Below are 57110 nucleotides of genomic sequence, written 5' to 3'. Positions count from 1 at the left end.
CCTGGACCGGCCGGACGGGATCTCCTCTCCCACGCTGCAGCTGCTGTACCTGCACGGGCTCGCCGAGCGCACCACCCTGGTGGCGGGCAGCTGGCCGTCCGGCGCGACCGACGGCGATCCGATCCCGATCGCGGTGGCCCGGGGCGCGGCGGAGACGATCGGGATGCGGGTGGGCGATGTCCTGGCGGACGATTCGGTGCCCGCGCGACAGGTGCGGGTGACCGGCCTCTACACCGTCACCGACACCGCCGATCCGTTCTGGGCCGGTCTGCCCTGCATGGACCGGGCCTGTCTGGAGCGCTCGCCCGACGACCCGACCGTCCGGTACTGGCACACCGCCGCCGTGGTCGGGGGAGACGATCTGGGTGCCCTCAGGACCTGGGGGTACCGGGCGAGCGACTTCTGGCGCCTGCCGCTGGACACCGGCGTGCTGCGCGCGGACCGGCTGGCGGGGGTCCGGCACGATGTCGCGGCGTTCCTGACGGGGCCGACCATGACCGGGCTGCTCGCGGCCACCGGGCGCCCGGACCTGGCGACGACGTCCCGGCTGCCGGGCCATCTCGACCGGGCGGTGGCACGTCAGGCCGCCGTCGCCCCACTGGCGCTGATCGGGCCGGCGGCCGTCGCCGGCATCGTGGGGGTGGTGCTGGCCCTGGCCACCGCGCTCACCGTCGAACGACGCGGCGCGGAACTGCGGTTGCTGCGTGCCCGGGGCGGCTCCGGCCGGGGTGTCCTGGCGCGGTTGTGCGGCGAGGGCGCGGTGACGGTGCTGCCCGCCGCGGTGGCGGCCACGGCGCTGGCGCTGTGGCTCCGGCCCACTCCCCGCTGGACGGCGGCGGTGACGGCCGCGCTGGTCGCCACCGCGTTCGCGTGGCTCGCCGTCCCGGTACGGGCCGCCCTGCCGCCGGTCCGATCGGGGCCGGCGGGGCGACGGCGCGGCCGGCTCATCGTCGAACTCGCCGTGCTCGCCCTGACGGTGGTCGCGGTGGAGGGGGTGCGGCGGCGCGGCGTCGCACCGCCGGGCGCGGGCCCCGACCTGCTGCTGGTCGGGGCGCCGCTGCTGATCGCCCTCGGCGCGGCACTGCTGCTGGCGCGGCTGCTGCCCGTCCTCGCCGGCGCCCTGGCCCGCGCGGCGGCCCGTTCCACCGGCACGGTGGCCTTCCTGGGCCTGGCCCGGGCCGCCCGGGGCACCGGCGGCCGGTCGCGTCCCTCCGCCCTGCCGCTGCTCGCGCTGGTGCTCGCCGTCACCACCGCCGGGTTCGGCGCGAGTGTGCTGGAGGGTGTCGGCCTGGCCCGGGAGCGGGCCGCGCGGCTGATCGTCGGCGCGGACGCCTCCGTGGCGGCGCCGGCCGGTCTCACCCTGCCGCCCGGCTTCGTCGCGGCCGCCGGCTCCCTGCCGGGGGTCTCGGCCGCCACCGCCGTCCGGCTGGAGAGCGAGGCCTTCCTGCTCGAAGCCGTCCCGGGAGCCCGCGCGGGCGTCGACCCCGGCGCCACCCAGGTCACCCTGGTCGTGGCCGAACCGCAGGCCTACGCGCGGATCGCCCGCACCGTCGGGGCGGGCGTGTTCGACCCGGCGGCCCTGGCCGTCACCCCTCCCGCGCCTGCCGGGCCGGACGCCGGGACACCCACCGTCCCCGCCCTGTTCAGTGCCGACCTCGCCCGCCACCTCGGCCCCGGCGGTCACCGGTTGCGGCTGCCCAGCGGCGGCGAGGTCCTCACCGTCCACGCCGGTACGCTCGACGCCACCCCCGCGCTGCCCGGCGCCACCCGGCCGTTCGTCGTCCTGCCCACCCCCGCCGCCGCCGTCCTGCCGGAACTCGCCCGCGCCACCGACTGGTTGGCCGTCGGCCGGATCGACGAGCCGGCCCTGGCACGCCTGGTCCACGCGCTGCCGTCCTCGAACCTCGTCGACCCGGGCGCCTCGGATCCGCCCGGGCCGACCGCCTCCGCCGCCGTGATCGGCAACGACCCGGACGGGCTGCGCAGCGGCTACGTCACCCGCACCAGCGCCGCCGTCACCGCCGACCTGGCCGACGACCCCCTCCAGCACGCCGCCGGCCGCCTCTTCCGCCACGCGCTCACCGCCGCCGGCGCGCTCACCCTGCTCGCCGTCCTGCTCACCCTGCTGCGCGCCGCCCCCGACCGCGCCGCCCTCCTCGCCCGGCTGCGCACCATGGGCCTGCGCTCCCCTCAGGGCCTGGCGCTGGTCATCGCCGAGACGCTGCCGCACACCCTGGTGGCGGCGGCCGGTGGCGCGCTGGCCGCGCTGGCGGCGGTGCTGGTGCTGGGGCCGGCCGTCGACCTGTCCACCCTGGTCGGGGCCCCGGTGCCGGCCGGCCTGCACCCCACGGCCGGGCCGCTCCTCCTCCCGGCGGCGGCGCTCGCCCTGCTGGCCACGCTCGCCGTCCTGGTCGAGGCCCTGACCGGCGGCCGTCGCCAGATCGCCGGGCACCTGCGCCTCGGCGACCGGCCCTGACCCGCCCCTGGCCCGTCCCCGCCCCGCCCCGCCGGGGTGGCGGCCGGGGGCGGTCCCGGCCCGGGGTGGTCCGCTGCCGTCGGGTGCGGCAGCCGCCTCCCCGCCGGGCCCGACCGTGCGGGGGTGCCGCTGTCCGGACGGGTGGTCCGGCTGAGCGGACGTCCGGTGTGGCCCCGGTCACCTGTGCTGCGCCTCACACGAGCTCCCCGCAGCGACCCCGATACCTGGCCTGACCTGGTGCTTTGCCTGCGGACAGTCCGCCACCCGACCGGCGGGCACGGTCCGAGCTGACGGTCCGCAGGTTGCGCGGGACGCGCCGGTTCGCACAGGCTCCCCCCTCGACGGGCTCTCCTCCGCTCCTGCCGCGGACGGAGCCCACGTGTCTTGAGGGGGGCAGGAAAGGTAGCCCACAGCAATGACAACCCTGCGAACCGATGCCCGACACCGCCGGGCCGAGCCCGCCACCTGGAAGCGGGTGACCATCGCGGGACTCGCGGCCGCGGCCGTGACCACCGGCACCGTGACCTGGGCGGCCCAGTCCGAGGCGGCCACCAGCCCGGTCGTCGTCGACTCGCTCGACATCGCGCCGGCCTCGCCCACGGCGAACGCGGCCGTGACCGCGACCGCCAAGGTGCACGCGAGCAAGCGGATCAAGCTGCAGAGCCTCACCATCGCGGTGCGCTCGGCGAACGGCGCCAACTACGACTTCCCCGGGGCCGCCGCCGCCACGCTGGGCACCGCGCAGACCACCGTCACGCCCAAGAGCCGGACGTTCCCGACCGGCTCGTACACCTACTTCGTGGCCTACAAGGCCTCGGACGGCTGGCACAACCTGACGCCGGTCCGCACCTTCACGTCGAGCGGCGGCACGGTGACCCCGACGCCCGCGCCGACCCCGACCACGCCCACGGCCACGCCTTCCGCGACCGCCACGCCGACGGTGTCGCCCACGGCCACCGCCAAGCCGACGCCGACCGCGTCGCCCACCGTCACCACCCCGGGCGGCGGCCCGCTGGGTATCGCGGGCAGCTGGCGCCCGGTGTTCGCGGACGAGTTCAACGGCAGTGCCGTCGACAGTGCCAAGTGGACGCCCAACTGGTTCGGCTGCCAGACCTGCACCACGCAGCCGGTCAACCCCGACATCGAGCTGGCGGCCTACGCCCCGTCGCAGTCCACCGTCAGCGGCGGCTCGCTGCACCTGAACATCGCCCAGCAGCCGACCACGGTCAACGGCAAGACCTACCCGTACCGCTCCGGCATGCTGTCCTCCAACGGCAAGGCCGAGTTCACCTACGGTGCCTTCGAGGCGCGGATCTACCTGCCGGCCGACGGCTCGCAGGTCGCCAACTGGCCCGCGTTCTGGGCCGACGGTCACAACTGGCCGGCCGACGGTGAGATGGACATCATGGAGGGCCTGGGCGGCCAGGCCTGCTACCACTACCACTCGCCGTCCGGAGGCCCGGGCGGCTGCGCCACCGGCAACTACACCGGCTGGCACACCTACGGCGCCGAGTGGAAGCCGGGGGCGGTGACCTACTACTACGACGGGAAGCAGGTCGGCCAGATCACCACCGGCATCAGCTCCTCGCCGCAGTACCTGATCCTGAACAACGCGGTCTGGTCGGGCGGCGGCCCGTCGGCGACGCCGGCCGACATGCAGGTCGACTACGTGCGGGTCTGGCAGCACTGACCCGTCCCTGCCCGTGCGGGCCCGGCCCCGACCGGTAGCACGGGACTGCTGTGGCCCGGCCTTCCGAGGCCGGGCCACACCAGTGTCCGGGTGTCGCGATCGGCGCCTCGTCCGGCGTCGGGGCGGGCCGACCGCTCAGTTCTCCGGGCGGGCCGGGCGGGCCGGCCACACCGTGCGCGGACCGAGCACCCCGGCGCCGAGCGCGAGGACGCGGGCGCGCAGGCCGCGGTCGGCGGTGACGACCCGGCAGTCCCGCCCCGGCCGGGCGGTCAGCTCCTCCTCGACCAGCGCGACGATCCGGTCGTCGCCGGACCCGGGCGCGGCGACGACCCGCACCCCCGGCACCGGCGCCACCCCACGAGCGGCGCCCTCCACGACCAGGACCACCTCGACCGGGCCGGCCTCCGACGGGGGAGGCGTCCCGGCACGGTCCGCCGGTCCGTGCTGCGCGACAGTGACCAGCGAGTCGCGCAGCCGCTCGGCCGCGCCCCGGCGATCCCGCCACCAGCCGTCGGGCACCGAGCCCACCACATTGGCGGCGTCCACGACCAGCAGCGGCACCCGCCCGTCCGTCCCGCCCGCATCGCGCTCACTCATGGCCCACAAGCCTGCCATGCCGGATCCGGTACTCAGCCGCTCGGCTCCGGTCCGCTGGTTCTCCCGGGTGGCGGGTCCCAGATCGCGGGCAACGGGAAATCCTGCGCTCCCAACCCCTCGAAGTGAGGGTCTCCCACCATCCGGGGCCGAAGGATTTCCGGTTCCGGTTCCGGTTCCAGTTCCGGGTCGAGGCTCAGGCGGCCGGGCGGCTGGCGCGCAGGACGCCGATCTTGTCGATCCGGTGCTCGGGGTTGCCCTGCGCGTCCCGCCACCGTTCGCCCGTGGCGTCGTCCTCGGGCGTGGCGCAGGTCGAGAGCGTGATCATCGCCTGGACCGCCCGTTCGCCCGGCCGCCCCGGGACGGCCGCCCGCTGCTCGGCCAGGGACTGAGCGGATCGGAACGACGTGCTTCTGGTGCCCGTGATCACGTACTCGTACTCGACGCCGCCCACCGTGACCAGCACGGCATCGCCCTCGCGCACCGCGGGGAGCTTCCGCAGCGGGCCCCCGGCCGAGAGGCGGTGTGCCGTGACCAGGTAGTTGCCCACCTCGCCCGGACCGACGCCGCCCTGCTCGCCGTACGGGCTGGCGGCCACCCCGCCGTTCTGGATCCGGGTGCCGGGCCCGTCGTCCGTGGTGCCCTGGTAGGGGACCACCCGCAGCCCCGCCAAGCCGATCGAGGGGATGGCCAGGGAGGCGGTCTCGGTACGCCCGAGGGTGGCGGCGGGAGCGGACGGCGAGGCGGGGGCGGCCGTACCCGGAGAGCCGGTGGCCGCCGGCGCGGAAGGGGCGGTCGCGGCGGAGCCGGCTGCGGCGGCGCTCGTCGTGGTACCAGGAGGCACCGACGCGGCGACGGAGCCCGGGGGAGCCGAGACCGGACCCGGTCCCGCTGTCGGGCCGGCGGCACCGGCACAGCCGGCGAGTACGGCGAGAGCCGAGAGCGCGAGCGCGGCGGCGAGGACGGGCGGTGCGGGCATGGCGTTTCCTGCGGGTTCGGCGGGTTCGGCGGGTTCGGCGGGTGACTCGGTGGGCCGCCCATGGTGCCTCGCCGGTGCTGCCCGGCGGCGGCCCGAGCGGCCGCGGGCGGCCAAGTGTTCCCTCCTCGTTATCTTCATCCTCGCCGTCGCCGACCGGGTCCGCGCAGCACGATCCGCCCCACGGGGCGTGGCGCCCCGGGCTTGGCCGCGGTCGGGGCACAACGTGGGTGGCGCTGGACGTCCGCAGGGGCGGCTCAAGGGGAAGGCCGAGCTGGCGGACGCCCTGGCCGGGTTCGTACGGGAGGCCGCTCGCTGCGTTGGTGGGTGACCACGCGGCCGGCCCGCACCAGGGCTGATCGGGTGGAGGGCCTGCGCTCGGCCGGGCGGGCGACATCGTGCCGCCTGCCCGGCCGCGTCGATCAGTAGGCGCGGGCGGCGACGAGGGCGAGATCCGGTAGCCCGGTGGTCGGTTCCTTGGGGAGGTTCTCGACAGCGCATCGGCAGGGCACCCGTGCCGCACGAGTACCGGCCGAGCCGGGCGGCGTTGTCCTGGTACGGCGACCGCGTGGAACCGGAAGGGTCAGCCGTGTTCCGCCGAGCCGGGGTGTGCGCCGGGCCCATACCTCGGACGGTCCTCCCGGGGGCCATCGGGAGCCATCGGGAGCGGACGGCCGACTTCCAGGCGGCCTGAAGCGGTGCCGGCCGGCTCTGCGGTGCCTTCCGGGGCGGCGGCTACCCGGCCTGCTGCTCCAATCGGGTCCGCAGCACGCGGTTCTCCTCCTCCAACGCGGCCATCCGGTCCTGCAACTGGTCGAGGTGGGGCCGGAGTTCGGCCTCGGAGAAGCGCGGGGTGATGTGCTGGGGGCAGTTCCAGTTGAAGCCCTCGACGTGGATGGTCATCAGGCGTTCCACGCGTCCCCCGGTCCGGGTGGCGAGCAGGCGCCGGTCGAGCTCCGGGTTCTTCTCCAAGTCCTGCACCGAAGCCCGGCCGAAGAGCTTCAGCCGGGCCTGGCGGGCGTAGTCCATGAAGAACAGTGCCACCCGGCCGTCCGCGCGGATGTTGCCGGTGCTGATGTACTGGCGGTTGCCGCGCACCTCGGCGAAGGCGATCGTCCGCTCGTCGACGACCTGGGCGAAGCCGGGCGGGCCGCCGCGGAACTGGACGTACGGCCAGCCGGTCTCGCTGACGCTGGCCAGGTAGAACCCGTCGCGGGAGTGGATGAAGCCGGCCTCGGCGTCCGTCAGCTCCTCGGGCTCGTCGCCGTGCGCGAGCTGGCGGACGGCCGACAACTCGCTTCCCTGTTCCCGCTGGACCCGGCGCACCTCGTCGGTGTACGCCAGGTGGGCGTAGCGGCCCATGCTGTGCTCCTTCTCGCCGGTCGGGCGGTTGGGTGGACGCGATGGCGGGGCAGCGGGGCGGTCCGGATCACCGGGCCCGCCGGGTCACCCGGTCGGGACGGCCGCGGGGGCGGCCGTGAGGATCGAGGTCAGGAGTCCGGGGAAGCGGGCTTCGAGGTCGTCCCGGCGCAGCCGGCTGAGCCGGCTGTTGCCGACCAGCCTGGTCGCCACGACCCCGGCCTCGCGCAGGGTGCGCAGGTGGTGCGAGACGGTCGAGCGCTTGACGGGCAGGTCCAGCGACGTGCACGACTCCTCGGCGGAGGCGTCGAGCGCCCGGAGGATCTGCAGGCGCACCGGATCGGCCAGCGCCTGGAGCACGGTGCCGATGTCCACCGCCGCAAGGTCGGGCTGTGGCAGCCAGGTCTCCTCGATCGCTTGCATCCGCTCCACCCTGCTCGTCGGTACGGCCGTGCGGCCGTGTACCGGTGCCGACGATACCCGCGTCCGGGCCGCTCGGTCGGGGGCCCTTCGGTCATCCGATAGTAGTCGACCTTTCCGATGGGCATTGACCCTTGTGAGGTTTTCCGGTCGCCGCCGGGGAACCGCGTCCCGGTGCGGCCGGAGGCCGGTGAGGGCTTCAACAGGCCTTCGCCGATGGGCATTCGGCCGAAAACCGTCGGTCGGCCGCTCTGCCGGCGCCAGCCGGAAAGCCACCGTTGTTACGATGCCGGTCGTAACAGACGCCGATCATCGAACCAGGAGTCGCCCCATGACCGCCGCCGCCGACGGGTCCCCGGCCGTCCCCTGGGGTCCCCCCGCGATGCTCCTGGCCCTCGGCACCTTCGCCGTGGGCACCGACGCCTTCGTCATCGCGGGCCTGCTCCCCGACATCGCCGGCTCCCTGCACGTCGACGTCGCCGCGGCGGGCCAGCTGGTCAGTGTCTTCGCCATCGCGTACGCGGTGCTCTCCCCGGTCCTGGCGGCGCTCACCAGCACCTGGTCACGGCGCACCGTGCTGGTCACGGCGCTGCTCGTGTTCGGGGTGGGCAACGTGGTGACGGCGGTCGCCCCCGGCTACGGGCTGGTGCTGGCCTCCCGGGTGGTCGCGGCGGCCGGTGCGGCGATGTTCACCCCGAACGCGGGCGCGACGGCGGCGGCACTCGCCGGTGAGCGCCACCGCGGCCGGGCGATCGCCATCGTGACCGTGGGCCTGACCGCCTCGCTCGCCCTCGGCGCTCCGCTGGGCACCGCCATCGGCAACGCGATCGGCTGGCGGGCGACGATGTGGTTCGTCACCGCCCTGGCCGTCCCGGTCGCCGCCGTGATCGCGCTGCGGCTGCCCGAGATCAGGCTCGGCACCGCGGCCGGACTGCGCCGGCGCCTGTCCCCGCTCACCGACCGGCGGGTGGCGGGCGTGCTCGCCTGCACCCTGCTGGCCTTCATCGGCGTCTACCTCCCCTACACGTACATCAGCTCCGTCTTCGCGCCGGCCGTCGAGGGACACAGCGCGCGGGTGGCGCTGCTGCTGCTGGTCTTCGGGGTGGCCGGCACCGCCGGGAACCTGATGGCCGGGCACCTCGCCGACCGGTACGGGCCGCGCCGGGTGGTGATCACCGCGAGTCTGGGGCTCGCGGCCGTGTTCCTGGCGATGCTGGAGGGCCGGGACTCGTTCACGGCCGCGCTGGTGGCGGTGGCGTTCTGCGGGGTGGCCTCCTGGTCGCTGACCGCGCCGCAGCAGCAGCGGATCATCGCGCTCGCCCCGGCGGGCTCCGAGTCCCTCGTCGTCTCGCTCAACGCGGCCGTGCTGTACCTGGCGGTCTCGCTGGCCGGCGTCCTCGGGGCGATCGGCCTGAAGGCCTTCGGCTCCGCCGGGTACCTGCTGCCGGCCGCGGCGGCCTTCGCCGTGTCGGCGGCCGGCCTCGCCTGGCTCTCCGGCCGGGCGGACGGCCGCACGGCGCCCGACGGGACCCCGTCCGCGTCGGTGTCCTCAGCCGTGGAGTGAGGCCGCCGGGCGGCAGCGGCCGGGCGTCACCGCGCGCTCGTGCCGCCCGGCCGGGCGGCCACCACCAGGAACGCCGTCTCGCCGGCCAGGTCGTGCGCGCCGGCCACGGCGAAGGTCGCCGACCACAGCGGCGGACGGCCGCACCGCTTGGCCCGGCACGCGGCCCGGAGCCAGGCCGACACCGCCGCCGCGTGCACCGCGCGGGAGGCGGCGGTCCGGCAGCCGTGCAGGCCCCGCCGGGGCGGCCCGTAGTCCCGCAGCGCCGGGATCGCGTCCCGGATCTCGGTCACCCGCCGGTGGACCTGCGGCCGCCGGGGCGCCCCCGGCGGCAGCAACTCCAGGACCCGGGGCCGGGGCGGTGCCAGGGCCACCGACGGCACGGCGGCGACCAGGTCACGCCGGAGCTGACAGAGGATCACGGGCCCCGCTCCGCGGCCGGCTCCTCCGATCCGGCCGCGCGGGTGCGGATCAGGGTCGCCGGCATCTCGGCCTCCTGTTCCTGGCGCGTGGCGCGTGGCGCGTGGCACGTGGTGCGGTCGGTGCGGGCCAGGAGGTGCGGTCGGTGCGGGCCAGGAGGTGCCGGGCGAGGGCCGGGTCGACCTGGCCGATCGCCGCCGCCCTCGGGCCCCCGGGGGAGAGTCCGTCCGCCCGTGCCGCGATCTTCGTGATCCCGGCGTCCCGGAAGACCGCCCACGCGCCGAGCCGGATGCCGGCCTCGCGCAGCGCGACCAGTGCCGACAGTGCCGAATGGGCCTCCTGCGCGACCTCGTCGCCGAAGAAGTACGCGGGCTCGACGCCGAAGAAGGTCGCGAGGGCCTCCGGGCGGCACGGGGTCGGATTGTCGCGGATGCCGTTGCGCGGATAGGCGGTGTACGCCTTCGGGATATCTCTGTCATGGAGGTGAATGGCCTTCGCCACCCCTTCGTTGCCGTACGGACCACGACCTCGGGGGTGGACGGTCGCGAAGAGGCGGTTGAGGCGCGTTCCGAGTTTGTCCGGGCAGAATGGGCCGCGTTCCTTCATTGCGTTCCACTCCTCACCAGCAGTCCCACAGGGAACACGTCGCACACGGATTTCCGATTGGTTGACATGAAAGTGACGGAAGGTAAGCTGACGTCCTGGCAACTGTCATGGCGGCGAGCCTTGTTGCGGCCGTGACGATACCGAACACCAGTTGCCGCCGTCGACTCCGCCCCGACGGCGATCACGGCATGAGGAAAGTGTCGCATCTGCCTTCTGCCGACTCTCTCCACCGAAGAACTTTCGCACCTGTGTGGATTATTTGCGTCTCCGCTGCCCAGTGATCGGATAGGACGGGACAACTGAGATGGAAGAACAAGGCCTGACCAATAGCACGGGATGGATCCAGATATTCGACCCCGCACCGAAGGCCGGGCTGCGCCTGGTCTGTTGCCCGCACGCCGGGGCCTCCGCGGGAACCTACCGCCGGCTCTCGGCCGCCCTTCCCGGCGGTGTCGAGGCGCTGTCGGTCCAGTACCCCGGGCGGCGCGGCGGCTCCGGGGAGCGCGGGATCGACGACATCGGCGCGCTGGCCGACCGGATCGGCACCGAACTGCTCGGCTTCGACGACCTGCCGTTGGCCGTGCTGGGCCACAGCATGGGGTCGGTCGTCGCCTTCGAGGTGACCCGTCGGCTGGAGGAGGCCGGGCGGGCCCCGGTGCGGCTGTTCGTCTCGGGCCGCCGCTCGCCCTCCGCCGGGCTCGGTCTGAACATCCCCCGAAGCGACGACGATGTCCTGGACGAACTCCGGGAGCTGGGCGGGATCCCGGCGCGGCTGCTGGACCGCCCGAAGTACCGGGAGTCGATCATGACCGTCATCCGCAACGACTACCGGGCCAACTCCCGTTACACCGTCCCGCCCGACACCACCGTGGCCTGTCCGGTCACCTTCCTGTTCGCGGACGCCGACCCGTACCTCGACCCGGCGGCGGCGCTCGGCTGGAAGGGCCACACCACGGGGGAGTTCCGGCTCACCTCCTTCCCCGGTGGCCACTTCTTCCTCGATCAGCAGTTGGCCGCGGTGGTCGGGACGATCACCGCGGACCTGGGCGTCGAATCCACCGGACGAGAGGACGGAGACAGATCGTGAAGCGGGGACTGTGCTCGATCGACGAGGATCTGGCGGTCCGGGCCTACGAGCGGCTCCTGACGACCAAGGGGGTGACCCCCTCGGAGCTCGCCACCGACCTGGGCATCACGGCCGAGCGGGCGGAACAGGCGCTCTCCGCCCTGCGCTGCCTGAAGCTCGTCAGGTACTGCCCGGAGCAGGGGCGCTACGTGGCGCGCAGCCCCGAGATCGCCCAACTGGAACTGCTCATGCCGCTGGAGCAGGCGATCCGCGACAAGCGCCGCGAACTGACGGACTACCAGGACATGCTGGGCTCGTTCGTCGACACCTACAGCAACCTCCAGCGCACCCGGCTGCGGAGGGACCCGGTGCTCAGCGGGCTGGACCGGGAGCAGACCGGGTTGCGGATGGCGGACGCCCTGCGCGACCGCCCGTCCGAGATCCTCGTCATGGAGCCGTTCGCCCCGGTCCAGGGGCAGGACTCCCACGCCCTGGGCCTGTCCGCGCTGCCGTCCGGGATCCCGATCCAGGTCCTGTACCCGCACACCGCCCGCAGCAGCCTCGCCTCACGCGGCAGCCTGCGGACGCTGGCCGAGGCCAGCGCGCGGGTCCGCACGTCGACCCAGGCCTTCGAACGCCTGGTCATCGTGGGCGGCGAGGTGGCCTTCCTGGCCGACCCCGGGGGCGACGACGGGGGCGTCACCGTCGTCTACGAGCCGGCCATCGTCTCCCGGCTGGTGCGCTCCTACGAGCACGCCTGGGCGTCCGGCACGGACATCGACGCGAACGTGGTCAGGTACGGCGAGACCCTGGACGAGGTCCGCTGCGCCATCCTGGAGCTGCTCGCCTCCGGGCTCAAGGACGAGGTGGTGGCCCGGCGCATCGGCATGTCCTCGCGGACCTTCCGCCGTCACCTCGCCACCATCATGGACGAGTTGAACGCCGAGAGCCGGTTCCAGGCGGGCGCGGCCGCCGTCCAGGCCGGACTCCTGCCGGTCCGGGCCGCCGCCGGCTGACCGGCCCGGTGCCGTCGATCCCGACGGGCGTCGCCGATTTGATATGGCCGTATGTGGCCACACCACATCAGGTCATTGCGGCGCCCGCCGGGGCGTCCTTATCTTCGAGGAGTGCCGGGAAACGGCACGGAATTGGATCCACCGACCACCGCGAGGTGGCCGGGGAGACTCGGAGGTCAACGCCAGCATGGTCAGCAAACTGATCGACCAGGACGGCCGGTTCCTGGAAATCCTCGACCGTCTGACCACGAAGTCGATCGACGACTACTACAACCCCTACAAGCTCTTCGAATGGCCGGACAGCCTGCCCGAGGAGATGTGGTGGATGAGCCCCGAACTCACCACCACCCACGGTACCGAGGCCGCCCGGCGGCTCACCGAAAAGGAGCTCCACGCACTGTCTCGGTACGAGAGCATCAACTTCTACAGCCTCAATGTGCACGGAATCCGGGAACTTCTCATCGAGGTCACCAAGCGGATTCACACCACCGGCTTCGAGACGCCCTCGGACTTCTTCCACCACTTCATCGGTGAGGAGAACGAGCACATGTGGTTCTTCGCCGAGTTCTGCCTGCGCTACGGCAAGAAGATCTACCGGCAGCCGACCGGTGCGAACGTCGAGATCCCCCGTTCGAACGTGGAGAGCCTGCTGGTCTTCGCCCGGATCCTGATCTTCGAGGAGCTGGTGGACCACTTCAACTCCCGGATGGCGCTGGACGACCGCCTGCACGAGACGATCCGCGGCATCAACCGGATCCACCACCAGGACGAGTCGCGGCACATCGCCTTCGGCCGTGAACTGGTCACCGCGTTGGCCACCGACGTCAAGCAGACCTCCACCGAGGAGGAGATGCGGGACATCGCCGGCTACATCCGGCGCTACATGACCTACAGCTTCGAGACGCTGTACAGCCCGCAGGTGTACCGGGACGCGGGCATCAAGAACCCGCACGACCTGCGCCGGCAGCTCCTCGAATCCCCGCAGCGCGCCGAGTTCGAGAAGAGCGTCTTCCGCAAGACCGCCAAGTACCTCGAGAGGACGGGGCTCATCTGATGGCCGACACCGCCCCGGGAACCGCCGACCCCTTCGGCGGCCTGGTCATCCTCGACCCGGACCAGACCGACCTGCTCCTCGAACTCGACCGGACGTTCGCCGGCTGGGGCCGCGCCGCCGGGGCCCGCGAGATCCTCCCGCCGCCGGTGTACCCCGTGTCGGACCTGGAGAAGTTCGACGTCTACACCAACTTCCCGCACCTGGCCTTCGTCGGTGCCGGACTCGACCTGGAGAGCGGCGAGAACAAGCCCGTCGACGGCCGGTTCGCGCCCGCCGCGCTGCGCGGCGCGCAGGTCGGCCTGCCCCACGCGACCTGCTACAGCGCCTTCCTGTACTACGAGAACTCCGTCGTGGCCGCGGACGAGCTGGTCACCCTGGTCAACCGCTGCTTCCGCAACGAGGAGCGGTACGAGGGCCTGCGGCGGCTGCTCAGCTTCCAGATGCGCGAGGTCGTCGCCCTCGGCTCGTACGAGCACACCCAGCAGGTCATCGGGTCGTTCGCCGAGCGGATCGCCGCGTTCGCCGACGCGCTGTCCCTGCGGCTGGAGAAGGTGCCCGCCTTCGACCCGTTCTTCCAGAGCGACGGCGCCCGCGCCCTGCTCCAGAAGCTCAGCCCGGTCAAGTACGAGTTCCAGGCCGGCGACCTGGCCGTCTCCTCCGTCAACACGCACCGCAACTTCTTCGGCGAGCGCTGCGACATCCGCGGGCCGGAGAACGAGTTCGCCTTCACCAGCTGCGTGGCGTTCGGCCTGGAGCGGTGGCTCTCCGTCCTGGTCGACCTGCACCACGGCGACGCGGTCGAGGCCCTGGGCGCGGTGCGGACCGCGGCCCGGCGGCTCTCCTGAGGCGCGGAGCCTCCGAGTAGCGCCCGTACGGCCCGAACACATCCGGCACGGCCCGAGCATGCCCGTATCGCCCAACACCCGAGGAGTGGCAATGGCTTCGGCAGGAATCGACCAGGTCCGCGATTGGATCCTGGCCAAGTACCCGGAACGGGAATCCATCGAGCCCGACGAGAACCTCATCGAGAGCCGCCTCGTCGACTCGCTCTCCTTCGTGGAGCTGATCTACACGATCGAGAGCGCCAGCGGCATCGAGATCGACTTCGACAGCATCGACATGCAGGACCTCCAGACCCTCTCGTCGATCGAGAAGGCCTTCTTCACCCCGGCCCGACTCCCGTAGGAGGTATCCCGATGGAAGCTGTCTCGTACACGGCCCAGTGGACCGCCGCGGCCCGCGCCGTCGAGTCCGAGCGTCCCGGCGACGCCCTGTTCCAGGACAGGTTCGCGCGCGACCTCGCGGCCCCGCGCGGCTTCGAACTCCTCGACAAGTACGGCGGCGGCGGCCTGATCCCGTTCATCGCCATCCGCACCAAGTACCTGGACGACAGCATCGAGGCGCTGCTGGAGGACAGCGGCATCCGGCAGGTCGTCCTGGTCGCCGCCGGGATGGACACCCGGGCGTTCCGGCTGGCCTGGCCCCCCGGCAGCACGGTGTACGAGGTCGACCACGGCGGCCTCATCGAGGAGAAGCGCGCCCGGCTGGCCGCGCTCGGCGCCGAGCCCACGGTGGAGCGCCGCGAGGTGTCGGCCGACCTCGCCACGGACTGGCTGCCCGCGCTGCACGGCGCCGGCTTCGACCCGGAACTGCCCACCCTCTGGGTCGCGGAAGGGCTGATGTTCTTCCTCACCGAGGAGCAGGCCTCCCACCTGCTCGGCGTCCTCGGCTCGGTCTCGGCCCCCGGCAGCCGGCTGGCCGTCGACTTCGCCAGCCGGGCGCTGCTGCGCAGCCCCTTCTCCAGGGCCTTCCTGGCCGGCCTGCGCGAGGACGGCACGCCCTGGCTCTTCGGCACCGACGAGCCGGAGGAGTTCCTGGCCGGCACCGGCTGGAAGGTCCGCGAACTGCGCGAGCCCGGCGAGCCCGGCGCGGGCCAGGGGCGCTGGCCGTACGAGGTGCAGCCCCGTGACCGCCGGGGCGTGGCGCGCAGTTGGCTGGTCCGCGCCGAGTTCTCCGGCCGCTGAGGAGGGGGCGGATGAGAGGAGTACCCGGATGAGTGGCGTGACCACACTGGAGCGGATCGAGTCGTTCCTCCCCGAACGGAGCGTGCGGATCGACGACCTCGCCGAAAGCCTGGGGCTGCGCCGCGCCGAGGTGGGCGTGTTCCGGAAGATCTACGGCCTCGACCGGCTGCGGTTCGACCCCGGCACCGGCCTCTTCGACCTGGTGCTTCCCGCGGCCCGCCGGGCCCTGGCGGCACTTCCCGAAGGACGGCGGGTCGACTACGTCATCTACGCCCACACCATGCAGACGCTCGCCCCGCCGCACATCGACGCCGCCCGGGTCATCCGGGCGAAGCTGGGGCTGCACGACGCCGAGGCGTTCGCCCTCACCCAGCAGGCGTGCGTCAGCAGCCTCGGTGCCATCGACCTGGCCGGCGAGCTGCTGCGGGCCGAGGCGCCCGAGGGCGCGTACGCGCTGATGGTGACCGGGGAGCGGGCGTACTCCCCGAAGGTCCAGCTGATCCCGAACAGCGCGGTCATGGCGGACGCGGCCTCCGCCTGCCTGCTGACCGTCGGCGGCCCCGGCGACGAGGTGCGCTCGTACCTGACCCGCACCCTCGGCGCGTACGCGGCGGGCCTGGAGATGACCCCGCAGGAGATCAACGGCTTCGGCCACGAGTACGCCACTGTGCTCGGCGAGGTCATCGAGGAGTCCGTCCGCCGGGCCGGCCTGACCTTCGCCGAGATCGACATGGTCGTCCCGCACAACGTCAACGCCGTCTCCTGGCGCCACACGATCAAGCGGATGGGCGCCGACCCGGACCGCTTCTTCCTGGACAACATCCCGCTCTACAGCCACTGCTACGCCTCGGACGTCTTCCTCAACTACACCACCCTGCGCGAGCAGGGCCGGCTGGTCGACGGCGGCCACTACGTCCTGGTCTCGGTCGGCCTGGGCGCCACCTTCGGCGCCATGGTCATCACCCACCGCGAGGGAGGCACCCGATGACCGGCACCGCCTACACGGCGGACCTCAAGGAGGCACTCACCGGCGACCGCGAGGCGCGGTTCGTCTGGCTCTGCAACTTCGAGGTGGAGAACCAGTGGGCGCACGGCCACACCGGGCTCCCGGCGGCGCGGATCACCACCACCGCCGCGACCGTGCAGCGGATGGAGGAGCTCGGTGCCCTGCTCGCCGAGCCGACCGACCATCTGCTGCTCGACCGCCCGCTGGACCCCGGCTACCGCGCGTACACGGAGAAGACCGGGCTCGGCGCGCCCACCGAACTGATCACCCGGGCACCGGCCGGCGAGGGCGGCACCAGCCGGGCCGTCCTCGACTCCCCGGAGCTGCTGGACCGGCTGCGGGTGCTCGCGGGCGGCGGCGCCTACCTGATGCCGATGGGCAACTCCCCCCTGGAGCAGGAGATCTGCCGGCGGACCGGGCTGCGCCCCGCGGTGCCCGACCCGGCGACCTCGGCGCGGGTCAACAGCAAGTTGTACAGCCGCCGGCTGACCGAGGAGCTCGGCCTGCGGGCCATTCCCGGCTTCGGCTGCGAGACCGTGGGCGAGCTCCACCGGGCGCTCGACGCGTCGCTGGGCGACGGCGGGCCGGTGATCGTCAAGGACGCCTACGGCGTCTCCGGCAAGGGCCTGATCGTGCTCGACAGCCGCAAGAAGGCCGACCGGCTGCTGCGCATGGTCGACCGCCGCGCGCAGAACAGCGGCGACGACGCGATCCACGTCGTCGTCGAGCGGTTCCTGCCCAAGCGGTTCGACCTCAACTACCAGTTCACCATCGCCCGGGGCGGGCGGGTGAGGTTCGACTTCGCGAAGGAGGCCCTGACCTCCGGTGGCGTCCACCTCGGGCACGTCATGCCCGCCGCGCTCTCGCCCGCCCAGCACGAGAGCCTCGTCGCCGCCGCCGAACGGTTGGGTGCCCGGCTCTTCGAGGACGGCTTCTTCGGCGTGGTCGGCGTGGACGCGCTGCTCGGGCAGGACGACCTGGTGTACCCCGTCCTGGAGATCAACGCCCGCCTGAACATGTCCAGTTACCAGGGGCAGGTCACCGAGCGCTTCCTCGCCCCGGGCGGGGCCGCGCTGGCGAAGCACTACCCGCTGCGGATCTCCGCCCCGGTCTCCTTCGACGAGGTGGCCCACGTACTCGGGGACCTCGCCCGGCCGCCCGTCGACGGCACCGGGCTGGTCGTCACCTGCTTCGGCACGGTCAACGCGCAGGCCGGCACCTCGCTCCCGTTCGACGGCCGGCTCTACACCCTGCTCCTCGCCGCAGACCGGGACGGCCTCGGCGACCTCGACCGCCGGATCACCGAGGCGCTCCACCGCCTCGGCACCACCGAAAGGACGCCATGAACACCACCGAACTGAGGGTGCAGGGGGTACCGGTCTCGCAGATCGCCGAGCAGTTCGGCACCCCGCTGTTCGTCTACGACGCCGAGGTCCTGCGCACCGTCTACCAGTCGCTGCGCGAGGGGCTCCACCCGGCGGTGGACGTCTTCCTCTCGCTCAAGGCCAACCCCAACGTCGCCGTCTGCGGCTACCTCGGCTCGCTCGGCGCCGGCGCCGAGATTTCCTCCCTGGTCGAGCTGATGACCGTCCAGCGGGCCGGCATCGCGCCGGAGAACGTGATCTTCCTGGGGCCGGGCAAGACCCGCGCCGAGCTGGAGGCGTGCGTCGCGGCGAACCTGCACGCCGTCGTCTGCGAGTCGCTGGACGAGCTGCGCCTCCTGGAGGAGATCGCCGAACAGGCCGGGCGGGAGGAGGTACCGGTCCTGCTCCGGGTCAACCCCGACTTCCACACCAAGGGCTCGGGCCTCGCCATGAGCGGCAAACCGCGCCAGTTCGGCATCGACGCGGAACTGCTGCGCCGCTCCCGCCCGGTGATCGACGCACTGCGCCGGGTCCGGGTCCGCGGCTTCCACGCCTACATGGGCACCCGGTTCCTGAACGCCGACGACCTGGTGCACAACACCCGGCAGATCCTGGCGATCGCCGAGGAGCTGTCGCGGACGCTCGGCATCCCGCTGGAGACCGTCGACTTCGGCGGCGGCTTCGGCGTCGCCTACTTCGACAACGAGAAGGACCTCGACCTGGGGGCCGTCGTCGCCGGCATCAACGAGGTCGTCGAGCCCTTCGTCCGGGCGCACCCCGGCTGCCGGCTGATCAACGAGCTCGGCCGCTACCTGACCGCGCAGGCCGGCACGTACGTGGTGCGCGCGCTGTACGTGAAGGAGTCCCTGGGCGAACGCTTCGTGGTCGCCGACGGCGGCACCAACCACCACATGGCGGCGGTCGGCGTCGGCAGCTTCGTCAAGCGCAACTTCCCGATCCGCTCGCTGACCAGGTACCAGGACGAGCCCAGCGACACGTACACCGTCACCGGGCCGCTCTGCACGCCCAACGACGTCATCGGGAAGAAGGTCGCCCTGCCGCCGGTCGAGGCCGGCGACCTGCTGGGCGTCGAGCGCTCGGGCGCCTACGGGCCGACCGCCTCCCCCGGGCTCTTCCTCAGCCACGGATTCCCCGCCGAGGTACTGGTCCACAACGGTGCCGCGCACCTGGTCCGGGAGCGGGACCGCCGCGAGGAGATCCTCGCCAAGCAGCACCTCGTCGACTTCGACTGACCGGTCGGCGGGCCGTTCCCGCCGGCTGCCCGTCCCGGAGTTCCGCCCCGCGCGGGGCGAGAGGTCCCCGACGGCGCGCCGGGCCCCGACCGCGTGACAAAGCCCCCGACAGCCCCGACAGTCCTGACAGCCCCGGCACAGAGGAGTGAACCGGCACATGGAACGTCAGAACGTGGTGTCCGCGGTGGAGGCCGCTCTCAGCGAGGTCCTGGAACGTGCCGTCACCGGCCTCACCGAGGACGCCCGGCTCTTCGAGGACCTGCACCTGGACTCCACCTCCGTCCTGGAACTGCTGATGGTCCTGGAGGACACGGTCGAGATCTCGGTGGACCCGGAGGCCCTGGACATGGACGACTTCAAGTCGGTGGGCACCCTCACCGACTACGTCCTGGCCCAGGCCGACGGGGCATGAGGGAGACCGCGATGTCCACCAACCTCCAGGCCGCCGGCGCGGTGCTCTCCCCGCCGCGCCGCCCGTACGACGAGGACCCGGCGACGCTCTCCTACTACCGCGACCTGGTCGAGCCCTTCGGCCTGGAGGTGGCGCAGGACCTGCTGCGCTCCGCGCCGAACGTCACCCACCGCGACCTGGTCGACCGGCTCGCGGCGATCGAGGGCATCCGGGACAGCGCGCCGGACCTGGTGATCGTGGCGCAGGCGCTGCCCGACGTGACACCGTTCGTCGCCATCGCGCCCTACCTCGACCGGCTGCTCGGCGGCGGGTCCGCCAACAACCTCGGCATCGGCCAGCAGGGCCTGGCCGCACCGTTCACCGCGCTGCGGGTCGTCTCCGCCTTCCAGCGGGCCGGCCGCAGCCGCACGGCGGTGCTCGCCGTCCTCGAACAGACCACCCTGCCGACCCGGTTCCCGCTGGTCCACGACAACGGCCTGGTCGACTCCGGGGTGGCGCTGGTCCTCGGCACCACCGGCGGACCCCGGGTGGCGGGGGTCGAGACGATCCCCGCCACCGAGTCGCCCCTCGACCGCCTCGGGGAGCTGGCCGCCAAGGACCCGGCGGGCACGCTGGTGGTCACCGGGCCCTGGTTCGACCAGCACGGGCTGGACCAGGACACCCCCCGGCACCGGGTGGAGCCCGGCAGCTACTGCACCAGCGTCTGGCTGGCGCTGGCCCGGAACTGGCGCTCCTGGCAGCACCGGTACACCACGGTGCTGCTCTGCGACACCGACCCGCGCTCCGGCGAGAGCCACCTGGCCGTACTGTCCTCGGACTCCGCCGAGCCCGGGGCCTCCGGCGGGGGAGCGCTCTGATGCCGCCGGTGGACACCCCGCGCGGGACGGCGCCCGCCGGCACCGACGGCGCCGGGGCCGCGGCGGCCCTGCGGGACTTCGCCGCCGCGCTCGACGCCTGCCACGAGCTGGCAGGCCCGGGCGCGCTGGTCAGCTCGTCCGGCGGCTGGGCCGTCGCCTCGGCCGGGCGCCTGCCGGAGGGCGCCCCCGTGCCGGGCGGCTCCGACGTGCTCGCCGCGACCGGCTCCGGGGTGCCGTCGCCGGACCGGGCCCGGGAGCTGTTCGCCGACGGGCTGCTCCGGCTCCACCGGGAGCTGCTCCGCGGGCTGCTCGACGCCGTCGTGGTCCGGCTCGGCGACCGCACCTCGGAGGGCGCCAACCTGCTCAACCGCCAGCTGGTGCGGAGCGCGGTGGCCGACGTCGCGCTGGCCCTCACCGAGGCGGCCGACCTGCTGGCGATCCCCGACCGCACCGCCGCGCGCCGCCACCGGATCCACCGCGGACTGGTGGACGCGGGCCGTGTCGCGATCAAGCTGTACGGCGCGAGCGGCTTCGTGGCCGACGGCCCCGGCCGGCTGCTGTACCTCGCCGAGCTGCTGGGCAACACCTACCTCCTGCCGGACCGCCGAGAACGAGACGAGGACGGGAATGAGTGAGCCGGAGCCGCACCGGACAGCCGCGCTCAGGGCCCACATCCGGGAGTGCGCGGGAGAGCTGCGCGGGATCGGTCTGGAGATCGACCGCGACCCGGAGGCGATCGACCGCTGGCTGCACCTCCCCGTGGTGGACATCATGCGCAAGGCCACCGTCCCGGTGGAGTACCTGGAGCGGCCCCTGCGCATCGACGGACACACCTACGACATGAGCTCGTGCCTCGAACACGCCATCGCCATAGAGGAGTTGAGCTACGGGGACGCGGGCTTCATGCTCTCCTGTCCCGGCCCGCTGATGTCCGGTGTGGCGGTCGCCGCGCTGGGTGACGACAAGCAGCGGCAGGCCTACTACGAGCGCGTGGCGGCCCCCGGGTCGACCTGGACCTTCTTCGGACTGACCGAGCCCCACAAGGGGTCCGCCGCCGCCGAACTGGAGACGGCGCTCACCCCGGACGGGGACGGTTTCCGGCTGAACGGCGCCAAGCGCTACGTGGGCAACGCCGCCTTCGCCCAGCTGGGCGTGGTGTTCTGCCGCCGGGCACCGGGACCGCTCGGCATCGAGGCGGTGCTGCTGGACACCACGGCGCCGGGCCTGCGGGCCGAGCTGATCCCGACCATCGGGCTGCGCGGCGCGCGGATCTCCGCGATCCGGTTCGAGGACGTGCGGGTCGAGCGCGAGCAGATCCTCGGCTACGAGACGCTCAAGCCCAGCCGGCGCGGGCTGGTCGGCGCCATCCGGACCTTGCAGCGGTTCCGTCCGGTGCTCGCCGGGACGGCGCTGGGGCTGGTCCGCGCGGTGCTGGAGCACGTGCGGGAGGAGCGCCCGGGGCTCACCGGTACGGCCCGGTTGCGGCTGGACGAGCTGGTGGACGCCCTTGCCGCGCTGCGGCACCGGAACTACGAGGTCGCCGCCGCGATCGACGCGGGCCAGGCGCGTGCGGACCGGATCGCCGGGGTCAAGACGCGCGCCGCCGAACTCGCCGAGCGCAGCACCCTGGCCGCCGCCGAACTGCTGGGCCCGGGCGCCCTGCTGGCGGATCCGCTGCTCGACAAGCTGTACCGGGACGCGCGGGCCTTCGAGTTCATGGAGGGCACCGGGCACATCCAGCGGCTGGCCGTCTTCCAGGGCGTGCTCAAGGGCACGTTCCTCCGGTGAGCCCGGTCCGCGCGAGCGCCGTACCGGCCCTGCCCGCCGTCCGGGCCGGGTCCGTCCGGCCGCCTCGGCCGGGGGTGCGCTGACCGTGTGGATCGGTGTCGACGTCCTCCAGGAGGGCGAGCTGGCGGCGCTGCTCGGCCGGCCCTGGTTCCGGGCGTACGCCTACGCGCCGGCGGAGCTGGAGATCGCGGACTCCTACGGGGCCGAGCGGGCCCGGGAGTTCCTCACCGGCCGGTTCGCCGCCAAGGAGGCCGTGCTGAAGGTGATCGGCACGGGCTTCGGCGGGGGAGTGACCCCCCGGCAGGTGGCCGTCCTGCGCGCCGACGGCGGGGCGCCGGTGGTCCGGCTCGGCGGCCCGGCCGCGCTGCGGGCCCGGGAGCGCGGCATCGCGGGCATCGGGGTCTCGATCACGCACAAGCGCGGTCTGGTCATCGCCGCCGCCATCGGGGCACCGGACCGGGCCGCGGCCGACCCGCCGCCGCCGGCCCGGGCCGGGTACCGGCCGTGACCGACGAAACGGACCGTGCGAGGGGGAGAGCCCGTGCCGCGACCGTCGCGACCGCCGGAGGCGTCGCCCGCCCGACCGTGGTGGGGCCGCGCCGGTCCGCCCGGGCCGGGTGCGGCGTTCAGTCGAGGAGCCGCTCCGCCATTCGGCGGGCCAGCAGGGCCGGCCCGGCGTCGCGCTCGCGCATCGCCGTGACGATGGCTCCGTCCATCAGCAGGGCGAACTGCGGGGCGAGCTCGGAGTGCCGGCTGTGCCCGGCGGCTTCGAGCAGGCGGTCGAGGAAGCCGGTCACCGCCTGTTTGTGCGCTGCGGCCAGCCGGTACACCTCGCTGGCGGGGTCGGATATCTCCGCCATGGCGTTGATGAACGCGCAGCCGTGGAAGTTGACGTCCGTCGCCCCCTCCGCGAGGGCGTCGAAGACCGCCAGTGGTCCGCCCCCGTGGGCGTCCACGGCGTCTTCGAGCCAGGCGCGCCAGCTCTGGTCCCGACGGGTCAGGACGGCCGCCACCAGGGCGTCCTTACCGGAGAAGTGCCGGTAGAAGGAGGCCCGCCCGACCCCGGAGACGGCCAGCAGTCTCTCCACGCCGACGGCGTGGATCCCCTCGGCGTAGAAGAGCTCCTCCGCGGTCTGGAGGAGGCGGTCGCGTGCTTGGGTCGCCATGGGTCCACGGTAGCGGATCTTGACCGCAAACGGCACCGAGCGGTACCGTCCTGTTGAATAGAACCGATCGGTACCGAATGAAGGAGGGCCCATGGCCCGGCTGACCGCTCCCGGCACGGGAACAGCGTTAATGGCCGACGAGGACACCGAGGCGGTATCGGCGAGGAATGCGTGGCGAGCCGTCCTGGTGCTCGGCTTCGGCACCTTCGCGCTCGGTACCGACGAGTTCGTGCTCGCCGGGGTGCTGCCCGAGTTCAGTGACTCCCTGGGCGTCTCGATCGCCACCGCCGGCCAGACCGTCACGGTGTTCGCGCTGACCTGCGCCGTGATGTCGCCGGTCCTCGGCACCCTGACCGCCGGCTGGCCCCGCCACCGGGTGCTCAAACTCGCCGTCCTGCTCTACATGGTGGGCGTGATCGCGACCGGGCTCGCCCCGTCCTTCGCGGTCGTCCTGGTGGCGCAGATGATCGCCGCGGCGGGCGCCGGCCTGTACATCCCGGCGGCCAGCGTCACGGCCGCCAGCCTGGTCGAACCCGAACGCCGGGGCCGGGCCATCGCCGCGGTGACCACCGGGCTGACGGCGGCGACGGCCCTGGGCGCGCCGATCGGCACCGTGGTCGGCAGCGTCCTCGGCTGGCGGGCGACGATGTGGTTCATCACGGCGCTGACGGTCCTGGGCCTGCTCGGGGTGCTGGCCCTGGTGCCCCGGGTGTCCGTGCCGGCCCCCGGCGGGCTGCGCCAGCGGCTCGCCCCGCTCCGCGACCGCCGGGTGGTCACCGTGCTCGCGACCACGCTGGTCGCCTTCACCGCCGCGTACATCGTCTACACCTACATGGCCGAGGTGTTCTCCTCGGCGACCGGAGGCAGCGGCGGCAAGCTGGCGATCCTCATGTTCGCCTTCGGCCTGACCGGGACGGTCGGCAACTTCTACGCCGGCGCGCTGGTCGACCGGATCGGTGCCCGGCCGGTGGTGGGCGGCGCCATCGTGCTGCTGGCCCTCAGCCTCGTCGTCCTCCCGCTGACCACCGGCACGTACCCGGCCGCGCTGGTCGTCATCGTGGCGTACGGTGTCGCGGCCTGGGCCATCACGGCCCCCCAGCAGACCCGTCTGATCACCCTCGAACCCGAGTCCGCGCCCCTGCTGATCTCGCTCAACGCGGCCTTCCTCTACCTCGCCATCGCCTTCTCCGGTGTCATCGGGGCGGTCGGCATGAGCTCGATCGGTGCGGACCGGATCAGCTTCATCGGAGCGGGGCTGGCCGTGGTCGCCCTGGGCCTGTCCGAGCTGGCGCACCGGTTGTCCTCGCGTACCCCGGCGGCGGCGGAGCCGTCGGAGGTCGCTACGTACCACTGAAACGCGCTCGATCACTCGACGAAAGGTATGTCCGAGATGTGTGGAATAGTCGGCTGGGTGGACTTCGGTCGCGACCTGACCAGGGAGGGAGCGACCGCGCAGGCCATGACGGACACCATGGCCTGCCGGGGGCCTGACGCCGAAGGCGTCTGGTCGGCCCCGCACGCGATGCTCGGCCACCGCAGGCTCGCGGTGATCGACATCGAGGGCGGCGCCCAGCCGATGATCACTCCGGAGACAGGTCCGGACGGCCGGCCGCTCGTGGTCCTGAGCTACAGCGGCGAGGTCTACAACTTCCAGGAGATCCGCGAGGAACTGGTCCTGCTCGGCCACCGCTTCCTCACCAGGAGCGACACCGAGGTGGTGCTGCGCTCGTACCTCCAGTGGGGGAGCGAGTTCGTCCACCGGTTCAACGGCATGTTCGGTCTGGCCATCTGGGACACCCGGACGCAGGAACTGCTCCTGGTCCGCGACCGCCTCGGCGTCAAGCCGCTCTTCTACTACCCCGTCGACGGCGGCGTGCTCTTCGGGTCCGAGCCCAAGGCCATCCTCGCCAACCCGCTAAGCACCGCGACGCTCGACCTGGACGGTCTGCGCGATGCCCTCGCCCTCGCCCGGGTGCCCGGCCGTACCCCGTTGAAGAACCTCTACGAGGTGCGGCCGGGCCACATCCTGCGGGTCGGCCGCGACGGGCTGCGCGAGGAGCGCTACTGGTCGCTGGAGACCCGCCCGCACACCGACGACCTCGACACCACCGTCGCCACCGTCCGCGAGCTCATCGAGGACGCGGTGAGCCGGCAGATGGTCTCCGACGTGCCGCTCTGCGCGCTGCTCTCCGGCGGTCTCGACTCCAGCGCCCTCACCGCCTTGGCCCAGCGCTCGCTCGACGCCAAGGACGGCAGCCGGGTCCGCACCTTCTCCGTCGACTTCGTCGGCCTGGCCGGGGAGTTCAAGCCCGAGCAGTTCCGGGACGCGCCGGACGCCCCGTTCGCCGCCGAACTCGTCCGCCACGTCGGCACCGAGCACCGCGAGATCCTCCTCGACACCGCCCAACTCGTCGACCCCGGCGTCCGCGACACCGTGCTGCGGGCCTGGGACCTGCCCTACGGCATCGGCGACCACGACCCCTCGCTCTACCTGCTGTTCAAGGCGGTCCGCGAGAGCTCGACCGTCGCCCTCTCCGGCGAGTCGGCCGACGAGGTCTTCGGTGGCTACCTCTGGTTCCACGACCCGGTGGCCTCGCAGGCCGACACCTTCCCGTGGCACGCCATCAACCGGGTCCCGGTGAGCGAGCAGGCGACCAGCTTCCTCGACCCGGGCCTGGTCAAGTCACTCAACCTGGCCGAGTACGTCGCCGACGAGTACCGCACGGCCGTCGGCCAGGTCACCCACCTGCCCGGGGACAGCGGCCTCGAACGGCGGATGCGCGTCGCCAGCCACCTCAACATCACCCGGTTCCTCCAGATGATGCTCGACCGCAAGGACCGGATGAGCATGGCGACCGGCTTGGAGGTCCGGGTGCCGTTCTGCGACCACCGGCTCGTCGAGTACGTCTACAACACCCCTTGGGCGTTCAAGACGTTCGACGGGCGGGAGAAGAGCCTGCTGCGCCACGCCACCAAGGACCTGCTGCCGCCGTCGATCGCGCAGCGCCGGAAGGCCCCCTACCCCTCGACCCAGGACCTCGGCTACGACCGGGCCATCAACCGCGAGCTCGCCCGGATCACCGCCGACCGGGACGCCCCGGCGCGGCCGCTGCTGAACCTCGACGCCGTCCGGTCCCACCTCGCCACGCCGGTCGAGAACGCCTACTCCATGATGCAACGATCGGTCTACACGGAGCCCCCGGTCCGGTTGGACGCCTGGCTCAAGCTCCACGACGTCCGGCTCGACGGCCTCCTGACCGCCTGACACCGGTACTCGACCGGCCCGCCGGAGCGCCGCCGGGACTGTCGTGGCTGTCGGGACTCCAGCTCAGTCCCGTCATCGGTGGTGGCGCCGTGCGGTGAGGGCGTGGTGGCGCGCTTGGCCGCGGGGGTCAAGGCGTCGCAGGCGCACATCCTGCCACCGCGACCGTGAAGTCGGCGGTGAGAGCGGGTACTTGGGAAACCAGGTGCCCGCTCTCTCCTGGTGTGTGGGCGGGCTTCGGTTCCCCGTGGTCCCCACGCCGCTCCCGGGGTAGTCGCTGCCTCTTGTGGCGGGGGCTGCTGTGCGGAGTGCCCTTCGATCTCCAGCGTCGGCGTCACGAATACCCTGCCCGGGAGCAGCGTCAGTGGCCGGGCCGGGCCGGGCCGGGCAGGCGGCGGCAGGCGGCGTTGCGGCCCTTGGTGTTGCAGGACTGCGGCCGGCGGCCCCGCCGCGGGCCGGGTAAGCGGGTGGGCCGCCCCGGTGCGGGGCGGCCCACCACTGATTCAGGGTGTTCGTGTGGGGGGGCGTTCAGTACTGCACGGAGATGCTGACTCCGGTGAAGGCCTGCTGGGCGTGGAGGCCGAAGTAGACGTATCCGGCGGGCGGGTTGTCGATGGTCAGGGTCTCGGTGTTGCCGGCCTGGGTGGACTTGCTGGTGTAGGCGTCGGGGGCGGTCCAGGTGCGGGAGTTGTAGTACAGGTCGGCGTTGCCGGTGCCGCCGGTGGTGGTGATCTTCAGCTGCTTGGTGCCGGCGGGGACGTTCAGGTAGTGGTGGGAGATGTTGCCGGTGGTGGCGCTCAGGCCGGCGCGGCGGCAGTTCTGGCCGAGCACGCTCACGTTGCTCCCGGCGCACAGGGGCAGCAGGCCGACGTCGACCTGCCGGCTGGTGGTGGCGGTGGCGCCCTTGTCGTCGGTGACGGTCAGGGTGGCGGTGTAGGAGCCGGCTGTGCCGTAGGTCTTGACCGGGGCGGCCTCGGTGGACGTGGTGCCGTCACCGAAGTTCCAACTGCGGCTTGCCACGGTGCCGTCGTCGTCGGTGGAGCGGTCGGCGAAGGTGGCGGTGAGACCGCTGACGGCCGTGTCGAAGGCGGCCACCGGGGCCTGGTTGCCGGGCAGCGAAGGCGTGGTGGCGCAGGCGCCGGCCCCGCAGGCGGCCAGCCAGGTCCTGAAGTCGGCGTCGTAGCGGGTGCCGATGGTGGTCTTGAGCAGGGTGCGGGCGCCGGCCCAGTCGCCCGCGCGGTACTTGGCGAGCACGGCGTCCACGTCGGGGCGGTGCTTCTCCATCATGTAGCGCACGGCCAGGTAGCCCCAGCGGTAGGTGCGCTCGGAGTTGGTGTTCTGGTAGGTGGTGTCGAAGAGCGTGGAGAGCGCGTAGGTGCGCAGCTTGGCCGCGTCGATCGCGGCGGTGTAGGGCTGGTCGAGGTAGGAGTAGGAGACGTACTCGGCGAAGCCTTCGATCCACCAGATGGTGGGGGTGGAGACGCCGGCGTAGAAGTCACCGTGCATGTTGAAGCGACCGTCGAGGTAGTGGGTGTACTCGTGGTTGAGGTTCCACACCTGGAAGTCGGGCTTGACGGAGGGGTTCTCGTAGGCGAGGAAGCGGGGCTGGTTGCCGGCGGTGGCGGGGTTGCCCTCCAGGTACATGCCGCCGTTGTTGGTGTCGATGCCGTAGATCGTGGCGGCGAACACCTGATAGTCGAAGCGGGTGTCGAAGACCACGACCTCGATGCTGGTGTTGAGGTCGCCCGCGACCGGGCCCTTGTCGCGGGCGACGGCGTGGAAGTAGGTGTCCTGGGCCAGCAGGCTCGCGCAGGCGGCGGCCAGGTTGTCGGGGGTCACCTGCTGGGCGAGGACGCGGATGCTCGGGCTGCAGGTGTGGGTGGTGGCCAGGATGCCGGCGCGCAGGCGGGCGGCGCCGTCCGCGGTGCCGTACAGCGCGGCGTCGGCCGCGTCGTAGGCGCCGACCATCTCCGCGACGGCCGCCCACAGGTGGGCGGTGCGGCCGCTGGGGGCGCTCTGCGCGGTGAGGCCGCTCAGCAGCGGCTGCAACTTGGGTTGCAGGGACGCGTACTGGAGGAACCGGCCGAGCTCGCGGGCGCCGTTGTAGACGAGGTAGCCGTAGTCGGTGCCGAGCAGCGCGGTGTTCCCGGAGACGAAGCCGTTCAGCGCGTCGAGCACACTGGGGTCGGCCTGGACGGCGGCGGCGAAGCCTGCGGCCTCGTGGCCGCGCCACAGGGTGGTGAAGATGCCGTTGATCGCGCCGGGCATTCCGCTGACGGTGTTGTAGGTCGCGGCGTTGTAGTCGGTGAGGAGGCGCTTGATCACCGGGAGGTAGCGGGTGTTCTCCTGGGCACTGTCGATCAGGGTGATCGACTCGCCGAGGACGGCCGCGTTGGCGGTGGTGACGTCGCGCGAGCGCGCACTGGCGAAGTAGCCGTCCAGGGCGCCGCGGATCGCGGTCCGCAGGCTGGTGCCGTAGGTGCCGACGTCGGTGGGGTGGTACCACTGGACGTAGTAGCCGGCGCGCAGGTACATGACCAACTGGTAGGTGGACGTGGAGTTGTCGCCCGGATAGGAGGCGACGTTGTCGCGCAGCGCGTTGGCGACCGTCACCATCTGCGACTCGCGGAAGGCGTACGAGGCGTCGGTGCCGGTGATGGTGAACAGGGGGCTGATGCAGACGCTGTCGACGGCCTTGATCTGCTGCACCAGCGCGCTGCCGGTGCGGCTGGCGAAGGCGCTGACGGAGCAGTCCGCGGCAGCCGCCTGGGCGGACGCGCCGAACGACTTGGCGGACACCGGTGTGCCCGGCGCCGGGTCGGCCGCGGGGGTGAACGGGGCGCGCTCGCTCGCGGGCACCGTCGCCCCGGTACCGCGCTCGGCCTCGCGGGCGTCGGGGTCGGCCTCGGGCGCGGGTTGCGGGGCGAGGGCGGCGGCAGCCTTCGCCGTCGCCGGTGGTGCCGGGGCGGGAGCGGCCTGGCTGCTCGGGGCGGACAGGCCGAGCGCCAGACAGGACGTCAGCGCCAGGGGCAGCAGCCGCGCGTAGCGCGACAGCCCAGATATTCGGACGGAACTCATGTGGGGGTCTCCGGGCCTACGACGACCGTGTGGGGTGCGGTCGGGTGGAGGAGGACCACTCGACGGGCACACCGGGTTGCGGCACGCCACCGAGCAGCGGGGATGGCATACCATTGCACACATCACACGGCACCGGGAAGATCTCTCACGTGACCGATTGTCCGAGGCTCTCGCCCCGGAGCCCCTTACATCCCCTCCTCGGCAGCCCTGCGAGGGCGGCCGGCTGACGGAGCCTCCGCGCTCGGACACGCCTGCATCCGGGCGCCGAGGACCGGCACCACTCGTCGCCCCGGACGGACCGGTTCGCCCGGGCCCTCACCCTGCCCAGGGGCCCGGCCGGAGGCCGCCGACAACTCCCGGCCAACTCGCGGACCTGCTTACCGCCGACGACTGCCGGCCGTGGTCAAACGGCTCCATGAACAGGACGCTCACCGCCCGTGCGGCGCACCGCCGCCACCAGGGGAAACGTCTGGGAGACCGTCCTGGCGAAACGAACGGCACGGTCGCCTGGTAGTTCCGGCGCATGCACCTCGCGACGGTTCCGTGCAGTGCCGCGATGTCCCCCCGCAGGGCGTTCTCCTGGCCCGGCGACTTCGGGGAGGGTGCGGTGTGGGTCTGGGTGAGGTGATCCGCCATCGGATGTCCGTCCCTTTCCGGTGGTGCAAGGCACCCGAACGTCACCATGGCCGGAAATCGGACCCCTCCTCTCCGCTTCGGGCGCCCTTCCCCCCGTGAGCGCCCCGGCGCATGCTGATGCCGGGCCGGACAACGGCGTCCCGCCCGCGGAGGGGGCCCGGCATGGACTACGAGAACCTGTTCGAACGCATCAACGACGCGGTCCGCCCCGTCCTGACCGAGGGAACCGTCGCCCAGTACATCCCGGCCCTCGCCGCCGTCGACCCCCGCCTGTTCGGCCTCGCGATCGCGGACACCCACACCCGCAGACCGCCGCGCGGCACCGGGCACTGGCGGGTCCCGTTCTCCATCCAGTCCATCTCGAAGGTGTTCACGCTCGCCCTGGTCCTGGCCGCCGACGGCGATTCGCTGTGGACCCGGGTGGGGAAAGAGCCCTCCGGTTCGCCCTTCAACTCCCTCGCCCAGCTGGAGCGGGAGAACGCGATCCCGCGCAACCCGTTCGTCAACGCCGGCGCGCTGGTGACCACCGACCGGCTGCTCACCCTCACCGGGGACTCCCGGGGCACCCTGCGCGAGTTCCTGCGCGCCGAGAGCGGCAACCCGCACATCGACTTCGACGCCCAGGTCGCCTGGAGCGAGAGCCAGCACGGACACCGCAACGCCGCGCTCGCCCACCTGCTGGCCGACCACGGGCGCCTCGACAACCCCGTCCCGGACGTCCTCGACCACTACTTCTGGCAGTGCGCCCTCACCATGAGCTGCCGCGACCTCGCCCTCGCCGCGGGGTTCCTGGCCCGGCACGGCATACGGGCCGACGGCACCAGGCTGCTCTCCCGCAGCGACGCCAAGCGCATCAACGCCGTCATGCTGATCGGCGGCACCTACGACGCCGCGGGCGAGTTCGCCCACCGCGTCGGCCTGCCCGCCAAGAGCGGCATCGGCGGCGGCATCCTCGCCGTCATCCCCGGCCGTGGCACGCTCTGCACCTGGGGGCCCGCCCTCGACAGCCACGGCAACTCGATCGCGGGCATCACCGCACTCGACACCCTCACCACCCACACCGGCTGGTCGATCTTCTGACCGACGACGCAGAGCGTGTCCGAAAGATCGCGTAAGTCCGTGATGTGACAGCGGACGAGTCATGGTGGATAAGGAACCGGTCGCCGCGGTGGCCGAGGACGCGTTGGTCGACGAGGTCGTCGGGCGGTTGATGGACCGCGCCGATGAACCCAGGATCTCCTCGATGTGCGCGGAAACCTCCCCCCAGGTCCTCGGCCGTGCGGGCCGTGTCGCGGAAGGTGTGCAGGACGAGCGCGGCCGTGTGCAGTGCGTCCAGGCCCTTGCCCTGGACCTCCGCGACGATCACGCGCATCCCCTCGGGTGCCTCGAAGGCCTGGCACAGGTCCCCGGCGACCCGCGCTGCCCGGGTCGCCGAGCGGTAGGAGCCCGTCAGGGCGACCGGCCCGAGCCGGGACGGCAGCGGAGGCGCCACCACGTTCTGCACCGCTTCGGCGACCTCCCGCACGTCCACCAGGTCCCGTTCGGCCCGCCGTCGCACCGAACTGACGTAACAGGCGGCGGCGCTGACGACGACGATCCCGCCCAGCGCGATCACCACCCTGGTGTGTCCCAGCAGGTGGTCGATCCCCGCCGCGCCCAGGCACAGGCCGACCGGCAGCGCACCCGTGCCCAGCACCGTGGTCACGGTGCCGCGGGCGGCCGCGAGCGCGGGACCGGCGGAGTAGAAGGGGAGCAGCCCGAACCCGGGGCCGGCCGCCGTCGCGACCACCGCCACCACTCCCGTCACCGTCACCGGCAGCGCCCGGGGCCGACGGTCCGGCCGGCGATCCGCCGGCACCGTACCGGCCACCGCCACGAAGCCACCCACGTGTCGCCGTCCAGCCCAGGACGATCCACCCGCCCCGGCGGCAGCACAACGACTCCCGCTCGCAGGACCAACGACCCGCCCGCACCCGTCCGAAGACCCGTCCGGGCTCGCGAGCCCACATCCGTGGACAGCCGTCCCGGCGGGACGCACCGGCGAGCGTGGCAGGCCCGGGCAACAACCGGCCGAAGCCCCCGCGGCGGTACCGGCCCCGGGCGGCAGGAGATCCGGCGTCGCACCCGCGGCACGTGAACGGTCGCGGCCGGTGCCGGACAGTGCGGGCCAGGCTCGACGAGAGGACCGACCAGGAACGAGGGGACGGTCGCGGCGGTCCACGGCGTGTCCCTCGAACGCCTTCGCGACGGCGTCGATCCCAGCATCGGCGCTCAGCAGCACAAGCGCGCAGGTCCCCTGCGGGTGTGACGGTGTTCGTCGGTCGGCGTTCAGGTTCGGGCGTCGAGCGGAAACAGGAGGTACGGGGTGGTTGCACGGGGTGGGTCCGAGCACGGTGGAGTGTCCTGACGACCAGTCTTCCCGGCTCACCGAGCACTGATGGCAGCTCGCTCCCGGCAGGTCCCGAGTCGAGGCGGCGCGGCGAGCCGTTCTGGACGCCTGACCGCTAAAGGACTGTCAGAGAAGCGTAAAAGTCGTATAAAGTCGCGGGCGGAGTGCCGGGAAGCCTGGTCGGCGAACAAGGGACAGTTCTCTTCGTCGATCCGGGGGTGACTCCTGTGGTGCTCGTTGCCGTTTTCGGGGCCGCATTGCTTGTCGCGGTTCTTCTGTCGGGCCTGGCAGCCCGCTCCGTCCTCTCGACCTCGCTGCTGTTCCTCGCGGCGGGTGCGTTGGTCAGCGACGGATTCCTCGGTCTCATCCACGTCACCCCGGGCAGCCCGATCGTCGCGGTGACAGCGGACCTGGCACTGTTCACGGTGCTGTTCACCGACGGCATGCACGTCTCCTTCGCGTCACTGCGCGGAGCCTGGCGCAACCCCGCACGGGCGCTCGGGCTGGGGATGCCACTGGCATTCGTCGGCATGGCGCTGGTGACGCACTTCCTGGTCGGACTCGACTGGACGACATCGTTCCTGGTCGGCGCGGTGCTGGCGCCGACCGACCCGGTCTTCGCCTCGGCGATCGTGGGCCGCAAGGAGGTTCCGGCGAGGCTGCGGCAACTGCTGAACGTCGAGTCGGGGCTGAACGACGGCCTGGCGCTGCCGGTCGTCCTGGTGCTGATCGCGGCCGCCGGGCCGACCTCCCCGGACTTCGAGGCCTCCCTGCCCACGATCGGGCTGGAACTCGTCGGCGGCCTGGCCCTCGGCGCCGTGCTGCCCGTCCTGGTCGACCTGCTGGTACGGGTGCCCGTACTCGGCGCGGAGGCGAAGCTGCAGCCGCTGCTTCCCCTGGCGACCGGCATCCTCCTCTACGCCGCCTGCCACCTCACCCACGCCAACCCCTACCTCGCCGCATTCTCCGCCGGTGCCGTTCTCGCCTCCGTCTCGCCCGGGTCCAGGCGCACCTTCGAGCCGCTCGGCGAAGCCCTCGCGGAGCTCAGCAAGTTCGCCGCCCTGCTGGTCTTCGGCGCACTGCTGACCCCACGACTCTTCGGCGACCTGTCCGTCGGCGGCTACGTCGCGGTCGCCCTCGCGATCCTGCTGATCCGCCCGGCGTCCCTGCTGATCTCGCTGATCCGCTCCCGCATCGACCGGCGCGAGCAACTGGTCGCCGCCTGGTTCGGGCCCAAGGGCTTCGCCTCGGTGGTGTACGGGCTGCTGGTGCTGCAAGCCGGCATCCCGCAGGGCGAGCAGGCCTACACCCTGATCGCGGTCTGCATCGCCGTGTCGATCGCCGTGCACTCCAGCTCGGACGTCCCGGTCGCCCGTCTCTTCGATGTCGAGGAACCGGTCCTGCCGCCCACCGGGGACGATGGGACCGAGGCAGTGCCCGCCGGCCCGAGCGCGATGCCAGTCACAGTGGACCGGTTCACCGCTGCCCGGGCCACCGCCGACACCCTCGTGAAGGAGCACCCCGATGCGCGCACGTGACCTCGCCGAGCCCTACCCGACCGTCAGCCTGGACGACCAGGCCCTGGACGCCGCCCGCCTCCTCGCGGAGCACCGCCTGCCCGGCGTCCTGGTCGTCGACGGCCCCGGCAGCCCGCGCGCGATCCTGCCCGCCTCCCAACTGGTGCGCCTGCTGGTGCCGGGCTACGTGATGGAGGACCCGACACTGGCCGCCGTCATCGACGAGGCCCACGCCGACCGGCTGTGCGAAGCCCTTACCGGGCTCCGGGTGCGCGACTGCCTGCCCAAGGACGCGCCCGCGCCGACGGTCGCCGACGCCGACGACACCGCCGTCGAGATCGCCGCCCTCATGGCCCGCAACCGCAGCCCGCTCGCCGCGGTCGTCGAACACGCCCCCGGCCGCCGCGGCGGCGGCGGCCGACTGCTCGGTGTCATCACCGCCTCCCACCTGCTCCACCGACTCCTGGGGAACCCGTGACCAACTGGCAGGCCTGGGCGTCGCTCGCGGTCTTCGCGGCCGTCTACGTCCTCATCGTCACCGAATGGGTGCACCGGGTCGGCGCGGCTCTCGGCGGCGCCGGCCTGATGCTCGCCATCGGCGCCACCGACGACGAGGCCGCGTTCTTCTCCACCCACTCCGGCATCGACTGGAACGTCATCTTCCTGCTGATGGGCATGATGATGATCGTCGGCGTGCTCAAGCGCACCGGCGTGTTCGAGTACCTCGCCATCTGGGCGGTCAAACGCGCCCGCGCCAGACCGTTCCGGGTGATGGCCATGCTGATGGTCATCACCGCCGTCGCCTCCGCACTGCTCGACAACGTCACCACCGTGCTGCTCGTCGCCCCCGTGACACTGCTGGTCTGCGACCGCCTCGCCCTGAAGGCGGCGCCGTTCCTGATCGCCGAGGTCTTCGCGTCCAACGTCGGCGGTATCGCCACCCTGGTCGGCGACCCGCCGAACATCATCATCGCCAGCCGCGCCGGAGTCACCTTCAACGACTTCCTGGTCCACCTCGCACCGCTCGCCGTCGTCCTGACGGTCGTGCTGGTGGCGATGTGCCGGTTCCTGTTCCGCCGCTCCTTCGTCTACGACGAGGACCGCGCCGCCGAAGTCCTCTCGCTCAACGAGCGCGAGGCCATCCACGACCCGCGCCTCCTGGTTCAGGGCCTGGTCGTCCTCGGCCTGGTCATCGTCGGCTTCGTCCTCCACCCGGTGGTCCACTACGCGCCGTCGGTGGTCGCCCTGCTCGGCGCCGGCCTGCTGGTCGCGATCTCGAAGGTCGAGGTGAAGGACGTGCTCGGCGAGGTCGAATGGCCCACCCTCGCGTTCTTCGCCGGCCTGTTCATCATGGTCGGGGCGCTCATCGAGACCGGCGTGATCGGGACCGTCTCCACCGCGCTGGCCGACCTCACCGGCGGCGCTCCGCTCGGCTCCACCATGCTCCTGTTGTGGGCCTCCGCCCTGCTCTCGGCGATCGTCGACAACATCCCCTATGTCGCCACCATGGCCCCGATCACCGCGGACCTCGTCCAGACGGTCGGCGACACCCACGGCCACGTCCTGTGGTGGGCCCTGGCCCTGGGTGCCGACCTCGGCGGCAACGCCACGGCCATCGGCGCCTCCGCCAACGTGGTTGTCCTCGGGATCGCCGAACGCAACCGCCAGCCCATCAGCTTCTGGACCTTCACCAAGTACGGCATCCCGGTCACGGCCGTCACCATCGCCATCTCGGCCCTCTACCTGTGGCTCCGCTACTTCGCCCTCGCCTGAGTCAGCAGGCTGAATGCCGGTCGGGTCGCCGTCAGGACTGGAGATACGAGCGGTGACGTCGTGCAGGTCGCGCATCTGATCGAGTGTGATGCCGGGGGCGGCTTCATGCGGCGGATGGACCATGAACCAGGCCACCTCCGCTTCGGCGTTGAGCCGACTGGGCGTCAGTGACGGCCTCGGCCCGCGTCCCCGTGGTGGTGGGGGCGGGCCCGCGTCGCTCCGCTGCTGGCACGGTGTCACATGTGGCTGCTCCGCCGGACAAGAAGCAGCACGACGATGGCCGGCGCTGCTCCGGCAAGCGCGTAAAGAAGCGTTCCATTCTCAACCGCGAGTCGGGCGTGCTCAGCACTCCCGGACAACGTGATCATCGCGGTCCACGCGGCGAGCGGGACGAGAACGGCGAGAAGCGCGACCCGAGCCCCGCGGATTGCCGTTCGGACGCCAGCCGGCTTGCCGGCCATCATGCGGCCGGCTCCGGTGGCGAGCATCGCACCCGCTACGGCCGACCCAGCCGCGAACGCGATGGTGTCGCCCTGTTGCGCCGGCATCAGTGCAGCGGCGATCAGGTACCACAAGCCGCTCGCGAGTGTCGCCAATGAGGCTAGGGGAGACATGCTTCGAGGGTACGGCGAATGGGAAGGCGTCCGCAGGGCTGCCGGTGGATTCTCCGGCGAACCCCTGCGGCAGACCCCTGTGCCGGTTTCAACGAACTGATGGGGCGACAGGGAGGGGATCGGGAGTCTCGGTTGTCCGACCACCTTTCCGCTCCACCTGACCGGAGGGCGGAGCGCGCAGCAGTTCTCCTACGGGACGGCGTTGTGCGTCGTCCTCCTGGTCCCGCTGCTGCGGCAGCACCTCGAGGGGCAGGTGGCCGCAGCCGTGGGCGGCGAGAAGTGACGAAAGTCTGACGGGGCGGAGCAGACCCTGGCCCGTCGGCCTGCCGGCTGGTCGGATCGGCAGTGTGAGCGAACAGAACGAAGAGGGCCGGGGGACGCCGGTCGGCCGCCGCATGGTGCTCGGCCTGCTCGGGCTCGGTGCGGCGGGAGTCGCGGCCGGCCCGTACCTCCAGCGCGCCCAGGAGGCGGTGGTCGGCAAGGACCCGACGGGTCTCACCGGCCTGCTGCCGGGAGGAGGCGGATTCCGGTACTACTCGGTGGTCGCCTCGGTGCCGACCCGGGGTGAGGACACGTACACCCTGACGGTGGACGGGCTGGTGGAACGGCCCGGCCGCTACCGGCTGGCCGACCTGCGGGCGATGCCGCAGCGCCGGATCGTGCGGGACGTGCAGTGCGTGACCGGCTGGCGGGTACCGGACACTCCCTTCGAGGGTGTGCCGCTGGCCCACCTGCTCGACACCGCCGGCGTCACGGCGGGCGCCCGGGCGGTGCGGTTCAGCTGTTTCGACGGCGAGTACACCGAGAGCCTCACCCTGGAGCAGGCCCGGCGCGACGACGTCCTGGTCGCGCTCAAGCTCCAGGACGCCCCGATCTCCCACTCCCACGGCGGTCCGGTGCGCCTGTACGTGGCCCCGATGTACTTCTACAAGTCGGCCAAGTGGCTCTCCGGGATCACCGTCACCGACACGGTGCGGCCGGGCTACTGGGAGGAACTCGGCTACGACACCGACGCCTGGGTCGGCCGCTCGAACGGACGTGACGATGCGCCGACCGCCTGACCTGCTGCTCCGCTTCACCCGGGCCGAGCGCCTGGTGCACCGCGCCACCGCCGCGCTGATGCTGACCTGCCTGGCCACCGCCGCCTGCCTCTACCTGCCGCCGCTGGCCGAACTGGTCGGCCGCCGAAGGCTGGTGGTCACCGTGCACGTGTGGTGCGGCCTCGCGCTGCCGGTGCCGCTGCTGCTCGGACTGGCCTTCCGCGCGGTGCGCGCGGACGTGTCCGGGCTGAGCCGGTTCGGTCCCGCGGACCGGGCTTGGCTGCGGGCGGTACGGGCGCGCGCGTCGCACCGTCCGGCGGGGAAGTTCAACGCCGGGCAGAAGCTGTACGCCCAGTGGACGCTCGGGTCGACGCTGGTGATCGTCGGCACGGGTCTGATGATGTGGCTCGTCCATCTGACGCCGCCGGGCTGGCGGACCGGTGCGACCTTCGTCCACGACTGGTTCGCGGCGACGATCGCCGTGGTGACCACCGGGCACGTGCGGATGGCGGTCCGCGATCCCGAGGCCCGGCGCGGGATGCGGACCGGCCTGGTGGACCGGCGCTGGGCCGAGTGCGAGCACCCGCGGTGGGTGCCCGCGCCGGCCGCGGACCGGGACGAGCCGGTCCGGGGCGGCGGCGCGCCTCGTCCGTGAGTCGCCGTGGGGCGTGCCGCGCGTCGTGCGGTGCCCCGGTGCGGCGGACGGCCTCAGCGGGCGGCCGCCCTGAAAGGGAGGGCCGGCCTTCGGATGGCGATGGCCTCCGTCGGTCAATGTCCGCCCGATCCGTCGACGCGTCAAGGAAGCGTCAACGGTCCGGTAGGGTTTCGGCTGGTGTGCCGGGAAGCCTGGTCGGCGAGCAGGGGACAGTCCTCTTCGCTCATCGAGGATTCCGGGGGATCTCTCATGGTGCCTGTCGCACGCTTCGCTCCAGTGTTGTCCGACACGGCTCCGCCACGGGGTGCGGTGGCGGTGGCCCGCGCGGTGGCGGTCCTTGGTCAGGGGCGGCTCCGGTGACGGAAGGGGCGGGCACCCTCGCCGAACTGAGCCACCGGTACCTGGAACTCCTCGCCGACGTCTCCGGCACCGGCCGCAGCCTGCACCGCCCGGAGCTGGAGAGCCTGCGTCTTCTGGGTGAGCGCACTGCCGAGTCGGGACACGGCCTGCGCGAGGTGGTTTCGTACTGTCTGGGGGCGACCCGCGAGGTGTGGCAGACCCTGCCCGGGATAGCCGGTGCCTCGACGCTCGGCGAGCTGCGGCGTGCCGGAGAGGCGGTGCTGGCGGCGACGGATGCGGCGCTCGCCGCCCTGGGGGAGGGACACGAGCGGGCGCAGCGACTGGCGGTCCGCCAGGAGGAGGCGCTGAGACGCGAGTTCATCGACGACCTGCTCTACGGCCGCAGTGATCCGGGAGTGCTGGCGGAGCGGGCGGAGCGGTTCGGGCTGAGGCTGGCCCGCACCCATGCGGTCGCGGTCGCGGTCGGGGAGGAGCCCTACGACGACGTGCATCCCGTGGTGCGGCGGGTGGAACGCGAGTTGGCGGGCCGCTTCGGCGAGCGGGACGTGCTGCTGGCGACCAAGGACGGTCGGCTGGTGTGCGTCGCGCCGGACAGCGAGCGCGCGGTGCTCGACTTCTTCGCCCACCTGGCGCTCCGTCCCGGGCCGGGCTACCGGCCGGCCCGGCGGGTGGCCACCGGGCGGCGGCACTCCGGGGCGGGCGGGGTGGTGCGCAGCTACGAGGAGGCTCTGGGCGCACTGGACTTCGCCGACCGGCTCGCACTGCCCGCCGCGTTGCTGAAGGCGGAGGAGCTGCTGGTGTTCCCCGTCCTGATGCGGGACCGCGCGGCGATGGCGGAGCTGGTGCGCAGCGTCCTCGGCCCGCTGACGGCGGCCAGGGGCGGGGCGCGGCCGCTGTTGGACACCATCGCCATCCAGGCCGAGGCGGGCTACGTCAACGCGGCGGCGGCGCGGCGGCTGGGGATCAGCGTCCGGACCCTCTCGTACCGCCTGGAGCGTATCAAGTCCCTTACCGGGTACGACCTTTCGGACGCGCTGCACCGCTACACCCTGGAGACCGCGGCCATGGGCGCACGCTTGCTGGGCTGGCCCGAGCAGCCGCTGTGACCGGTGCGCTCATGCCTGGTCCAGGGTGTTAACAGCGCATAAAGATTGCCGGGTCCTGGCAATGTGCGAAAGCCGGTTCGATTGCCAGGATTGCCGTGGCACCGAACCGGTGCCGTGGCGCGAGGCGGCGGGGGTGGGGGCGGGTGCGGGGATTCACCGAGGTCGCGCTGGGGTTTCCCACGGCACTGTTCAGCTTCGCGTTGCTGGTGGTCATCGGGTACTGGGGGCTGGTTCTGCTCGGTGGCCCGGGTGTCGACGCCCTGGACGGGGGAGAGGGCGTCGACACCCACGGGGGAGCTCTCGCCGGACTCGGGCTGGGCGGCGTGCCGGTGACGGTGGCGGGTTCTCTGCTGATCGCCGTTGCCTGGTTCGTGAGCCTGGCCGGATCCGTGCTGACCACCGGCCCGGCGGCGCGTACCGCCGTCCTCGCCGCGGCCTTGGCCTCCGCCTGGGCGGGGACGAGGGCGGTGCTGCGCCCGATCGCACGGCGGCTTCCCCGTGAACGGGCCGCCAGCCGCAGCGACTTCGTGGGACGGCTCTGCGTGGTGCGTACCGGCCGGGTGGGGCCGGACTTCGGGCAGGCGGAGGTCACCGCGGAGGACGGGTCGAGCGCCGTGGTCCAGGTCCGCTCCCTCACCGAGGAGCCCGGTCTGACGGTAGGCCGGACCGCGCTCATCTTCGACTACGACCCCGATGCCGAGTGCTACCTCGTGGCCGCCTTCGATCCAGGGGCGCTCGGCGACTGAGCTGTCCGCCCGGCGTGCTCTGACTTCTTTTCACACAAAGGACTTGTGATGGACACCATCGCTGTCGGCTTCGGCGTGCTCATGGCCGTCGTGCTGCTCATCGTGCTCGCCACCCTGCTGCTCACCAGCCGCCTCTACCGGAAGGTCGAGCAGGGCAAGGCGCTGATCGTCTCCAAGACGAAGAAGGTCGACGTGACCTTCACCGGCGCGGTCGTCCTGCCGGTGCTGCACCGGGCCGAGCTGATGGACATCTCGGTGAAGACCATCGAGATCTCCCGCACCGGCCGCGACGGCCTGATCTGCCGGGACAACATCCGTGCCGACATCCGGATCTCGTTCTTCGTCCGGGTGAACAAGACCGTCGAGGACGTCATCAAGGTCGCCCAGGCGATCGGCACCGCGCGGGCCAGCGACCAGGCCACCTTGCAGGACCTGTTCGCCGCCAAGTTCTCCGAGGCGCTGAAGACCGTCGGCAAGCAACTGGACTTCACCGACCTCTACACCCACCGGCACGAGTTCCGCGACCAGATCATCGCGATCATCGGCACCGACCTCAACGGCTACAGCCTGGAGGACGCGGCGATCGACCACCTGGAGCAGACACCGCTGGGCTCGCTCGACGCCGACAACATCCTGGACGCCCAGGGCATCCGCAAGATCACCGAACTCACGGCGATCGAGCACGTGCGCACCAACGAGTACCAGCGCACGGAGGAGAAGGAGATCACCCGGCAGAACGTCGACGCCCGGGAGGCCGTCCTGGAGTTGGAACGGCGCCAGGCCGACGCCGAGATCCGCCAGCGGCGCGAGATCGAGACGCTGCGCGCCACGGAGGAGGCGGTGATCGCCCGCGTCCAGGAGGAGGAGCGGCTCAACGCGCAGACCGCGTTCCTCACCACCGAGGAACAGCTCGGAGTCCAGCGCGAGAACCAGGCCCGCGAGGTCGCCGTCGCACAGAAGAACCGCGAGCGGGTCATCGCGATCGAGAACGAGCGGATCGAGAAGGACCGCCTCCTGGAGGTGATCGGCCGCGACCGGGAGACCGAGCTGGCCCGGATCGCCAAGGACAAGGAGGTCGAGGAGCAGAAGCGGGAGATCGCCGACGTGATCCGCGAGCGGATCGCCGTCGACCGCACCGTCGCCGAACAGGAGGAGTCCATCAAGACCCTGCGCACGGTGGAGGAAGCGGAGCGGCTGCGGAAGTCGACGGTCATCCAGGCCGAGGCCGAGGCACAGGAGCAGCTGGTCAAGGACATCAAGGCCGCCGAAGCGGCCGAGCAGGCCGCCGAGCACAAGGCCCGCGAGTCCCTGGTCCTCGCCGAGGCGCGCCGCCAGGCCGCCGAACTGGACGCGACCGCCAAGATCCGCCTCGCCGACGGCATCCAGGCCGAAGCCGCCGCCGAGGGGCTGGCACAGGTCCGGGTCCGTGAGCAGGAGGCCGCCGCGATCGAGAAGGTCGGCCGGGCCGAGGCAGCCGTTCTGACGGAGAAGGCACAGGCCGCCGCACTGGAGATCGGCGCCAAGCTCAAGGCCGAGGCCGAGGGCCTGACCGAGAAGGCCGCCGCCATGGCCGCCCTCGACGAGGCCGGCCGGGGCCACGAGGAGTACCGGCTGCGCCTCGCGGCCGAGAAGGACGTCCGCCTCGCCGGCCTGGACGCCCAGCGGCGGATCGCCGAGGCCCAGGCCTCGCTGGTCGCGGCGGGACTGGAGAAGGCCAACATCGACATCGTCGGCGGCGACACCGTGTTCTTCGACCGCCTGGTGCAGTCGGTGACGGCGGGCAAGAGCGTGGACGCGTTCGTCACCCACTCCGACACCGCCCGCGCTCTCGCCGGTCCCTGGCTGGACGGCAGCGCGACCTTCACGGAGGACCTCACCCGGGTGCTCTCCTCACTCTCCACCGCCGACGTGCAGAACCTCACCGTCTCCGCGCTGCTGATGAAGCTCATCGGCCCGGGCGGTGACCAGAGCGGGCCGCTCACCCAGCTCCTCGCCTCCGCGCGGCAGCTGGGCATCGCCGAGACACCGATCGCCGCTCTCAACGGCGCGAAGAAGTAGGGGAGCGAACCGGTGACCGAGGACGTCGACGACGACGGCACGTACGAGCTGCTGCGTGCCCGGCTCCGCCGCGCCGCCGCCGACCTGACCGAGCGGGCACAGGCCCTCAACGCACGCCGGGTGGCCGAGTTCGGCGGAGGTGAGTTGACGCTGGCCGGCACCGGACGGCTCACCGCCTCGAAGCCTCTCGCCCTGCGCGACGTGGCGGCGGTCGGCGGCCTGCTCCTGGCCGGGTGGCAGCACACCGCCGGCGCCGCCCGCCTCGACGACATCCTCACCCTCCACCGACCCGATCTGACCGAGGCGCCCAGCGGGACACTGCCCGGTCTGCTCGACGACCCGCGCCTGCAGCAGGACCTCGACGAACTGCACCGCTACTACCGCGACGCCCGCCTCGAACAGCTCCGGCTCGTCGACGGCCGGCTCCTGGCGCTCTTCCGCACCGGACCGGCCGCCGGCGACCTGCGGGTCCTGCGCTGGAACCTGGCCGCCGACGGCACCCCCGCCTACCTGGACGCCCGGGGCGAACGCGACCACGCCCCGGCGGAGGGCCGGCAGATCGACTGGACCGCGACCACCCGCGCCGACCACCGCCAGGGACGCCCACCCGCCGTGTCCCTCACGGGCGAACTCCTGCTCTCCACCGACGGCGGCACACTGCGCCTGGCGACCCCGGCCGGGCGCACCGTCCACGAGGAACCGCTGGACGAACCGCTCCAGGCCCTCGCCGACTCCGACATCGCCCACGGCCGCCTCGACACCCTGCTGCTGGTGCGGGTCAGGCCCTATCGCGAGGAGACGGTCCGCCACCTGGTCTGCCACCTGCCCACCGGTCGCACGGTCCGCATCGACGCCCTCGGCCAGTCCTGCCTGCGGCTGCCCGCCGATCAGGGCCTGGTCTTCCCCGGCGGCTACGTCCTCACCGACGGCACCCACCGCGTGTTCGACCGGCCGACCGCCGGCCTGCGCCACGAACGGACGATCACCTCGCCCAACGGCGAGGACACCCTCTTCGCCTTCCGCGACCCCGTCGACGGGCGCACCCTGCTGCTCCCCTACAACAGCGTCCGCCAGGCAGCCGCCGCACCCCTGCTCTGCCAGGGCTACGCGCTGCTCGACGACGGCACGCTCATCGCCCCGCACACCGCGGACGAACCAACCCGACTGCACCCCGTACAGACCTGGCGGACCCCGTTCACCGGCGAACGGCACGCCGCCGCCCAACCGACCGGACACGGCCCGCTCGCCCGGATCGGCAACCCGGACCTGGTCCGCGGCCTGGCCGACTGCCTGGCCCTCGCCCGCCTGGCCACCGCCCGCACCGACACCACCGCCGGCTACCGGGCCGTCCTCACCGCGAGCACACGCACCACCGACCGCCACCACTGGCTGGCGGAGCCCGGCCTCGGCGACCTCCACGCGCCGCTCGGCGACATCCGCGAGACGGCGAGCCAGGCCATCACCGAACACGAGACCGTCGCCGAGCTCACCGCCCACGCGGCGGCCCAGGTCACCCGCACCGCCGAGCACGTCGACGGGCTACTGCGTCGCACCCGCGGCGAGAGCCTCACCTCCGCCGCCGAATGGATCGCCGAACTCGCCGACCTGCACCGCACACGGGGACAGGTCGAAGCCCTGCGCGAGCTGCGCCGCGCAGACACCCACCGCATCGACCTCCTCGCCGAGCGACTCGCCGAAGGAACCGCGGAGGCGGCGCGACGCGCCGTCGACTTCCTCGCCGAGCCCGACGCCTTCACCGACCACCACCGACAGGCCGCCGAACTCGCGGACACCGCCGGATCGCTGACCACGGCCGCCGACGCCGTGCCACTCGCCGAGCGGATTGCCGCACACACCGAGGCCGCGCAGACCGTCGCCGAACTCGTCACCACACTCGAACTCGCCGACCCGGCCGTCCGCACCGCCATCCTGGACCGCCTCGCCGACATCCTCGGACTGCTCAACCGAGCCCGGAGCACCCTCGACACCCGCCGACGAGAACTGCGCACCCGCGAGGCCGCCGCCGAATTCGCCGCCGAAAGCGCCCTGCTCGCCCAGGCCACCGCCGCCGCCCTGGCCGCCGCCGACACCCCGCAGACCTGCGACGAGCAGCTCACCCGACTGATGCTGCGCATCGAACAACTCGACACCCGCTTCGCCGACGCCGATGCCGCCCTCACCGAGCAGCTCACAGCCCGCCGCGAAGAAATCCACCACGCCCTCAGCGCCCGCCGCCAGAACCTCCTCGACGAACGCGCCCGCCACACCCAACGCCTGGCCGCCTCCGCCGACCGCCTCCTCGACGCGCTCCGCCCGCGCCTGGCCGCCCTCGGATCCCCGGCCGACATCGACGCCGCCCTCGCAGCAGACCCGATGGCCGTCAAGATCCGCCAACTGGCCGGACGACTGGCCGACCTCGGCGACCCCGTACGGGCCGAGGAAGCGGTCGGCCGCCTGCGTGCGGCGCGCCAACAGGCCCACCGAGCCCTGCGCGACCGCGCCGACCAGGCCGGTGACGGCCCCGGCACGTTGCGACTGGGCCGCCACCTGTTCACCACCGTCACCCAGCGCCCCGAACTCACCCTCGTCCACCGGCAGGGCCGCCCGACCTTCGCGCTCACCGGCACCGACTACCACGCACCCGTCACCGACCCCGACTACGCGGCCACCGAACCGTTCTGGGAACAACCGCTGGTCTCCGAGACCCCCGGGATCTACCGCGCCGAGTACCTCGCCGCGACCCTCCTGCTCGACGCCGAGCCCGACGGCCTCGATGCCCTTCACGAGGCAGCCGCGCGAGGCACGCTCGCCGAACTCGTACGCCGGGCTGGCGAAGAACGCCACGACGAGGGCTACCGGCGCGGCGTCCACGACCACGACGCGACCGCCGTCCTCCAAGCCCTCCTCACCCTGCACGCCGGTGCCGGCCTGCTGCGCCACCCCGCGGCCGCCCGCGGCACCGCGCAACTCTTCTGGACACACGGCGCCGACGAGAACGCCAGGACGATCTGGGCGGCGCGGGCCCGCTCATTGGGAGCCGCCCGTGCGCACTTCGGCACCGTTCCCGCCCTCGACACGCTCGCCGACGAACTCGACGAGAGAATCGCCGAGTTCACCCGAAGGGCAGGCCTGCCCGCGTCCCGGGCCGGTGCGTACCTCGTGGCCGAACTCGCCCACACCGCCACCGGCTTCGCCGCCCGACCCGCCATCACGGCCCTCCTGGACAAGTTCCACGCGGATCCGGGCACCCGGGACCTCGCCGAAGCGCTCGCCACCATCCCCGACGATCCCGCCCGCCTGCCCGCCCGGCACCAGCTGGCCTCGGCCTGGCTGGAAGCGTTCACCCAGGCCACCGGCCACCCCGCCGACACCGCGGACCTCGCGGAGGCGGCGGCAACCCTCCTCACCCCGGGCCTGCCCCGCTACCTCACCGACGGCGCCGCCGAGACCACCGTGACCGGGCTGGCCGGCGACCACCCCCGCCTGCACTCCGGCGCCCTGACCGTACGCCTGGACGAACTCCTCACCCGAACCGCCGACTTCCGGACCACACACGTTCCCGAATACCGCGCCTACCAGCACAACCGCGCCCGCCTACTGGAGGCCGAACGTACCCGGCTGCGCCTGGAGCAGTACCGTCCGCAGCCCCTCGACGGCTTCGTCCGCAACCGCCTCATCGACGAGGTCTACCTTCCCCTCGTCGGCGACAACCTCGCCAAGCAGCTCGGAACAGCGGGCGACCGCGCCCGCACGGACCGCAGTGGTCTGCTCCTCCTGGTCTCCCCTCCCGGGTACGGCAAGACCACGCTCGTCGAATACCTGGCCGACCGGCTCGGCCTCCTCCTCGTCAAGGTCAGCGGCCCCGCGCTGGGCCACCGGGTCACCTCCCTGGACCCCGCCGAGACCTCCGACGCCACCGCCCGGCGCGAGATAGAGAAGATCAACTTCGCGCTCCACGCCGGCACCAACGTGCTGCTCCACCTGGACGACATCCAGCACACCTCGCCCGAGCTCCTCCAGCGGTTCATCCCGCTGTGCGACGCCCAGCGCCGCATCGACGGGGTCTGGGACGGCCAGGCCCGCGAGTGGGACCTGCGCGGCAAGCGCTTCGCCGTCGTCATGGCCGCCAACCCCTATACCGAGTCGGGCAGGAACTTCCGCATCCCCGACATGCTCGCCAACCGCGCCGACGTCTGGAACCTCGGCGACGTCGTCGCGGGCCGCGACGACCTCTTCGGCCTCAGCTTCATCGAGAACACCCTCACCGCCAGCCCCCACCTGGCGCCGCTCGCCACCGCCGAACCCGCCGACCTGGACGCCCTCCTGCGCCGCGCCGGCGGAGAACCCTCCGGGCAGGAACTCTCCGGGCCCTGGCCCGCCGCCGAGACCGAGCGGATGACCGCCGTCCTGGCCAAGCTCCTGCGGGTCCGCGCGACCGTCCTCGCCGTCAACCGCGCATACCTGCACTCCGCCGCCCAGAGCGACCGCTCCCGCACCGAGCCGCCCTTCCTGCTCCAGGGCTCGTACCGGAACATGGCCAGGATCGCCCAACGCGTCGTGCCCGCCATGGATGACACCGAACTCGACGCACTCGTCACCGACCACTACCGCGCCGAGGCCCAGCCACTCGGGGCCGACGCCGAGGCCCAGCTCCTCAAACTCGCCGAACTGCGCGGCACCCTCACGCCCGACCAGGCCGCCCGATGGGAGGCCATCAAGGCCGAATGGCCACGAGCGCGCTGACGGGTCGCCCGCCTGGGTGCGCTGGAGCCAGCCGATGGGCGATGCCCAGGAGAGCCCGTTGCCGCCGGCGTCGCCGGCGTCGCGCACCGCGTAGGCGGCGCCGAGGACGGCGAGGGCCAGGCCCGAGGCGGTGCGGGCGTGTGCGGAGATCTGGGCGGTGACACCCGCGACCGCGGCGAACAGGAGCCCCGCGGCCGCGCAGGAGAGTCCGTAGAGCAGGGCGGAGCCGGCGGTGATGCCCTCGACGCCGAGGCCGCTCAGGCCGACGGCCAGGAGGAGGGTGAGCGCGAGGTTGGCGATGGTCGCCACGGCGAATGCCGCCGCGAGGTGGGCGTGCCGGCCGACGGCGGCCGAGCGGACCAGCTCGGCGCGTCCGGTTTCCTCCTCGGCCCGGGTGTGCCGGGTGACGACCAGCACGCTCAGCAGGGCCATCAGGACGGCCGCCAGGCCCAGCAGGCGGTGGCCGAGCATGGCGCCGTAGGTGCAGTCATCGAGGAAGTGCCGCGGCCCGGTCATCGCCAGCACGCCGGGGTTGTCGGAGGACCGGGCGACCGAGGAGCGGTCCTCGGCCGTCGGGTAGAGCGTCTTGACGTTGTTGGCGGTCGAGACCGTGACGCGGAAGACGAGCAGGACCCAGGCCGGGATCCTGATCCGCTCCTGCCGGAGGTCGAAGCGGATCAGGGCTCCCATCCCGGCGAGGTGGCCGCCCGGCTGCCGGCGTGCCGCCGTTCCGCCCGGCGCCGCGGTGTCCGTCGTGGTGGCGCCGGTCATCGCGCACCGCCGCGGATCCGCGAGAACAGGCCGCGCCCGGCGGCCGTCGCGACCGCTTCCGGGTGCTCAACGACGTCTGGTACGAGTCGCTGACCCGGCGGGACGAGGTCCTGGTGCGCTGGGTCCGGGTGCTCAAGGAGGGCGAGGTCACCCTCGGGGCGCAGAGCGTGGCCGGTGGGCGGCTCGCCGAGAGCGCCGAGTTCTTCGAGTTCATGATCACAGAACTGGAGGGGATGCTGGACCGCTGGAAGGCGCGGCACGGGGGCGGCGTGAGTGCCTGACCGGTCGGCCCGATCGCCCGTGGTCTTGTGCCGGGGTCGGAGTCAGGTGTGTCACGGGTGACCCCGGCCGTCGTTCGGAAGAGGGCCACCCGGCGAGGCCCTACGAGGTGCCCATGATCCTCGCGAAAGTCACCGGATCGGCATCGAAGCCATGGATGCCGGGCCGGAACACCCAGGCCCCCGAGCTGTCCCGGACGAACTCCGCGACCCTCGCGGCCGTTGCCCCGCCGACGTCGGCGAAGTCCACCGCCGCCACCTCATCGCGCCCGTTCCGGATCCTTGCCGCGGGGTTCGCTATGTCTCCGAACGTCAGCCGGCCGGCATTCTGCTGGATGGCGACGCCCACGACCACCCGGAGGTAGCGGTGCGCCAGGCGGTCGAGCTCAAGGACCAGGCACTCGTCGACGCCGAGGCCCTTGCCGTCGCGGCTGTCCCTGGTGAGGGTGATCGTGCCGTCGGGAGCGCGGCTGTCGAAGTGGACCAGGTAGGCGGGGGTGCCGGCCGGGGCGCCGGTGGTGTATGTCGCGGCGACGAGATCCAGATCGTGACCCGCCGAACCTGCGGGACTCGGATCCCACGACAGACCTACTTCGATCCGTTCCAGGCCCTTGTTGAGACTGCTCACCGGACTCTCCCTTCGTCATCGCACCGACCCGGCATGGTGCCATCGTGGACCGGTTCGTGGTGAGCCAACGATAGGGCACTGGAATGTCATTGACATGAAATCAGATATGCCTGCCCGGGCGGGCCTCGAATCTGGCCGACCGACCGGCCTCCTCGCGGCTTCGGCGGCCGTGAGGCTCTGTTGAACAGCCGGCCGACGGACCCGGCGGTAGTGGCCGGCGGCGGGGACCACATGGTCAGGTTTCGTCGTCCGGACTGCTGCGGTGTGAGCCGCGGCGCACAGCTCGGTCGTCAAGGGCCCGCTGAAGAGCCGTAGAAGTCCCGGGTGGAGTGCCGAGAGGCCTGGTCGGCGGACAAGGGGCACATCTCCTCTGCGCCAGGGGGCCGCCACGTATTCGAGCCGACCTCGGCGGCAACGTCACCGCCATCGGCGCCTCCGCCGACGTGGTCGTCCTCGGCATCGCCGAGCGCAAGCGCACCCCCATCAGCTTCTGGACCTTCACCCGTTACGGCGCCCCCGTCCCCGCCGTCACCATCGCCGCGCTCTACCTGTCGCTGCGCTACTTCGCCCCTGGCCGACAGCGGGCTGTCGGCCGGCGTCCGTGGCACGCCGGGATCATCGGGACGCTTCCTCCTCGCGGCTGGTGAGGCGGCCGGCGGACTCCAGCCGGGACAGGCGCTCGTGCTCGCGCTCCGCCCAGCGTCGGACCCGTTCGAGGTCCAGCGCGGCGCCGTGGCCGACGTGGGCCAGATCGATCGCGCCCGCCACCAGCAAGGTGTCCATCCGGCCGTCCACCGCGTCGAGGGTGAGGTCGGCCATCAGGCGCACGCCGCTGGAGGTCGCGACCGGTGCGCCGTCGGCGGTCGCGATCTGTACGACGTAGCCGGGCCGGTCGGGTCCGGCGACACGGGTGGCGACGGAGAACACCTCTGCCGGTCCGGTGACGTCCAGCAGCTCGACGCCGGCGAAGGCGGCGACGACGACTCGGTGGGGCGACTGGGGCATGCCCTGATCATGGTGCCCGGCGCGCGGTGGCCGCAATGACGAGGTCAGCGCAGATCCGGCCATGGAGCCGGCCACCGCACGGCCGCGTCGCCGCGGTCGGACGAGGCAGGGACGACACCTCTGGGCGACATCGTCGCGTCCAGTCGTCCGGGGGCTCGCCCCGACAAGGCGAGGTGGAGCACGCCGTCGCGTCGTCCCTGCCCGTCGCCGTGACACGGTTCCTCGACGGTGGCATCCCCCGTCGAGGCCGTGCTGTCGGTGTCCGTGTGAAACGCGGCGGCCGCGGTCCGCCCACCAGGCGGGGCCGCGGCCGGCTGTCGTGCGTGGTCGGTCAGAAGGCGACGATGCCTTCGCCGCCCTTGCCGCCCGGCACGGTCCGGGCGCCCAGTGCGGTCAGTGAGCCGTCGTCGTTGACCGCGAACTCGTCGAGGATGCCGTTGACCCCAGTCTGGGCGTAGAGGTAGTGCCCGTCGGCGGAGACCGCTGCGTCGACGGTGCCGGGGTCGGTGGGGGTGTTGCCCAGGGCCGTCAGCCGGCGGCCGTGGTCGGAGGCGCGGAAGCCGCTGAGGGTGGAGCTGCCGGCGTTCGACGCGTAGAGCAGGTCGTGGACGGCGACGATCCAGCAGGTGGCGGACTGGCCGGTGGCCGCGAACGCCTCCTGCGTGGCGGTGCCGTCCGGGTGGACGGTGAACGTCGCGACGGCGTTCGTGCCGGCCTCGGTCAGGAAGAGGCCGTTCCGGCCGTTGGGGACGAAGGCGAAGGGCACGGCGCCCGGGAGGTTCGTGACGACGGGGGAGTCGGCAGGGGTGCCGGAGCGGTCCAGGTTGAACACCAGCAGGTTGCTGCCGTTCGCCTTGGTGGTGACGACGAGCTGGGAGCCGTCGCCGGTGAAGCCCACCTGCCCGGGGGTGTTGGTGAACTGGGGGGTGGCGTCCGGGTCGAGGCCGAGGCAGCGGTTCCATCCGGCCTGCTCGTCCAGGCGGCCGTCGCGGACGGTGTAGCCCTGGATCGACCCGCCGTCCAGGGCGTTCAGCACGAACACGGCGTCGTCGTGCACGGCGACGCTCACCGGGAAGCGGCCGCCGGAGCCGACGACCTGCCGCAGTGCGAGGCGGTCGCCGTCCACGGAGAACACCGAGACGGTGTCGCTGCCGGCGTTGACGGCGTACAGCAGGGCGTGGCGCGGGTCGTAGGTCAGGGATCCCTGGGAGGCGAGGTGGTCGGCGACCGACCCGGCCAGCACGCCGCCGAGGCCGTGGGTGTCGTAGGTGTTCGCCTGGGTCAGCTGCCCGTCGTCCGCGCGACGGTAGGCGATGATCTGATTGCCCGTAGGGTCGTCGGTCTGGACGAAGACCGCGTGGTGGCCGCCGCGCGGGTCGTCGCCGCCGCCGCGCGTCGCCGCGGACACGGACGGAGCGCATACGGCTGCGGTGGCGAGCGCGGTCGCGACGGCCACGCCGAGACGAGTGATCTTCTGCACGATGTACTGCCTCCATGAAGGCTTGGGATTGACGTCTCGCTGGAGGCCTGCGTTTCCGGTCGAGCCGGATTCGGGCAGTGTGGCCGTGAGGCGAGACGGCACGGACGAGGGGTGTGGCGGGTACTGCGATGCCGACCATGGGCCTTGCACAGCTGTCCGTGCTCCACCCTTCGCCGACAAGGTATGTGACGATTTGTCGGAAATAGCGGAAGTGCCGTGCAGCGGCATCGCCGCGCCGTGCCGGAACGGTCGCTGTCGCGCAGTGAATGTTCGCGGGCGCCTGGCGCCGTCCGGGCGCGGTGTCTCGACGCCATGCGCACACCCGATCGGAGCTGCGGTCGGGTACGGCCGTCCAACGACTCCGATGTCCCACTGCATTCCGAGATGGCCGGATCAGGACAGTGGCCGACCTCGCCCCCTTGCCCGAAAGCGCATACTCGGTCACTCTCTGTGCGTGATCAACAGGTGTCGCGCCATGAAGAAGGACAGAACACTCTGCAGGAACCGGGTGAAGGAGGCCGGGCTCCGCTGCCACCAGCACCAAGGACTCCCGGGTGGGCCACGCCCCCTCGGCCCGTCGCCCCGGCGCACCTCCCGCTCCTCTCCGGCACAGTCGACAGCGACGAGGCCCCGCGGCCCCAGCCCGTCCTCGACCCGTGCCGCGCCGAGCGCCCGCCCCGTACCTGCCCCCAGGAGGCCGGCCGTCCCGGCCCAGCGCAGCGCGCTGCGCCCCACGGCCCGGGTGCCGCGGGCCGTGAGCCCGGCCGAGTTGAGCAGCGCCGCACAGGCCTGCGTCGATGTCGTCTCCAGGGGCGGCGGTGACGTCATCGCCTCCCAGCCCGTTCCACAACGGCCGCACCGAGGGAGTCAACACGCGAACCAAACGGATCATGAGACAGATGCACGGCCGAGCCGGATTCTCCCTGCTCCGCCACCGCATCCTCCTCCAGTGATCATCACCCAGCGCTACCACCGATTACGGGACAGAGCCGGATTCTCCTGACGTCCCGTAGGCGCCGCCCCGCTGGAGGGACGGGAGCATGCCACGCGCCCGCCGCGATCTGTGTGATCTGCCAATACGGTGGCCCGGATGGATGCGGGACACTGCGCGCCATGACCAACGCGACGACTCCCGCCCCGCCCGCCGCCGATCCGCAGGCATGGCTCACCCCGGGCGTGCGGGGAATCGGCACGGCGAGTTTCCTCGCGGACGTCGGGCACGAGATCCCGACCGCCCTGCTGCCCTCCCTGCTCACATCGACGCTCGGCGCCCCGGCTGCCGCGCTGGGCGCGATCGAGGGTCTGTCCGACGCGCTCGCCGGAGCGGCCCGTTTCGGCGGAGGGGTACTCGCCGACGACCCCGCGCGGCGCCGCAAGGTCGCGGTCGGGGGCTACGCCACCACCGCGGTACTGGGTGCCGCGACCGCCGGCGCGACGGCGGTCTGGCAGGTGGGCGTGCTGCGGGCCGCGGCGTGGACCGCGCGGGGCCTTCGGGTGCCGGCACGTAACGCGCTGTTGGCCGACATCGTTCCGGCCGCCGCTTACGGACGCGCATACGGGTTCGAGCGGATGATGGACAACCTCGGGGCGATTTTCGGCCCGCTCCTCGCGCTCGGCCTGGTCGCCTGGCTCGGCGTGCAGTGGGCGATCGGCCTGTCCGTGATCCCCGGCCTGCTCGCCGCCGCCGCCATCGTCTACGCGATCCGCCGCACCCCGAGCCCGACCGGCCGGGACAAGGTGCCGCTCAGGATCCGTGTCCGGCCGTTGCTGAAGGGCGAACTCGGAAGGCTGCTCGGCGCCTGCGCCGCGTTCGAGGTCGGCAACGTCGCCGCCACCCTGCTCATCCTGCGTGCCACCGAACTCCTGTCGCCCGAGCATGGCTCGAAGACGGCCACGACGATCGCGCTCGGCCTTTATGCCGCCTACAACGCCGCCGCCACCCTCGCCTCGGTCCCGGCCGGACACCTCGCCGACCGGCTCGGGAAACGCGGACCTGTCCGTGTCCTCGCCGGCGGCGTGGCCGCGTTCGCCGCCGCCTACGGCCTGTTCGCCATCGACACCGCCGCCATCGGGGTGCTCGCCCTTCCGTTCGTCCTGGCCGGCATGGGCATCGGCGCCGTGGAGACCGCCCAGCACTCCGCCGTCGCCGCCCTCGCGCCCAGCGACCTGCGCGGCTCCGCGTTCGGTGCGCTCGCCACCGTCCAGTCCCTCGGCAACCTCGCGGCGTCCACCGTCGCCGGTGTCCTGTGGAGCACGGTTTCGCCGAGCGCCGCGTTCGGCTACCTCGCGGCGTGGATGGCGCTTGCTCTGGCCGGGCTGCTGGCGGGCGCCCGCCGCTGAGCGGGGTCGCCAGTTCTGAGACAGCCCCGCGGTTCGGTCACCCGGTCCGGCCGACGGGGACCGCGGCCAGGAGCGCCGCGACGCCGGAGAGGACGGCGAGCAGGACGAACAGCTGAGGGTAGCCGCCGAGCGGGCCCACCAGAGCGGCTTCGGCCCAGGAGGCGAGGGCCCCGGCGACGGTGGCGGGAGCGGCGAGCAGGGCGCTGAGCCGCCCGTAGGCGGCGGTGCCCCAGCGGTCGGCGAGCGCGGTCGCCTGGAGCAGGGTCGGGTTCCCGCGGACCGTACCGGCGAGGACGGCGATCGCCACCCGAAGCGGCACCGGCCCCGGGACGACGCCGAGCAGGGCCGTGGTCGCGCCGCCGGCCGCGATGAGCACGACCGTCCGGCGGGCAATGCGGCGCGGGGCCGCCACCGGTCCCCCGACCTGGTCGCGGCCCCGCTGACCCGAGTGGACACCACAGGGCTGGTCAGCAACTGCCACTGGAGGCGGCGGCGGGAGCGCCGAGACCGATGCTCAGGACCTCCGGGGCGGTGGGGACGGAGCAGCAGCCACCGCCCGCGCCCTGCTCGGCGTCGGGCTGGTCGAAGAGGCCGGCGCCGCCGCACACCCCGGTCTCCGGAAGCGTCAACTCGACCCGGGCGGCGGCCTCGTGGTCACCCGCGAGAGCAGCAGCGACCGAACGGACCTGCTCGTAACCGGTCATCGCGAGGAACGTCGGCGCCCGGCCGTAGCTCTTCATGCCCACCAGGTACACATCGCTCTCGGGGTGGGACAGCTCCTTCGCACCGTGCGGGTAGACCGTGCCGCACGAGTGCTGGTTGGGGTCGATCAGCGGCGCCAGCTCCGTCGGCGCCTGAAGCCGCTCGTCAAGACCGAGACGGACCTCGGAGAGGAAGGACAGGTCGGGGCGCAGGCCGGTGAGCACGACGACCTGGTCGACGCTCTCACTGCGCCGGCCGTCCTCGGCGACCAGGACGACTCGGTCGCCGTCGGGCTCGACGGCGGCGGTGCGGAAGCCGGTGAGTGCGGAGGCGTGGCCGGCCTCGACGGCGGCCTTGGCCCGCAGGCCCAGCGCGCCGCGCGCGGGGAGCTCGTCGGCCTCGCCGCCGCCGTAGGTGGAGCCGGTGATGCCGCGCCGCAGCACCCAGACCGCGTGCGTGCCGTCCTCCTCCTTGGCCAGGTCGGCGAGGTAGGCGAGCGCGGTGAAGGCGGAGGCGCCGGTGCCGACCACCGCGGTGCGCTGACCCGCGAACCGCTCCCGCACGGCCGGGTCGGCGAGGTCGGGGATGCGGTACGAGATGCGCCCGTCGGCGGCGCGCTCCCCCAGCGCCGGGAGACCGTTGGCACCGAGCGGATTCGGGGTGGCCCAGGTGCCGGAGGCGTCCACCACGGCGCGCGCCGTGATCCGCTCCTCCCGTCCGTCGGCGTGCTCGACGTGGACGGTGAAGGGCTGCTCCTGACGGCCGGAGTCGACGATGCGGTCGCGTCCGGCGCGGGCGACACCGGTCACCCGTGCGTCGTAGCGCACGCGCTCGCCGAGGACGTCGGCGAGCGGCTGCAGGTACAGCGACACCCACTCGCCACCGGACGGATAGGCGGCGCCGTCGGGGCGTACCCAGCCGGTGGGGGAGAGGAGCTTCTCGGTGGCGGGGTCGACGACCTCGGCCCAGGGCGAGAAGAGCCGGACATGGGCCCACTCACGCACGGCCGCCCCGGCGGAGGCACCGGCCTCCAGGACCAGCGGTTCGATACCCCGTTCGACCAGGTGCGCGGCGGCGGCCAGGCCGATCGGACCCGCGCCGATGACGACGACGGGAAGGGGGTTCGTGGTGGTGGAGGCGGTCACGGGAGGCTCCTCTGATTCGACAGTGGTCGATGTCCTTGTGGTCAGCATGGCACTTGTTTAGATCTCGGTCAACATAGACATTCATCGAATTTGAGGGGGCTGGTGGGGAGCGGTTCTGGATGCCGCAGGCGTCGGGCCGGTCCGGACCGGCCGCGGCTGGAATTCCTGGAGACGTGCGAGCGCGCGGTCGGCGTCTGGTGCCACTGCTGCGACAGCTCCGTGCGGGGGCGCGGCCCATGTGGGCCGCCGTGTGGCCGCCGGAGCGGACCCTGCCGCGATGATTCGACGTGTGTCAACATAGACGCATGTCGAACGTGAAGCTGCTGACCGCGCTGGAGCCCGACGCCGCCCCGTGCTGCCCGCCACTGACGTCCGCCGAACTCTCGGAGGCGGACGCGGTGCGGATGGCGGCCATGTTCAAGGCGCTCTCCGACCCGGTGCGGCTTCGGCTGTTCTCCAAGGTCGCGGCCCACGAGGGGCAGGAGGCGTGCGTCTGCGACATCCAGGACGTCGGCGTCTCCCAGCCCACCGTGTCGCACCATCTGAAGAAGCTGCGCGAGGCCGGCCTGCTGACCAGCGAGCGGCGCGGCACCTGGGTCTACTACCGGGTCGCGCCCGGCGTGCTCGCCGGGATGGCCGGCATGCTGGCCGCGGCCGGCTGACGGTGCCGGTACGGCCTGGGCGTGCGGGATGTCAGGCGACAGGGTCCTTCGGGTGCGCGGGGAGCAGAGGGCGATGGGCAGCGACTTCGCGGTGGCGCGGATGGAGGCGGGCCACGCAGGTCACGTGCTGGCGATCTTCCAGGCCGGGATCGAGGAGGGGAACGCCACATTCGAGACCGCCGCTCCGTCCTGGGAGGAGTTCGACGCCGCCAAGCTCCCCGGTCACCGCTGGGTGGCCCTGGACCGCGACGAGCGGGTGCTGGGCTGGGTCGCCGCGAGCCGGGTCTCGAAGCGAAGCGCCTACGAGGGCGTCGTCGAGCACTCCGTGTACGTCCACCGCGATGCCCGGGGCAGGGGTGTTGCCGGAGCGCTGCTCGCCTCGCTGATCGGCTCGACCGAGAAGGCCGGGATCTGGACGATCCAATCGGGCGTCTTTCCCGAGAACACGGCCAGCCTCGCCCTCCACCGCAAGGCCGGCTTCCGGGTGATCGGGACCCGCGAGCGCATCGGCCGCCACCGCGGCCAGTGGCGGGACGTCGTGCTGATCGAACGGCGCAGCCCTGCTGTCGACTGACACTGCAGCGACCGCGGGTGTGCTTTCGCGTCCTCAGGCGGGAGGGAGGAGGTCGGCGGTCTCGGCGACCGCCTGGCGGGCGGTGCGGCCCACGCCGATGAGGGTGGCGGATGCGGGGCCGGTCCAGTCGCCGTAGCCGAGCAGGTGGATGCGCGGGTCCTGGGTGGAGCGGGTGCCGTCGGTGGGGACCCGTCCGCGGGTCTGCGCCAGGCCGAGGGGTCGCAGGGCCGCGAGGTCGGGGCGGAAACCGGTGCACCAGATGACGGCGTCGCAGGGCCAGGCGGTGCCGTCGGCCCAGGCGGGTCCGTGCGAGGTGAGGCGGTCGAACATGGGGTGGGCGGCGAGGAGCCCGGCGTCGCGGGCGTCTCGTACGGGCGGGACGGCGACGATGTCGCCGAGGTCGCCGATGCGCGGCCCGTCGCCCTGGACGCGGCGGGTGG

General features: G+C 72.7%; 50 protein-coding genes (2 of these 50 running past the window's edge). 34 read left to right on the top strand and 16 right to left on the bottom strand.

What is annotated here, in order from left to right:
* Nucleotides 1–2476, top strand: the 3' portion of a protein-coding gene (locus ACIQTO_RS11095) for a hypothetical protein (protein WP_402385952.1). Its footprint begins 446 nt before the window's first position; the window shows 2476 of its 2922 coding nt (coding positions 447–2922); its start codon lies beyond the left edge, outside the window; its stop codon occupies nucleotides 2474–2476.
* Between the two features lie 415 nt (nucleotides 2477–2891).
* Nucleotides 2892–4166, top strand: coding sequence for a family 16 glycosylhydrolase (locus tag ACIQTO_RS11090; RefSeq protein WP_402385950.1), 1275 nt, complete (start codon nucleotides 2892–2894; stop codon nucleotides 4164–4166).
* 135 nt (nucleotides 4167–4301) lie between these two features.
* Here ACIQTO_RS11090 and ACIQTO_RS11085 read toward each other — a convergent pair whose 3' ends face one another.
* From ACIQTO_RS11085 to ACIQTO_RS11070, 4 genes are all read right to left on the bottom strand, one after another.
* Nucleotides 4302–4763 (bottom strand): NTP pyrophosphohydrolase, encoded by a 462-nt coding sequence (locus ACIQTO_RS11085; RefSeq protein ID WP_402385947.1) that lies wholly within the window; start codon nucleotides 4761–4763, stop codon nucleotides 4302–4304.
* 193 nt (nucleotides 4764–4956) lie between these two features.
* Nucleotides 4957–5739: a class E sortase gene (locus ACIQTO_RS11080; protein ID WP_402385944.1), complete on the bottom strand. Its 783-nt coding sequence runs from the start codon at nucleotides 5737–5739 to the stop codon at nucleotides 4957–4959.
* Between the two features lie 732 nt (nucleotides 5740–6471).
* Entirely contained in the window at nucleotides 6472–7098 is a 627-nt protein-coding gene (locus ACIQTO_RS11075) for a pyridoxamine 5'-phosphate oxidase family protein (RefSeq protein ID WP_402385941.1), read from the bottom strand.
* Between the two features lie 84 nt (nucleotides 7099–7182).
* The gene (locus ACIQTO_RS11070; RefSeq protein WP_402385938.1) at nucleotides 7183–7518 is read right to left on the bottom strand and encodes an ArsR/SmtB family transcription factor; all 336 of its coding nucleotides are present in this window, start codon (nucleotides 7516–7518) and stop codon (nucleotides 7183–7185) included.
* Nucleotides 7519–7846: 328 nt separating this feature from the next.
* Here ACIQTO_RS11070 and ACIQTO_RS11065 point away from each other — a divergent pair, with 328 nt between their 5' ends.
* Nucleotides 7847–9079, top strand: coding sequence for an MFS transporter (locus tag ACIQTO_RS11065; RefSeq protein WP_402385935.1), 1233 nt, complete (start codon nucleotides 7847–7849; stop codon nucleotides 9077–9079).
* 26 nt (nucleotides 9080–9105) lie between these two features.
* Here the strand turns inward: ACIQTO_RS11065 and ACIQTO_RS11060 are convergent, their stop codons facing one another.
* The gene (locus ACIQTO_RS11060) at nucleotides 9106–9498 is read right to left on the bottom strand and encodes a DUF6545 domain-containing protein (protein ID WP_402385932.1); all 393 of its coding nucleotides are present in this window, start codon (nucleotides 9496–9498) and stop codon (nucleotides 9106–9108) included.
* Nucleotides 9499–9547: 49 nt separating this feature from the next.
* The gene (locus ACIQTO_RS11055; RefSeq protein ID WP_402385930.1) at nucleotides 9548–9997 is read right to left on the bottom strand and encodes a hypothetical protein; all 450 of its coding nucleotides are present in this window, start codon (nucleotides 9995–9997) and stop codon (nucleotides 9548–9550) included.
* A 409-nt stretch (nucleotides 9998–10406) separates the two neighbouring features.
* Between ACIQTO_RS11055 and ACIQTO_RS11050 the strand changes: the two genes are divergently transcribed.
* The 14 genes from ACIQTO_RS11050 to ACIQTO_RS10985 all read left to right on the top strand — a co-directional run bounded on the left by ACIQTO_RS11050 (nucleotide 10407) and on the right by ACIQTO_RS10985 (nucleotide 22450).
* Nucleotides 10407–11189 carry a thioesterase II family protein gene (locus ACIQTO_RS11050; protein WP_402385927.1) on the top strand — a complete coding sequence of 261 codons (783 nt, stop codon included), beginning with the start codon at nucleotides 10407–10409 and terminating at the stop codon, nucleotides 11187–11189.
* Nucleotides 11186–12184: a LuxR C-terminal-related transcriptional regulator gene (locus ACIQTO_RS11045; protein ID WP_402385925.1), complete on the top strand. Its 999-nt coding sequence runs from the start codon at nucleotides 11186–11188 to the stop codon at nucleotides 12182–12184. The genes ACIQTO_RS11050 and ACIQTO_RS11045 overlap by 4 nt, the downstream gene beginning before the upstream one ends.
* Before the next feature lie 187 nt (nucleotides 12185–12371).
* Complete coding sequence (locus ACIQTO_RS11040) at nucleotides 12372–13238, top strand: diiron oxygenase (RefSeq protein ID WP_402385922.1); 867 nt, start codon at nucleotides 12372–12374, stop codon at nucleotides 13236–13238.
* On the top strand, nucleotides 13238–14083 hold the full coding sequence (locus ACIQTO_RS11035; protein WP_402385919.1) for a hypothetical protein: 846 nt from the start codon (nucleotides 13238–13240) through the stop codon (nucleotides 14081–14083). Before ACIQTO_RS11040 ends, ACIQTO_RS11035 begins: the two co-directional genes overlap by 1 nt.
* A 91-nt stretch (nucleotides 14084–14174) precedes the next feature.
* A complete protein-coding gene (locus tag ACIQTO_RS11030) occupies nucleotides 14175–14423 on the top strand; it encodes a phosphopantetheine-binding protein (protein ID WP_402385917.1) in 249 nt (82 codons plus the stop codon).
* Between the two features lie 11 nt (nucleotides 14424–14434).
* Nucleotides 14435–15262: a class I SAM-dependent methyltransferase gene (locus ACIQTO_RS11025; protein ID WP_402385915.1), complete on the top strand. Its 828-nt coding sequence runs from the start codon at nucleotides 14435–14437 to the stop codon at nucleotides 15260–15262.
* A gap of 28 nt (nucleotides 15263–15290) precedes the next feature.
* The gene (locus tag ACIQTO_RS11020; RefSeq protein WP_402385913.1) at nucleotides 15291–16250 is read left to right on the top strand and encodes a 3-oxoacyl-[acyl-carrier-protein] synthase III C-terminal domain-containing protein; all 960 of its coding nucleotides are present in this window, start codon (nucleotides 15291–15293) and stop codon (nucleotides 16248–16250) included.
* Entirely contained in the window at nucleotides 16247–17614 is a 1368-nt protein-coding gene (locus ACIQTO_RS11015; RefSeq protein ID WP_402385910.1) for an ATP-grasp domain-containing protein, read from the top strand. The genes ACIQTO_RS11020 and ACIQTO_RS11015 overlap by 4 nt, the downstream gene beginning before the upstream one ends.
* Entirely contained in the window at nucleotides 17611–18885 is a 1275-nt protein-coding gene (locus ACIQTO_RS11010; RefSeq protein WP_402385907.1) for a type III PLP-dependent enzyme, read from the top strand. Before ACIQTO_RS11015 ends, ACIQTO_RS11010 begins: the two co-directional genes overlap by 4 nt.
* A 157-nt stretch (nucleotides 18886–19042) precedes the next feature.
* The gene (locus tag ACIQTO_RS11005) at nucleotides 19043–19297 is read left to right on the top strand and encodes a phosphopantetheine-binding protein (RefSeq protein ID WP_402385905.1); all 255 of its coding nucleotides are present in this window, start codon (nucleotides 19043–19045) and stop codon (nucleotides 19295–19297) included.
* Between the two features lie 11 nt (nucleotides 19298–19308).
* Nucleotides 19309–20154: a hypothetical protein gene (locus tag ACIQTO_RS11000; protein WP_402385902.1), complete on the top strand. Its 846-nt coding sequence runs from the start codon at nucleotides 19309–19311 to the stop codon at nucleotides 20152–20154.
* A complete protein-coding gene (locus ACIQTO_RS10995; RefSeq protein WP_402385899.1) occupies nucleotides 20154–20789 on the top strand; it encodes a hypothetical protein in 636 nt (211 codons plus the stop codon). The genes ACIQTO_RS11000 and ACIQTO_RS10995 overlap by 1 nt, the downstream gene beginning before the upstream one ends.
* A complete protein-coding gene (locus ACIQTO_RS10990) occupies nucleotides 20782–21942 on the top strand; it encodes an acyl-CoA dehydrogenase family protein (protein WP_402385896.1) in 1161 nt (386 codons plus the stop codon). The genes ACIQTO_RS10995 and ACIQTO_RS10990 overlap by 8 nt, the downstream gene beginning before the upstream one ends.
* An 85-nt stretch (nucleotides 21943–22027) precedes the next feature.
* Nucleotides 22028–22450, top strand: a complete 423-nt coding sequence (locus tag ACIQTO_RS10985; protein ID WP_402385893.1) for a holo-ACP synthase — start codon at nucleotides 22028–22030, stop codon at nucleotides 22448–22450.
* A 118-nt stretch (nucleotides 22451–22568) separates the two neighbouring features.
* On the opposite strand, the gene ACIQTO_RS10980 is transcribed toward ACIQTO_RS10985, so the two are convergent.
* Nucleotides 22569–23108, bottom strand: a complete 540-nt coding sequence (locus ACIQTO_RS10980) for a TetR/AcrR family transcriptional regulator (protein WP_402385890.1) — start codon at nucleotides 23106–23108, stop codon at nucleotides 22569–22571.
* A 130-nt stretch (nucleotides 23109–23238) separates the two neighbouring features.
* Here ACIQTO_RS10980 and ACIQTO_RS10975 point away from each other — a divergent pair, with 130 nt between their 5' ends.
* Complete coding sequence (locus ACIQTO_RS10975) at nucleotides 23239–24462, top strand: MFS transporter (protein WP_402385887.1); 1224 nt, start codon at nucleotides 23239–23241, stop codon at nucleotides 24460–24462.
* A 36-nt stretch (nucleotides 24463–24498) separates the two neighbouring features.
* Nucleotides 24499–26373: an asparagine synthase (glutamine-hydrolyzing) gene (asnB, locus tag ACIQTO_RS10970; RefSeq protein WP_402385885.1), complete on the top strand. Its 1875-nt coding sequence runs from the start codon at nucleotides 24499–24501 to the stop codon at nucleotides 26371–26373.
* Nucleotides 26374–26898: 525 nt separating this feature from the next.
* On the opposite strand, the gene ACIQTO_RS10965 is transcribed toward asnB, so the two are convergent.
* Nucleotides 26899–29448: a collagenase gene (locus ACIQTO_RS10965; RefSeq protein ID WP_402385882.1), complete on the bottom strand. Its 2550-nt coding sequence runs from the start codon at nucleotides 29446–29448 to the stop codon at nucleotides 26899–26901.
* Nucleotides 29449–30246: 798 nt separating this feature from the next.
* On the opposite strand from ACIQTO_RS10965, the gene ACIQTO_RS10960 reads away from it, so the two are divergent.
* Nucleotides 30247–31164, top strand: a complete 918-nt coding sequence (locus ACIQTO_RS10960; protein WP_402385879.1) for a glutaminase — start codon at nucleotides 30247–30249, stop codon at nucleotides 31162–31164.
* Here the strand turns inward: ACIQTO_RS10960 and ACIQTO_RS10955 are convergent.
* A complete protein-coding gene (locus tag ACIQTO_RS10955; RefSeq protein WP_402385876.1) occupies nucleotides 31133–31972 on the bottom strand; it encodes a hypothetical protein in 840 nt (279 codons plus the stop codon). The genes ACIQTO_RS10960 and ACIQTO_RS10955 overlap by 32 nt on opposite strands.
* Before the next feature lie 728 nt (nucleotides 31973–32700).
* On the opposite strand from ACIQTO_RS10955, the gene ACIQTO_RS10950 reads away from it, so the two are divergent.
* Genes ACIQTO_RS10950 through ACIQTO_RS10940 form a run of 3 tightly spaced genes read left to right on the top strand, consistent with a single transcriptional unit; the run spans nucleotide 32701 to nucleotide 35763 of the window.
* Nucleotides 32701–34011 (top strand): cation:proton antiporter, encoded by a 1311-nt coding sequence (locus ACIQTO_RS10950; protein WP_402385873.1) that lies wholly within the window; start codon nucleotides 32701–32703, stop codon nucleotides 34009–34011.
* Entirely contained in the window at nucleotides 33998–34468 is a 471-nt protein-coding gene (locus tag ACIQTO_RS10945) for a CBS domain-containing protein (RefSeq protein ID WP_402385871.1), read from the top strand. Before ACIQTO_RS10950 ends, ACIQTO_RS10945 begins: the two co-directional genes overlap by 14 nt.
* Nucleotides 34465–35763, top strand: coding sequence for an SLC13 family permease (locus tag ACIQTO_RS10940; protein ID WP_402385868.1), 1299 nt, complete (start codon nucleotides 34465–34467; stop codon nucleotides 35761–35763). Before ACIQTO_RS10945 ends, ACIQTO_RS10940 begins: the two co-directional genes overlap by 4 nt.
* 236 nt (nucleotides 35764–35999) lie before the next feature.
* Here the strand turns inward: ACIQTO_RS10940 and ACIQTO_RS10935 are convergent, their stop codons facing one another.
* Complete coding sequence (locus tag ACIQTO_RS10935) at nucleotides 36000–36359, bottom strand: hypothetical protein (RefSeq protein ID WP_402385865.1); 360 nt, start codon at nucleotides 36357–36359, stop codon at nucleotides 36000–36002.
* 413 nt (nucleotides 36360–36772) lie between these two features.
* On the opposite strand from ACIQTO_RS10935, the gene ACIQTO_RS10930 reads away from it, so the two are divergent.
* From ACIQTO_RS10930 to ACIQTO_RS10900, 7 genes are all read left to right on the top strand, one after another.
* The gene (locus tag ACIQTO_RS10930; RefSeq protein WP_402386290.1) at nucleotides 36773–37438 is read left to right on the top strand and encodes a molybdopterin-dependent oxidoreductase; all 666 of its coding nucleotides are present in this window, start codon (nucleotides 36773–36775) and stop codon (nucleotides 37436–37438) included.
* The gene (locus tag ACIQTO_RS10925; protein WP_402385863.1) at nucleotides 37422–38072 is read left to right on the top strand and encodes a cytochrome b/b6 domain-containing protein; all 651 of its coding nucleotides are present in this window, start codon (nucleotides 37422–37424) and stop codon (nucleotides 38070–38072) included. The genes ACIQTO_RS10930 and ACIQTO_RS10925 overlap by 17 nt, the downstream gene beginning before the upstream one ends.
* A gap of 356 nt (nucleotides 38073–38428) precedes the next feature.
* The gene (locus ACIQTO_RS10920) at nucleotides 38429–39538 is read left to right on the top strand and encodes a PucR family transcriptional regulator (RefSeq protein ID WP_402385860.1); all 1110 of its coding nucleotides are present in this window, start codon (nucleotides 38429–38431) and stop codon (nucleotides 39536–39538) included.
* A 143-nt stretch (nucleotides 39539–39681) separates the two neighbouring features.
* On the top strand, nucleotides 39682–40284 hold the full coding sequence (locus tag ACIQTO_RS10915; protein WP_402385858.1) for a hypothetical protein: 603 nt from the start codon (nucleotides 39682–39684) through the stop codon (nucleotides 40282–40284).
* A gap of 48 nt (nucleotides 40285–40332) precedes the next feature.
* Nucleotides 40333–42342, top strand: a complete 2010-nt coding sequence (locus ACIQTO_RS10910; protein ID WP_402385857.1) for a flotillin family protein — start codon at nucleotides 40333–40335, stop codon at nucleotides 42340–42342.
* 12 nt (nucleotides 42343–42354) lie between these two features.
* A complete protein-coding gene (locus ACIQTO_RS10905) occupies nucleotides 42355–47085 on the top strand; it encodes a DNA repair ATPase (RefSeq protein WP_402385855.1) in 4731 nt (1576 codons plus the stop codon).
* 833 nt (nucleotides 47086–47918) lie between these two features.
* The gene (locus ACIQTO_RS10900; protein WP_402385852.1) at nucleotides 47919–48137 is read left to right on the top strand and encodes a hypothetical protein; all 219 of its coding nucleotides are present in this window, start codon (nucleotides 47919–47921) and stop codon (nucleotides 48135–48137) included.
* A gap of 100 nt (nucleotides 48138–48237) precedes the next feature.
* Here ACIQTO_RS10900 and ACIQTO_RS10895 read toward each other — a convergent pair whose 3' ends face one another.
* Complete coding sequence (locus ACIQTO_RS10895; protein ID WP_402385850.1) at nucleotides 48238–48762, bottom strand: TerD family protein; 525 nt, start codon at nucleotides 48760–48762, stop codon at nucleotides 48238–48240.
* Between the two features lie 329 nt (nucleotides 48763–49091).
* Between ACIQTO_RS10895 and ACIQTO_RS10890 the strand changes: the two genes are divergently transcribed.
* Nucleotides 49092–49409, top strand: coding sequence for a hypothetical protein (locus tag ACIQTO_RS10890; RefSeq protein ID WP_402386302.1), 318 nt, complete (start codon nucleotides 49092–49094; stop codon nucleotides 49407–49409).
* Here ACIQTO_RS10890 and ACIQTO_RS10885 read toward each other — a convergent pair.
* Together ACIQTO_RS10885 and ACIQTO_RS10880 are read right to left on the bottom strand one after the other, a co-directional pair.
* Nucleotides 49378–49767 (bottom strand): DJ-1/PfpI family protein, encoded by a 390-nt coding sequence (locus tag ACIQTO_RS10885; protein ID WP_402385847.1) that lies wholly within the window; start codon nucleotides 49765–49767, stop codon nucleotides 49378–49380. The two genes, ACIQTO_RS10890 and ACIQTO_RS10885, sit on opposite strands and share 32 nt — an antisense overlap.
* Nucleotides 49768–50098: 331 nt before the next feature.
* Nucleotides 50099–51247: a lactonase family protein gene (locus ACIQTO_RS10880; RefSeq protein WP_402385845.1), complete on the bottom strand. Its 1149-nt coding sequence runs from the start codon at nucleotides 51245–51247 to the stop codon at nucleotides 50099–50101.
* Between the two features lie 1113 nt (nucleotides 51248–52360).
* Between ACIQTO_RS10880 and ACIQTO_RS10875 the strand changes: the two genes are divergently transcribed.
* Nucleotides 52361–53587: an MFS transporter gene (locus ACIQTO_RS10875; protein ID WP_402385842.1), complete on the top strand. Its 1227-nt coding sequence runs from the start codon at nucleotides 52361–52363 to the stop codon at nucleotides 53585–53587.
* Between the two features lie 37 nt (nucleotides 53588–53624).
* On the opposite strand, the gene ACIQTO_RS10870 is transcribed toward ACIQTO_RS10875, so the two are convergent.
* Nucleotides 53625–53963 (bottom strand): hypothetical protein, encoded by a 339-nt coding sequence (locus tag ACIQTO_RS10870; protein ID WP_402385839.1) that lies wholly within the window; start codon nucleotides 53961–53963, stop codon nucleotides 53625–53627.
* A gap of 91 nt (nucleotides 53964–54054) precedes the next feature.
* Nucleotides 54055–55434 (bottom strand): NAD(P)-binding domain-containing protein, encoded by a 1380-nt coding sequence (locus tag ACIQTO_RS10865; protein WP_402385837.1) that lies wholly within the window; start codon nucleotides 55432–55434, stop codon nucleotides 54055–54057.
* A 305-nt stretch (nucleotides 55435–55739) separates the two neighbouring features.
* On the opposite strand from ACIQTO_RS10865, the gene ACIQTO_RS10860 reads away from it, so the two are divergent.
* On the top strand, nucleotides 55740–56096 hold the full coding sequence (locus ACIQTO_RS10860; RefSeq protein WP_402385834.1) for an ArsR/SmtB family transcription factor: 357 nt from the start codon (nucleotides 55740–55742) through the stop codon (nucleotides 56094–56096).
* A 73-nt stretch (nucleotides 56097–56169) separates the two neighbouring features.
* Nucleotides 56170–56670: a GNAT family N-acetyltransferase gene (locus tag ACIQTO_RS10855; RefSeq protein WP_402385833.1), complete on the top strand. Its 501-nt coding sequence runs from the start codon at nucleotides 56170–56172 to the stop codon at nucleotides 56668–56670.
* A gap of 33 nt (nucleotides 56671–56703) precedes the next feature.
* Here the strand turns inward: ACIQTO_RS10855 and ACIQTO_RS10850 are convergent, their stop codons facing one another.
* Nucleotides 56704–57110 carry the 3' end of an ArsO family NAD(P)H-dependent flavin-containing monooxygenase gene (locus ACIQTO_RS10850; protein WP_402385830.1) on the bottom strand. The gene runs 649 nt beyond the window's last position, so 407 of the gene's 1056 nt are visible here — the last part of the coding sequence; its start codon lies off the right edge, out of view — the gene reads right to left on this strand; it ends in the stop codon at nucleotides 56704–56706.

It is taken from the genome of Kitasatospora sp. NPDC091207 (assembly GCF_044768625.1).
In the GTDB taxonomy this organism is placed as follows: Bacteria; Actinomycetota; Actinomycetes; order Streptomycetales; family Streptomycetaceae; genus Kitasatospora.
Note: the sequence above shows the minus strand (reverse complement) of the source record. Positions and strands in the feature narration are given on the sequence as shown.

What these genes read in the sequence shown, in the direction of transcription:
- ACIQTO_RS10965 (WP_402385882.1), bottom strand. Translation starts at nt 29,448, where the DNA reads ATGAGTTCCGTCCGAATATCTGGGCTGTCGCGCTACGCGCGGCTGCTG.
- ACIQTO_RS11075 (WP_402385941.1), bottom strand. Translation starts at nt 7,098, where the DNA reads ATGGGCCGCTACGCCCACCTGGCGTACACCGACGAGGTGCGCCGGGTC.
- ACIQTO_RS11085 (WP_402385947.1), bottom strand. Translation starts at nt 4,763, where the DNA reads ATGAGTGAGCGCGATGCGGGCGGGACGGACGGGCGGGTGCCGCTGCTG.
- ACIQTO_RS10960 (WP_402385879.1), top strand. Translation starts at nt 30,247, where the DNA reads ATGGACTACGAGAACCTGTTCGAACGCATCAACGACGCGGTCCGCCCC.
- ACIQTO_RS10925 (WP_402385863.1), top strand. Translation starts at nt 37,422, where the DNA reads ATGCGCCGACCGCCTGACCTGCTGCTCCGCTTCACCCGGGCCGAGCGC.
- ACIQTO_RS10995 (WP_402385899.1), top strand. Translation starts at nt 20,154, where the DNA reads ATGCCGCCGGTGGACACCCCGCGCGGGACGGCGCCCGCCGGCACCGAC.
- ACIQTO_RS11030 (WP_402385917.1), top strand. Translation starts at nt 14,175, where the DNA reads ATGGCTTCGGCAGGAATCGACCAGGTCCGCGATTGGATCCTGGCCAAG.
- ACIQTO_RS10910 (WP_402385857.1), top strand. Translation starts at nt 40,333, where the DNA reads ATGGACACCATCGCTGTCGGCTTCGGCGTGCTCATGGCCGTCGTGCTG.
- asnB (WP_402385885.1), top strand. Translation starts at nt 24,499, where the DNA reads ATGTGTGGAATAGTCGGCTGGGTGGACTTCGGTCGCGACCTGACCAGG.
- ACIQTO_RS11050 (WP_402385927.1), top strand. Translation starts at nt 10,407, where the DNA reads ATGGAAGAACAAGGCCTGACCAATAGCACGGGATGGATCCAGATATTC.
- ACIQTO_RS10930 (WP_402386290.1), top strand. Translation starts at nt 36,773, where the DNA reads ATGGTGCTCGGCCTGCTCGGGCTCGGTGCGGCGGGAGTCGCGGCCGGC.
- ACIQTO_RS10860 (WP_402385834.1), top strand. Translation starts at nt 55,740, where the DNA reads ATGTCGAACGTGAAGCTGCTGACCGCGCTGGAGCCCGACGCCGCCCCG.
- ACIQTO_RS11005 (WP_402385905.1), top strand. Translation starts at nt 19,043, where the DNA reads ATGGAACGTCAGAACGTGGTGTCCGCGGTGGAGGCCGCTCTCAGCGAG.
- ACIQTO_RS11035 (WP_402385919.1), top strand. Translation starts at nt 13,238, where the DNA reads ATGGCCGACACCGCCCCGGGAACCGCCGACCCCTTCGGCGGCCTGGTC.
- ACIQTO_RS10875 (WP_402385842.1), top strand. Translation starts at nt 52,361, where the DNA reads ATGACCAACGCGACGACTCCCGCCCCGCCCGCCGCCGATCCGCAGGCA.
- ACIQTO_RS11080 (WP_402385944.1), bottom strand. Translation starts at nt 5,739, where the DNA reads ATGCCCGCACCGCCCGTCCTCGCCGCCGCGCTCGCGCTCTCGGCTCTC.
- ACIQTO_RS11010 (WP_402385907.1), top strand. Translation starts at nt 17,611, where the DNA reads ATGAACACCACCGAACTGAGGGTGCAGGGGGTACCGGTCTCGCAGATC.
- ACIQTO_RS11040 (WP_402385922.1), top strand. Translation starts at nt 12,372, where the DNA reads ATGGTCAGCAAACTGATCGACCAGGACGGCCGGTTCCTGGAAATCCTC.
- ACIQTO_RS11000 (WP_402385902.1), top strand. Translation starts at nt 19,309, where the DNA reads ATGTCCACCAACCTCCAGGCCGCCGGCGCGGTGCTCTCCCCGCCGCGC.
- ACIQTO_RS11065 (WP_402385935.1), top strand. Translation starts at nt 7,847, where the DNA reads ATGACCGCCGCCGCCGACGGGTCCCCGGCCGTCCCCTGGGGTCCCCCC.
- ACIQTO_RS11025 (WP_402385915.1), top strand. Translation starts at nt 14,435, where the DNA reads ATGGAAGCTGTCTCGTACACGGCCCAGTGGACCGCCGCGGCCCGCGCC.
- ACIQTO_RS10885 (WP_402385847.1), bottom strand. Translation starts at nt 49,767, where the DNA reads ATGCCCCAGTCGCCCCACCGAGTCGTCGTCGCCGCCTTCGCCGGCGTC.
- ACIQTO_RS11015 (WP_402385910.1), top strand. Translation starts at nt 16,247, where the DNA reads ATGACCGGCACCGCCTACACGGCGGACCTCAAGGAGGCACTCACCGGC.
- ACIQTO_RS11070 (WP_402385938.1), bottom strand. Translation starts at nt 7,518, where the DNA reads ATGCAAGCGATCGAGGAGACCTGGCTGCCACAGCCCGACCTTGCGGCG.
- ACIQTO_RS10980 (WP_402385890.1), bottom strand. Translation starts at nt 23,108, where the DNA reads ATGGCGACCCAAGCACGCGACCGCCTCCTCCAGACCGCGGAGGAGCTC.
- ACIQTO_RS10855 (WP_402385833.1), top strand. Translation starts at nt 56,170, where the DNA reads ATGGGCAGCGACTTCGCGGTGGCGCGGATGGAGGCGGGCCACGCAGGT.
- ACIQTO_RS10990 (WP_402385896.1), top strand. Translation starts at nt 20,782, where the DNA reads ATGAGTGAGCCGGAGCCGCACCGGACAGCCGCGCTCAGGGCCCACATC.
- ACIQTO_RS11090 (WP_402385950.1), top strand. Translation starts at nt 2,892, where the DNA reads ATGACAACCCTGCGAACCGATGCCCGACACCGCCGGGCCGAGCCCGCC.
- ACIQTO_RS10975 (WP_402385887.1), top strand. Translation starts at nt 23,239, where the DNA reads ATGGCCGACGAGGACACCGAGGCGGTATCGGCGAGGAATGCGTGGCGA.
- ACIQTO_RS10945 (WP_402385871.1), top strand. Translation starts at nt 33,998, where the DNA reads ATGCGCGCACGTGACCTCGCCGAGCCCTACCCGACCGTCAGCCTGGAC.
- ACIQTO_RS11020 (WP_402385913.1), top strand. Translation starts at nt 15,291, where the DNA reads ATGAGTGGCGTGACCACACTGGAGCGGATCGAGTCGTTCCTCCCCGAA.